Source organism: Streptomyces sp. C, from assembly GCF_000158895.1.
Lineage (GTDB): Bacteria > Actinomycetota > Actinomycetes > Streptomycetales > Streptomycetaceae > Streptomyces > Streptomyces racemochromogenes.
Map to the genome: position 1 here is coordinate 579,856 of NZ_GG657751.1, position 45,531 is coordinate 625,386.

46 protein-coding genes and 1 pseudogene are annotated in these 45,531 nt (G+C 69.6%); 31 read left to right on the forward strand and 16 right to left on the reverse strand.

Going from position 1 to position 45,531, the window contains the following annotated elements; translation table 11 throughout:
• From SSNG_RS42760 to SSNG_RS35995, 5 genes are all read left to right on the forward strand, one after another.
• The coding region (locus SSNG_RS42760) for a hypothetical protein (RefSeq protein WP_042804693.1) at positions 1–206 on the forward strand (206 nt) is incomplete at its 5' end.
• Positions 203–991, forward strand: coding sequence for a class I SAM-dependent methyltransferase (locus SSNG_RS35980; protein ID WP_007268912.1), 789 nt, complete (start codon positions 203–205; stop codon positions 989–991). The genes SSNG_RS42760 and SSNG_RS35980, both read left to right, overlap by 4 nt.
• Positions 988–1,776, forward strand: a complete 789-nt coding sequence (locus SSNG_RS35985; protein WP_007268913.1) for a creatininase family protein — start codon at positions 988–990, stop codon at positions 1,774–1,776. Before SSNG_RS35980 ends, SSNG_RS35985 begins: the two co-directional genes overlap by 4 nt.
• Complete coding sequence (locus SSNG_RS35990) at positions 1,767–2,507, forward strand: phytanoyl-CoA dioxygenase family protein (protein ID WP_007268914.1); 741 nt, start codon at positions 1,767–1,769, stop codon at positions 2,505–2,507. Before SSNG_RS35985 ends, SSNG_RS35990 begins: the two co-directional genes overlap by 10 nt.
• 17 nt (positions 2,508–2,524) lie before the next feature.
• Positions 2,525–3,172 carry a Sua5/YciO/YrdC/YwlC family protein gene (locus SSNG_RS35995; protein WP_007268915.1) on the forward strand — a complete coding sequence of 216 codons (648 nt, stop codon included), beginning with the start codon at positions 2,525–2,527 and terminating at the stop codon, positions 3,170–3,172.
• 45 nt (positions 3,173–3,217) lie between these two features.
• Here the strand turns inward: SSNG_RS35995 and SSNG_RS36000 are convergent, their stop codons facing one another.
• Together SSNG_RS36000 and SSNG_RS36005 are read right to left on the reverse strand one after the other, a co-directional pair.
• A complete protein-coding gene (locus SSNG_RS36000) occupies positions 3,218–4,213 on the reverse strand; it encodes an aminoglycoside phosphotransferase family protein (RefSeq protein ID WP_042804694.1) in 996 nt (331 codons plus the stop codon).
• 83 nt (positions 4,214–4,296) lie between these two features.
• Positions 4,297–4,647: a hypothetical protein gene (locus SSNG_RS36005; protein ID WP_007268917.1), complete on the reverse strand. Its 351-nt coding sequence runs from the start codon at positions 4,645–4,647 to the stop codon at positions 4,297–4,299.
• A gap of 403 nt (positions 4,648–5,050) precedes the next feature.
• Here SSNG_RS36005 and SSNG_RS45100 point away from each other — a divergent pair, with 403 nt between their 5' ends.
• From SSNG_RS45100 to istB, 10 genes are all read left to right on the forward strand, one after another.
• Entirely contained in the window at positions 5,051–5,179 is a 129-nt protein-coding gene (locus tag SSNG_RS45100; RefSeq protein WP_277752182.1) for a hypothetical protein, read from the forward strand.
• A 74-nt stretch (positions 5,180–5,253) separates the two neighbouring features.
• Positions 5,254–6,855, forward strand: a complete 1,602-nt coding sequence (locus SSNG_RS36010) for an ISL3 family transposase (protein WP_042804695.1) — start codon at positions 5,254–5,256, stop codon at positions 6,853–6,855.
• 56 nt (positions 6,856–6,911) lie between these two features.
• Positions 6,912–7,343, forward strand: a complete 432-nt coding sequence (locus tag SSNG_RS36015; RefSeq protein WP_042804696.1) for a DUF4259 domain-containing protein — start codon at positions 6,912–6,914, stop codon at positions 7,341–7,343.
• Positions 7,344–7,447: 104 nt separating this feature from the next.
• The gene (gene istA, locus SSNG_RS36020; RefSeq protein WP_007268920.1) at positions 7,448–8,209 is read left to right on the forward strand and encodes an IS21 family transposase; all 762 of its coding nucleotides are present in this window, start codon (positions 7,448–7,450) and stop codon (positions 8,207–8,209) included.
• A gap of 117 nt (positions 8,210–8,326) precedes the next feature.
• Positions 8,327–9,397, forward strand: a complete 1,071-nt coding sequence (locus tag SSNG_RS36025; protein WP_007268921.1) for a tyrosine-type recombinase/integrase — start codon at positions 8,327–8,329, stop codon at positions 9,395–9,397.
• Positions 9,397–9,717, forward strand: a complete 321-nt coding sequence (locus SSNG_RS36030) for a helix-turn-helix transcriptional regulator (RefSeq protein WP_007268922.1) — start codon at positions 9,397–9,399, stop codon at positions 9,715–9,717. The genes SSNG_RS36025 and SSNG_RS36030 overlap by 1 nt, the downstream gene beginning before the upstream one ends.
• A 629-nt stretch (positions 9,718–10,346) precedes the next feature.
• Positions 10,347–11,258: a hypothetical protein gene (locus SSNG_RS42765; RefSeq protein ID WP_007268923.1), complete on the forward strand. Its 912-nt coding sequence runs from the start codon at positions 10,347–10,349 to the stop codon at positions 11,256–11,258.
• A gap of 143 nt (positions 11,259–11,401) precedes the next feature.
• Positions 11,402–12,133, forward strand: coding sequence for a S1 RNA-binding domain-containing protein (locus SSNG_RS36040; protein ID WP_007268924.1), 732 nt, complete (start codon positions 11,402–11,404; stop codon positions 12,131–12,133).
• 3 nt (positions 12,134–12,136) lie between these two features.
• The gene (locus SSNG_RS36045; protein WP_241695333.1) at positions 12,137–13,189 is read left to right on the forward strand and encodes a hypothetical protein; all 1,053 of its coding nucleotides are present in this window, start codon (positions 12,137–12,139) and stop codon (positions 13,187–13,189) included.
• Entirely contained in the window at positions 13,186–13,980 is a 795-nt protein-coding gene (gene istB, locus SSNG_RS36050) for an IS21-like element helper ATPase IstB (RefSeq protein WP_007268926.1), read from the forward strand. The genes SSNG_RS36045 and istB overlap by 4 nt, the downstream gene beginning before the upstream one ends.
• 63 nt (positions 13,981–14,043) lie before the next feature.
• Here the strand turns inward: istB and SSNG_RS36055 are convergent, their stop codons facing one another.
• Together SSNG_RS36055 and SSNG_RS36060 are read right to left on the reverse strand one after the other, a co-directional pair.
• On the reverse strand, positions 14,044–14,583 hold the full coding sequence (locus SSNG_RS36055) for a 2'-5' RNA ligase family protein (RefSeq protein WP_007268927.1): 540 nt from the start codon (positions 14,581–14,583) through the stop codon (positions 14,044–14,046).
• A gap of 57 nt (positions 14,584–14,640) precedes the next feature.
• Positions 14,641–15,054 (reverse strand): hypothetical protein, encoded by a 414-nt coding sequence (locus SSNG_RS36060; protein WP_042804698.1) that lies wholly within the window; start codon positions 15,052–15,054, stop codon positions 14,641–14,643.
• Positions 15,055–15,629: 575 nt separating this feature from the next.
• Here SSNG_RS36060 and SSNG_RS36065 point away from each other — a divergent pair.
• The 3 genes from SSNG_RS36065 to SSNG_RS36075 all read left to right on the forward strand — a co-directional run bounded on the left by SSNG_RS36065 (position 15,630) and on the right by SSNG_RS36075 (position 17,744).
• Complete coding sequence (locus tag SSNG_RS36065; protein WP_241695334.1) at positions 15,630–16,655, forward strand: ATP-dependent DNA ligase; 1,026 nt, start codon at positions 15,630–15,632, stop codon at positions 16,653–16,655.
• Between the two features lie 458 nt (positions 16,656–17,113).
• A complete protein-coding gene (locus SSNG_RS36070) occupies positions 17,114–17,311 on the forward strand; it encodes a hypothetical protein (RefSeq protein ID WP_129593432.1) in 198 nt (65 codons plus the stop codon).
• 211 nt (positions 17,312–17,522) lie between these two features.
• Positions 17,523–17,744, forward strand: a complete 222-nt coding sequence (locus SSNG_RS36075; RefSeq protein ID WP_007268931.1) for a hypothetical protein — start codon at positions 17,523–17,525, stop codon at positions 17,742–17,744.
• Positions 17,745–18,004: 260 nt separating this feature from the next.
• Here the strand turns inward: SSNG_RS36075 and SSNG_RS36080 are convergent, their stop codons facing one another.
• From SSNG_RS36080 to SSNG_RS36095, 3 genes are all read right to left on the reverse strand, one after another.
• Positions 18,005–18,316 (reverse strand): hypothetical protein, encoded by a 312-nt coding sequence (locus SSNG_RS36080; RefSeq protein ID WP_007268932.1) that lies wholly within the window; start codon positions 18,314–18,316, stop codon positions 18,005–18,007.
• 1,428 nt (positions 18,317–19,744) lie between these two features.
• Positions 19,745–20,620, reverse strand: a complete 876-nt coding sequence (locus tag SSNG_RS36090) for a helix-turn-helix transcriptional regulator (RefSeq protein WP_007268935.1) — start codon at positions 20,618–20,620, stop codon at positions 19,745–19,747.
• A gap of 407 nt (positions 20,621–21,027) precedes the next feature.
• Positions 21,028–21,423 carry an ATP-binding protein gene (locus tag SSNG_RS36095; RefSeq protein ID WP_042804701.1) on the reverse strand — a complete coding sequence of 132 codons (396 nt, stop codon included), beginning with the start codon at positions 21,421–21,423 and terminating at the stop codon, positions 21,028–21,030.
• A gap of 341 nt (positions 21,424–21,764) precedes the next feature.
• Between SSNG_RS36095 and SSNG_RS36100 the strand changes: the two genes are divergently transcribed.
• The 8 genes and pseudogenes from SSNG_RS36100 (at position 21,765) to SSNG_RS36130 (ending at position 27,013) form a co-directional block, all read left to right on the forward strand.
• Positions 21,765–22,499: an HNH endonuclease family protein gene (locus SSNG_RS36100; RefSeq protein ID WP_347232520.1), complete on the forward strand. Its 735-nt coding sequence runs from the start codon at positions 21,765–21,767 to the stop codon at positions 22,497–22,499.
• Positions 22,496–22,747 (forward strand): annotated as a pseudogene (locus SSNG_RS44565) (hypothetical protein). The gene SSNG_RS36100 and the pseudogene SSNG_RS44565 overlap by 4 nt, the downstream one beginning before the upstream one ends.
• A gap of 704 nt (positions 22,748–23,451) precedes the next feature.
• The gene (locus SSNG_RS43150; RefSeq protein ID WP_050780069.1) at positions 23,452–23,667 is read left to right on the forward strand and encodes a hypothetical protein; all 216 of its coding nucleotides are present in this window, start codon (positions 23,452–23,454) and stop codon (positions 23,665–23,667) included.
• 30 nt (positions 23,668–23,697) lie between these two features.
• Positions 23,698–24,534, forward strand: coding sequence for a ThiF family adenylyltransferase (locus tag SSNG_RS36110; protein WP_206731431.1), 837 nt, complete (start codon positions 23,698–23,700; stop codon positions 24,532–24,534).
• Positions 24,531–25,145, forward strand: a complete 615-nt coding sequence (locus tag SSNG_RS36115) for a GNAT family protein (RefSeq protein WP_007268940.1) — start codon at positions 24,531–24,533, stop codon at positions 25,143–25,145. The genes SSNG_RS36110 and SSNG_RS36115 overlap by 4 nt, the downstream gene beginning before the upstream one ends.
• Positions 25,146–25,234: 89 nt before the next feature.
• The gene (locus SSNG_RS36120; RefSeq protein WP_042804702.1) at positions 25,235–25,486 is read left to right on the forward strand and encodes a hypothetical protein; all 252 of its coding nucleotides are present in this window, start codon (positions 25,235–25,237) and stop codon (positions 25,484–25,486) included.
• A gap of 288 nt (positions 25,487–25,774) precedes the next feature.
• On the forward strand, positions 25,775–26,104 hold the full coding sequence (locus tag SSNG_RS36125) for a hypothetical protein (protein WP_007268942.1): 330 nt from the start codon (positions 25,775–25,777) through the stop codon (positions 26,102–26,104).
• Positions 26,105–26,542: 438 nt separating this feature from the next.
• Complete coding sequence (locus tag SSNG_RS36130) at positions 26,543–27,013, forward strand: hypothetical protein (RefSeq protein WP_007268943.1); 471 nt, start codon at positions 26,543–26,545, stop codon at positions 27,011–27,013.
• Between the two features lie 172 nt (positions 27,014–27,185).
• Here the strand turns inward: SSNG_RS36130 and SSNG_RS36135 are convergent, their stop codons facing one another.
• Positions 27,186–27,548, reverse strand: coding sequence for a hypothetical protein (locus SSNG_RS36135; RefSeq protein ID WP_042804704.1), 363 nt, complete (start codon positions 27,546–27,548; stop codon positions 27,186–27,188).
• Positions 27,549–27,954: 406 nt separating this feature from the next.
• On the opposite strand from SSNG_RS36135, the gene SSNG_RS36140 reads away from it, so the two are divergent.
• Positions 27,955–28,308 (forward strand): hypothetical protein, encoded by a 354-nt coding sequence (locus tag SSNG_RS36140; RefSeq protein ID WP_042804705.1) that lies wholly within the window; start codon positions 27,955–27,957, stop codon positions 28,306–28,308.
• 465 nt (positions 28,309–28,773) lie between these two features.
• Here SSNG_RS36140 and SSNG_RS36145 read toward each other — a convergent pair whose 3' ends face one another.
• Positions 28,774–29,484, reverse strand: coding sequence for a hypothetical protein (locus SSNG_RS36145; RefSeq protein ID WP_007268947.1), 711 nt, complete (start codon positions 29,482–29,484; stop codon positions 28,774–28,776).
• Between the two features lie 401 nt (positions 29,485–29,885).
• Here SSNG_RS36145 and SSNG_RS36150 point away from each other — a divergent pair, with 401 nt between their 5' ends.
• Positions 29,886–30,734, forward strand: coding sequence for a hypothetical protein (locus tag SSNG_RS36150; protein ID WP_007268948.1), 849 nt, complete (start codon positions 29,886–29,888; stop codon positions 30,732–30,734).
• 61 nt (positions 30,735–30,795) lie between these two features.
• On the opposite strand, the gene SSNG_RS36155 is transcribed toward SSNG_RS36150, so the two are convergent.
• From SSNG_RS36155 to SSNG_RS36170, 4 genes are all read right to left on the reverse strand, one after another.
• Complete coding sequence (locus SSNG_RS36155; RefSeq protein ID WP_007268949.1) at positions 30,796–31,218, reverse strand: hypothetical protein; 423 nt, start codon at positions 31,216–31,218, stop codon at positions 30,796–30,798.
• Positions 31,219–31,515: 297 nt separating this feature from the next.
• Entirely contained in the window at positions 31,516–32,787 is a 1,272-nt protein-coding gene (locus tag SSNG_RS36160; protein ID WP_042804706.1) for a hypothetical protein, read from the reverse strand.
• A gap of 374 nt (positions 32,788–33,161) precedes the next feature.
• The gene (locus SSNG_RS36165) at positions 33,162–35,828 is read right to left on the reverse strand and encodes a DEAD/DEAH box helicase (RefSeq protein ID WP_007268951.1); all 2,667 of its coding nucleotides are present in this window, start codon (positions 35,826–35,828) and stop codon (positions 33,162–33,164) included.
• Positions 35,825–36,661 carry a hypothetical protein gene (locus SSNG_RS36170; protein WP_042804707.1) on the reverse strand — a complete coding sequence of 279 codons (837 nt, stop codon included), beginning with the start codon at positions 36,659–36,661 and terminating at the stop codon, positions 35,825–35,827. The genes SSNG_RS36165 and SSNG_RS36170 overlap by 4 nt, the downstream gene beginning before the upstream one ends.
• Before the next feature lie 153 nt (positions 36,662–36,814).
• Between SSNG_RS36170 and SSNG_RS36175 the strand changes: the two genes are divergently transcribed.
• Positions 36,815–37,291, forward strand: a complete 477-nt coding sequence (locus SSNG_RS36175; protein ID WP_042804708.1) for a hypothetical protein — start codon at positions 36,815–36,817, stop codon at positions 37,289–37,291.
• Between the two features lie 225 nt (positions 37,292–37,516).
• On the opposite strand, the gene SSNG_RS36180 is transcribed toward SSNG_RS36175, so the two are convergent.
• Entirely contained in the window at positions 37,517–38,572 is a 1,056-nt protein-coding gene (locus SSNG_RS36180; protein ID WP_007268954.1) for a terpene synthase family protein, read from the reverse strand.
• 225 nt (positions 38,573–38,797) lie between these two features.
• Entirely contained in the window at positions 38,798–39,859 is a 1,062-nt protein-coding gene (locus SSNG_RS36185) for a polyprenyl synthetase family protein (RefSeq protein WP_128637646.1), read from the reverse strand.
• Positions 39,860–40,493: 634 nt separating this feature from the next.
• Here SSNG_RS36185 and SSNG_RS36190 point away from each other — a divergent pair.
• Positions 40,494–41,861: a cytochrome P450 gene (locus SSNG_RS36190; protein ID WP_007268956.1), complete on the forward strand. Its 1,368-nt coding sequence runs from the start codon at positions 40,494–40,496 to the stop codon at positions 41,859–41,861.
• Between the two features lie 246 nt (positions 41,862–42,107).
• Entirely contained in the window at positions 42,108–42,524 is a 417-nt protein-coding gene (locus tag SSNG_RS36195; protein WP_007268957.1) for a hypothetical protein, read from the forward strand.
• 610 nt (positions 42,525–43,134) lie between these two features.
• Here the strand turns inward: SSNG_RS36195 and SSNG_RS36200 are convergent.
• Positions 43,135–45,168 carry a hypothetical protein gene (locus SSNG_RS36200; protein WP_129593433.1) on the reverse strand — a complete coding sequence of 678 codons (2,034 nt, stop codon included), beginning with the start codon at positions 45,166–45,168 and terminating at the stop codon, positions 43,135–43,137.
• Positions 45,169–45,531 lie beyond the last annotated feature (363 nt).

Below are 45,531 nucleotides of genomic sequence, written 5' to 3' on the forward strand. Positions count from 1 at the left end.
GCATGGTTCACATCGGCGACGACTGGACCTGTGACGTCCTGGGCGCCCTCGACGCCGGCGCGGTCCCGGTGTGGATCTCCAAAGACCGGCCCATTCCCGACACACCGCCCACCTTCGGGCGGCAGCATGTCCACGTGGCCGCCACCCTCGCCGACGCGGCCGCCCTCATCCGCACCCTCAACTTCCGCGAAGGGACCACGTCATGAGCCTGTTCACCGGCACCTCCAGCTACTACCGCCAGTACCGCCCCGGCATCCCCGACGGCCTCGCAAGCCGCCTCGCCGCGTACGCGCCCGACCGCCGGCCGCGCCGACTGCTGGACGTCGGCACCGGCACCGGCCTGGTCGCCGAAGCCCTCATGCCGTACTTCACCGACATCATCGCCTGCGACAACGACCCCGGCATGATCGCCACCGCCGAGGAAGCGCTCCGCCCCGAGGTCCCCGCAGGCACCACCCTGTCGCTGGTCACCTCCACCGCCGAGGACTTCCGCCCGCCCGTCGGATGGAAGGCCGACCTGGTCACCATCTGCCGCGCCTTCCACTGGCTCGACCAGGCCGGCGTCCTCGCGCTGCTGGACTCCCAGGTCGCCGAGGGCGGCGCGGTGGCCGTGTTCGCCGACCGCAGCTTCTGGGCCGCCGAGAGCGACTGGAAGGCCGCCGTCAAGCAGGTCATCAAGGACTTCCTCGGCGAGGAACGCCGCGCGGGCGGCGGCACCTTCCAGCACCACAACCGCCCCTACAGCGAAATCATGGAGGAGTCCCCGTTCAACCAGGTCGAGGAGTTCACCGTCCCGGTCACCCGGACCTGGAACACCGCCGGCATCCTCGGCTACCTGTACTCCACCAGCTTCGCCGCCCCCGCCCTCTTCGGGGACAGGCTGGAAGAGTTCGAGGCCGCCGTGCAGAAGACGCTGCGCGGCTTCTCCGAGGACGACACCTTCCACGAGAGCAACGAGTTCCTCGTCCGCGTCGGACGGCGCAGCGCATGACCGGCCCCGGCGGCGGTCACCGCCAGCTCGACCGGCAGACCGCCGCCGCCCTGACCGCCCGTGTGCAGGCCAGCTCGGTGCTGTGCCTGCCCGTGGGCTCCACCGAACAGCACGGCCCCCACTTACCGCTGGCCACCGACACCCTCATCGCGGACGAGTTCACCCGGCAGCTGGTCGCCGAGCACGGCGAGGCCTTCGACCTGTGGCAGCTCCCGGCCGTTCCGTACGGGATAGCCCCCGAGCACGCCTGGGCTCCCGGCACCCTGTCGCTGACCATCACCGAGTTCACCAACCTCCTGCACACCCTCACCGCCCAGTACGTACGCGCCACCAAGGCCCACCACCTGGTCCTGGTCAATGGACACGGCGGCAACCGCGGCGTCCTCACGGCCCTCGTCTACGAACTCGGCCACGCCCACCACATCAGCGTGTGCGTCCTGCATCCCCTGGCCCTGGCCAACCTCCCCGCAGGCGACCGGCCCGAGATCCACGCCGGCCTCCACGAGACCGCCCTCATGCTCCACCTCGCACCCGACACGGTCCTCCTCGACCAACTCGCCGACCACCCCCCGCAGGACGCCGACGAGATCCGCCGACAGGTCACCGACCGGGGCGTGACCTGGCCCTGGACCTCCGGGGACCCGGCCATCGCCGCCGCCGGGGTCATCGGCAACGACCCGCGCACCGCCACCCCCGCCCTCGGCGCCCGCCTCCTGGACGAGGCCGTGGCCGCCGCTGCACCCGCTCTGGAAGCCCTCACCGGAAGGAAGAGCCGATGCTCGTGACCAACGACGAGCGCGCCCGGTTCCGGCGCGACGGCATGTTCGTCCGCCCCGGCCTGGCCACCGACACCCACACCGGCCCAGCCCGCGACCTCATCACCACCTGGTACGACAACGACTACGACCCCGACCGGCTGACCGACTACACCCAGCGCACCTTCGCCCCCGAACACGGCCAGCACCCGGCCCTCCTCGACCTCTACACCGCCACCGGCGCCGCCGACATCGCCCGCGCCCTCCTGACCGACCCGGCCCCGGTCACCACCACCCAGGTCCAGATCCGCATCCCCGCCCACCAGCCGGCCGCCCACCAGCCGGAGAAGACGATGCACGTGGACGGCGTCGGCTGCCCCCACCTCGACCCCGCCGAACTGCGCACCTTCTCCCTCCTGGTCGGCGTCGTCCTCTCCCCGATCACCCGCCCCGACGCCGGCGCCCTCCACTACGTCCCCGGCGGGCACCTCACGATGTCCCGCTGGTTCGCCACCGAATGGGCCCGCGGCATCACCGACCAAGTCCCCCCGCACATCGACACCACCGACGGCGAACCGCTCCTCGCCGACATCGGCGACGTCCTCTTCATGCACCACCTGGTCCCGCACGCCGTCGGCACCAACCACACCACCACACCCCGGCTCATGGCCTACTTCCGCGTCTCCCACACCCAGCACGCCACCCGGCGCCTCGACGCACTGCGCGACCCCTGGCTCGACTACCCAGCCCTGAACCCCTGACCAGGAAGGACACCACCGTGCAGACCATCCCGACCACCGACGTCGCCACCGCAGCAGCCGCCATCGAAGCCGGACGCCTCGTCGTCGTCCCCACCGCCCGCTGGTACATGATCTGCGCCGACGCCGCCAACCCCGACGCCTACAAAGCCATACTCGAAGGCAAGCAGCGCCCCAAGAACAAGCCCCTCGCCCTCGTCATCCCCGACCAGAACCGGGCCCGCGACCTGCTGCACTTCACCCCGGACGCCGAGCGCCTGGCCGCCGCGTTCTGGCCCGGCGACCTCGCCCTGTTCCTTCCGTGGCGCGAGCCGGCCGACGCCGCCCGCTACACCGTCGTCGGCTCACCCGCCCTGACCACCCACGCCCCCGGCCCCCTGGGCGACCTCGCCCGAGCGGTCCCAGGACTGCTCGCAGCCACTACTGTCAACGTCTCCGGCGACGCCGGCCCCGACGACCGCGGCCCCGCCATCACCCTCGCCGAGGTCGAAGAGTTCCTCACCGAAGCCGGCCTCGACGCGCTCGTCATGGACGGCGGCGTCTGCCCGGCCGCCAACCACCTCACCATCGTCGACTGCGCCGGCGACCAGACCCACCTCGTCCGCGCCGGCCTGGTCCACCCGCGGGCCGTCGCCTCCGCCCTCGGCCGCACCCTGCCCACCACCTGACCCGATCCGCCGGCAGGGCGTCTCCCCCGCCAGGGGAGGCGCCCTTCACCTTCCGCGGGCGAGCGCTGACAACTCTGCCGCCACCGCCGGATAGGAATCCCGTACACCGGCCTGGTTGCCGAGCCGGTGCCGCTCCAGGCGCAGCGCGCCGAGGTGCCGGACCTCGTACACGTGCCGGCGCCACCGAACCCCTGCTGTGGCTGCGGGCGCCGGGTAGGCCTCGAAGAAGGACAGCCGCTCGTCCTGCTTGGCCCGGGCCATCCGCGTCGGCCAGTCCGCCTCCGGGTCGCCCCACCACGTGCGGTCCATGTCCAGGACACCGCAGATCGTCGGCACCGAGGCCCCTTCCGCAAGCATGGTGTTCACCGTCCACAGGTCCCCGGTCAGCAGCCGCGGCACCGACACCTCGTCCAGGACGTGCGCACGGGCCTGCGCGGCGTCGGCGGCCTGGCGCAGGTCGGCCGCGTCCAGGCCGCAGCTCTCGACGTCCTCGGCGATCAGGTTGAGGGACGCGGCGACGGCCTCGCTCCACCGCCGGTGGCCGGGGCCGCCCATCGGGCCGAACCAGGACCCGGCAACAGCGTGCACGGCCGCCGTGATCTCCCCCATCCGTCGGAAGAACGCCGTGTGGGTCTCCTTCGAGTACGAGCCGAGCAGCTCCGGCGCAGGGGTGCCGGGCAGGAAGGACTGGATCATCCAGTCCCGCCCGATGACAGCCTGGGTGAAGTCGGCCGCCAAGACGTGCGGCATCAGGTCGGCGATCGGCGCGAGCCACGGCACCGACGCGTACTCCGCGCGCATCAGCTCCCGCTCGGAGCGGAACTGGCGGGCCGGTTCGGGCGCCACCCGCAGGATCACCGGCTCCGCGCGGTCGGCCAGGTCGAGGCGGTAGGTGGTGTTGTACACGCCGCCGCCCAGTTCTGTCGCGGAGCGGACCATGGTGTCGGTCCCGAAGGCGCGCCGTGCGACGGCCTGGATTTGTTGCTCGGTCAGGGCCTGCTGAAATGCGGTGGCGGGCCGCTCGATCGCGTGGAGCTCCATGGGGACTTCCTTCCGGGTGGTGAAGACTTCAGGGAACCGGGCCACAGCCTGCTGTTCAGGGCGCCCACCTGGGGGCCGACCCGTCACAAGGCGCTGCGGTTCGGGTACACCGATACGCGCTCTGCCGCGTAGGTGCCGTCCGGCAGCACCGCGTCGGTCAGTTCGAACTGCTCTCGCTTCCCCGTGGGGCCGCTCCAGGTGATCCGGATGCCGGCGGGGCGGCTGCTGGGCCAGTGGACCGGCTGGCCGTCGGCGGCCCGGGCCCCGAGCAGCGTGTAGGTGCGGACCTGCCGCACGGTTGCGGTGGCCGGGGTCGCTCCGGGGGCGACCGGGGTCCGGCGCCGGCGGAGCCACCCCCAGACTGCGGCCCCCGCCAGCAGCGTGAGGCCGCCCAGGGTCTCCGCGGTCCAGCCGGTGAGCACGTCGGTAAGCATGGCGGTGTCCTTCTCTCTGTGATGACGGGTGCAGCACGAACAGGCCGCGCCGCAGACGTCGCGTCCTGGGCGGCACAGTGCGGGAACGGGGTGTTAGCCCCGCAACCCCCGGCGGCCGAGGCCCTCGTTGAGCCTCCCGCCGGCAGGCGCGAGGCCGGTACCCCCTGAGTCGCGGCAACCCGATGAAACCGATGAAAGATCAACTGCGGAGGGTGGGGCGGTGACCTGCTGCACGCCATTTGAGCGGGAGGACCGCCCGGTGACCTGGCGGAGGTAGGGGGGCTCTAAACGACGGGTGCCGATACGTCATGGCGTTGGCATCCGACTGCCGTTCCATGGGAAGTCACCAGATGAGGTGACAGCCCGGTCAGGGCCGCGGGTGGCGCCGGTACCTTCCCAGTGCATGGCCACTGACACCCCGAGCGCGGCGGATCAGCTGCTGCTCGACCACGCACACCGGCATGGTGGCTTTATTCACGGGTTGTGGTTCTGGCTCAGCTTCCGTGCAGCAGCAACTCTGAGTGACGACTGAGCGTCGACGGGCAGTGCTCGAAGTCGCCCGAAAATGAGCCGTGGTCAGGGCAGTCGGGCTCACAGTACGGGGCCGTGGAAGAGGTTGTGCTCCGACTGAAGGAGCTGTTGTTCCCGTCGATCGCGAACGTCGCGGTGCTGTCGGTGGACGTGAACATCGCGATAGTGCGCGTTGACGCGAAGTGCACCACGACCGGCGCCGCCTGCCCGGAATGCGGGGCCTGGTCGACCCACGTTCACAGTTCCTACCTGCGGTTTCCCGCCGACGTGCCCAGCGCCGGGCGAAGGGTCGTGCTGCAGCTTCGCGTCCGGCGGTTCCGGTGCCGGACGACCATGTGTCGGCGCCGGACCTTCGTGGAGCAGATATCCGGCCTGACCCGCAGGCACGGTCAGCGCACGGAACGACTGCGCTCGACCCTCGCGGCACTCGGTCTCGCCCTGGCCGGCCGGGCCGGCGCCCGGCTGGCCGACGTCCTCGGCGTGTCCGTGAGCCGGAGCACGGTCTTGCGCCTGGTCAACGCGCTGCCCGAGCCGGAAGTACCGGCGCCGCGGGTGGTCGGCGTCGATGAGTACGCCACCCGCAAGGGCCGCCACTACGGCACCGTCCTCGTGGACGTCGAAACCCGCCGTCCAATCGATCTTCTCCCAGACCGGGAGGCATCCAGTCTGGCGGCGTGGCTCGCCCAGCGGCCAGGCGTCGAGGTGGTCTGCCGTGACCGGGCACCGTTTTTCGCCGAGGGCGCCGCCGCCGGAGCGCCGCAGGCGGTCCAGGTCGCGGACAGGTGGCACCTATGGCACAACCTGAGCGAAGCCGCCGAGCGGAGTGTTGCCCAGCATCGCCGCTGCCTGCACGTTCTGACACCCGCGTCACCTGAGCCCCAGCCTGTGACAGGCCCGGCCGCGGGCCAGACCGGGTCGCCATGGCCACGCGGACACCGGTTCGCCGACCGGACCCGGTCCCGGCACGCAGCCGTGCACACCCTGCTGAAGGCTGGGCACAGCCAACGCTCGATCCAGCGACAACTCGGGATGACCTGGCGGACCGTCAAACAGTTCGCCGACGTCGCGAAGCCGGAGGACCTCTTCACCGGCCAATGGCAGAACCGGCCCTCCGTTCTCGACGACTACAAGCCCTACCTGGACGACCGCTGGAACGAGGGCTGCACCAACGCCTGGAAACTCTGGGAGGAGATCCTGCCTCTCGGCTACAAAGGCAGCTACCAGCGCGTCCGCGCCTACCTGCACGACAAACGCACCTCACCACGGCCGGTGACCGCACGGCCGCCCTCGCCCCGAAGGGTCGCCGGATGGATCCTTCGCCGCCCGGCCACCCTCACCGAGTCCGAGCAGATCCAACTCAAGTCCGTCCGGACACACTGCCCCGAACTCGACGCTCTGACCTGCCACGTCCGGTCTTTCGCGACCATGCTCACAGAGCGCCAAGGCGAACGACTTCCGGACTGGCTCGACGCCGTCCGGCAGGACGACCTCCCCAGCCTCCACACCCTCGCCGCCGGCATCGACCGAGACCGCGATGCCGTCATCGCCGGCCTCACCCTGCCCTGGAACTCCGGAGTCGTCGAAGGCCACGTCAACCGGATCAAGATGCTCAAGCGCCAGATGTTCGGCCGCGCAGGCTTCAACCTTCTTCGCAAACGGGTCCTGCTCGCCCCGTAATCGTGTTGTCAGTGCCTGATGCGAGGATCCGGGCGACCATACGCAAGGAGATCAGCATGGGCACCTGGGATACCGGCCCCTTCGACAACGACACAGCCGCAGACTTCGCCAACGCACTCGACGAAGCCGAGCCCGAGGCACGAGAAGCCCTGATCCGAGGCGTCCTCGTCCGAACGATCGACGCAACCGGCTATCTCACGGAAGCGGAAGAGGCGGTGGCCGCCGCCGCCTTGATCGCGGCGCAATGCCCGGAAGGCGACCCCGTCGACACGCCCTACGGCCCGGAAACACCCATGCCCCTGTTCCCCTCCGACCTGCGCGCACTCGCCGACGAAGCCCTCGCCCGCATCGTCGGCGACGAGGATGGGCTGGCCTCAAACTGGGTCAACCCGGAGGACTGGAAGCAGTGGCGAGCCATACTCACGCGCCTTCGCGCAGTACTTGCCCCGCCACCCCCTTCCATCGCTCTCTTCGACGTTCAGCCGTAACGGAGCGTCACTCAGCACGGAAGTTGAACCAGAACCCGAGTTTTGAAGTCACCAGGGTGCTTGCCAGGGCAGCATCGGGATGCTCCTGGTGAAAGGGCCTGGTCATGCCGCAGATGTCGAAGGTCGAGCTGTACGCGGCGATCCGGCGCGACCACCGCGGCGGCATGAAGATCCGGGAGATTGAGCGCAAGTACAACGTGTCGTGGCGGACGGTCCGCAAGGCCGTCGACTCGGTCTGGCCGGAGCCCAGGAAGCAGTTGCCGCCGCGACCGACGGCCCTGGATCCGTACAAGCCGGTGATCGACGGGATGCTCCAGGCGGATCTGGACGCGCCGCGCAAGCAGCGGCACACGATCACACGGATCTTCCACCGCCTGGTCGAGGAACACGCGGCAGACGTCTCCTACCAGATGGTCCGGCGCTACGTCTCCGACCGGAAACCGCAGATCCTCGTCGAGTCGGGGAAGGCCCCGGTCGAAGCGTTCGTGCCGCAGACCCACCAGCCCGGCATGGAGGCCGAGGTCGACTTCGGCGACGTGACCATCCGGCTCGCCGGCGAGCTTGTGACCTGCTATTTGTTCTCCTTCCGCCTGTCCTACTCGGGCAAGGCCGTCCACCGCGTCTTCGCGTCCTGCGGCCAGGAAGCCTTCTTCGAAGGGCACGTTCACGCCCTGCGGACGCTGGGCGGGGTCCCGCGGAGCAAGGTCCGTTACGACAACCTGAAGGCCGCCGTCGCACGGGTGCTGGGGCTGAGCCGGGCCAGAGTGGAGGCCGACCGGTGGATCGCCTTCAGGTCGCACTTTGTCCATGTTCCCGTGGGTTCCCGCAGCCGTCCGGCTGTGTCGGCGACCTCGATGGCTGCTTGATCTGGGGTTTCCGGTTGGCTCGACTCGATCGGGTGATTGCTGCTCGTTTCTCAGAATTCCTGAAGCTTCCTCAGCTGTCATAGCGGAGTCGTCGAAAAGCTGAAGGAGAGGAACGGGATGGCACTGGCCGTCGTGCGCGATCTGCGGCCGGAGCTCCGGCTGGAGACTTCCGAGGAGGTAGCGGCCTTCGAGCAGGATCTGCTGGCTGAGTTCGTCCTCGCCCGGGCCTCTGCCGGAGTCCTCGACGAAACCATCCGCGGTGACGTCGGACCCGTCCTTGGCCTGCGGGAATGGTTCGGCCGGCCCCTGTGGGAGATGGAGGCCCAGGACCTCGACCGGTATTTCGGGCGGCACCGTCGCGACTCAGCCTCAGGCACCAAGGTCCGCCAGGCCGCGGCCTTCGCCGTATTCTTCGAGTTCCTCGAACTACGGCACAAGGCCGGCATCCACGCGGCCACCGGCTTCGTCGTCGAGTCCCCGCTGGATGAGATGAACCGGCCTCGGGGTGGCGCCTCCGCGAGGCTGCGGATCCCGCCGCCGGAGGCGGAGGTCACCACGCTCTTCAGCGGCTGGCGATGTGACATGGAAGAGGCACGCAAGTATGCTCCGGCCGCCCGGAACTACACCGCCTCGCGGCTGGCCAGCCTCATCGGCCCGCGGATTTCGGAACTGTGCCTGCTGCGGATCGGCGACGTTCGCTGGGACTTGGGGCGGTTCGGCAAGGTCCTCCTCAAGGGCAAGGGCAGCCAGGGCCGCGGCAAGAAGGAACGGCTCGTGCCGCTCATCAACGGCGCCCGTGACCTGCTCGAATGGTGGGTCACCGGGCCGCGCTGGGAGTTCGACGACAAGGTCAACGACCCTCGCGCCCCGCTGTTTCCCTCGGAACGCAGGTACGGCGACGGCTCCAGCAGGGCAGTGACCGACGACGCTCTGCGGACCGGGCTCGCCGAGGCGGTCGTCCGGCATCTGCCGCACCAGGCCGGCCAGCTCACACCGCATGTGCTGCGGCACTTCGCCGCTTCCGACCTCTACCGCAACGGCATGGACGTCGTTGCCATCCAAGAGATCCTCGGACACGAATGGCTCAACACGACCATGATCTACGTACACGTCGAGAAGTCCCACGTCGAAGATGCCTGGATCCGAGCAGGCCAACGGGCTACGACCCGATTCGGAGGGACACGCTGATGAAGTGGAACCTGCGGATGGTCGCCGCACAGCGCGACATCTGGAAGGCATCCGAGCTCCAACGGATGCTCGCGAACGCCGGATTGGTGATCTCCGCTGGCAAGATGTCCCACCTGTGGTCCGGAAGGCCGCTGACCGTCCGCCTGGCCGACCTCGACATCATCTGCGAGGTGCTGGACTGCACGACCGCCGACCTCCTCGTCCCGGAGAAGGCCATCGTCCGGCAGGAGACCATGACACTGGAGGCGGAGAAGCAGGTCGTCGGCGGCAGCCCGATCACCCACCGGCGCCGGCCGGGTCGCTCGGGGCCGCCACTATGAGCACGCCCGTCCGGCGATCACGACCCTGGGCCACCCGCAGCTGCAGGGACTGCTTCGGATGGGGCTGGATCGACCGCCCACGCTGCAAAGCATGCTGGGGCTTCACATCGAAAGCCACCAGCCGCCACTGCGACGTCTGCACACGCGAGGTCGCTGCGATCGACGGGATCTGCCGCCTCTGCCGCCGCCAGGCCAGTCTGATCGCAGGCCCGGACAACAAGACCCGCGTCGACCTGACGGTAGCCGCCCGCACGGGACACCAGCTCTTTATCATCGGCACCCTGCGACCGCGCGGTGGCCCCCGGCCTCAGCCTGTTCCGGCGGCACCGTGGTCACCACGGCCGCACCGCCTCCCGCCACGTTGGACGGAGCTGTTGCTGTTCGAGATGCCGCGCGAGCTTCGCGGAGTCAGCAGCAAGGCCCCATCGCTCGACTCTGAACTGTTCGCGTCCTTGAGTGCCCGGGCCGCCCGGATCGCGGAACTGCGTGGCTGGCCGCCTCGCACTCTCGGCTCAGTGCGACGCGGCATCCGGATTCTCTGTGCGGTTCACCGGCCAGGGGAACGGATCCGGGCCTCAACCATCAGCCAGCTCACCCATACGGCAGTGCCGGCCAATCACGTCCTGTAGGTGTTCGAGGAGCTCGATGTCTTCCTCGACGACCGGCCCGACGCGCTGGACGCCTGGTGCGACGAGCACCTGTCCTTCCTTGCCTCGGATGTCCGCGCTGAGCTGGACGTCTGGATCGCCATCCTGCGGCACGGGACCACGCGTCGCAGGCCACGTGCCCGAGCAACGGTCATCACGAATCTGAGGAGCATCCTGCCGTTCCTGACCGAGTACGCCGGTAAGTACACAACCCTGCGGCAGGTCACACGGGACGACATCATCTCCTGGCTGGTCGACCGGCCTCATCGTGCCTACGACGCCAGCGCCTTACGGTCGCTTTTCGGCACCCTCAAGGCTGAGCGACTGGTCTTCGCCAACCCGATGCGGGGCGTCAAGGGCGGCAAGCTGGCGATCAAGATCCCCGCGTCCCTGACTGCGGACGAGGTGGAATCCGTGGCTCGCGCTGCATCGCAGGATCCGGCCCTTCGCGTGGTCGTGGCCTTGTCCGGCGTCCATGCGCTGCCCGCCCGCCAGATCCGCGCGATGCTGCTGGAGCAGGTGGACCTACCCGGACGCCGGCTCGATCCCGGGTGCCTGAACCGTCCGCTGGACGACTACACCGCCGAGGCGATCGGCGAATATCTCGCCTATCGCCAACGTCGCTGGCCGAATAGCACCAATCCGCACCTGCTGGTCAGCCGGAACACAGCCACGACGACAACGGCAGTGGGCACGTTCTGGATGGACAGGCTGGTCAAGGACCTACCCGTGGGCGTCGACCGATTACGGCAGGACCGCATCCTGGAGGAGGCTCTTGCCAGTGGAGCGGATCCACTCCACCTCGCGCACGTGTTCTCGCTCGGTGCCAAGACTAGCCTCCGCTACACGACCGCCGCCTCCGTCTCGTCCGCCGAGCACGAATCCCTGCCATGACCTGACGGGCGGTTTCCCGTGAGAGGCTGGGCGGCATGGGCGGGGCGTCGGACGATGATTTTTCCCGGAAGTTTCTGGCTGCGATCCAGGTCGGTGATGTCTGCAGCGGGATCGTGGCAGCGGTAACTCGACGAGGTGTGTCGGTGACCCTGGAAGGTTTCGCCGCACGTCCGCTGGGGTTCGTGGGGTCGCTGGATCTGTCCTGGGTCCGGTTCTCGGCAGCGGCGGCGGAGGTCGGCGACCGGATCACCGCCGAGGTGACTGCCATCGACCTGGAGCAAGGTCGAGCGTGGATGTCCATGGCCGCCACGGAGAACCCCGAGCTCTGGGCATTCCTGAAAACCCTCCGTGCCGGAGAAATACTGTCGGGCCAGATCGGGTCGATTGAACGGTTCGGAGTGTTCGTGGCGCTGGACGATGGCCCGGACCATCCGGTCTTCCCCGGCGTCGGGTTCATCACGGTCCCCGAGCTGTCCTGGCGACACTTCGAGACAGCTTCGGACGTTGTTCAGGTGGGCCAGCGCGTGAGGTGCGAGTTCCTCCAGTTCGACACAACGAACGGAGAGGCCAGGCTGTCCCTGCGAGCGACGCAGCCCGACCCGTTCAAGACCTTCGCCGAGACCACCACGGTGGGGCAGGCTCTGCAGGGACGAGTTACCAAGCTGGTCCCGTTCGGAGTGTTTGTGCAGGTCACCAACGACATTGAGGGACTGGTCCATCTGCAAGAGCTCACCTGGACGCCTGTCGAGGCTCCAGAGGCGGTCGTTCAAATCGGCGACGAGATCACGGTCGTCGTCACAGAGATCGACCGAGAGCGACGCAGACTGTCCCTCTCCCGACGGCAGGCTTCTACGGCTCTCGACTGGCCTCTCTAGGTCTTGTCGCAACCTGCAAGCTCTGAACCATCGTCTTCGTTCCGGCAAACTGATCTCCTGACACCGTGGGTTCGTCGCGACCACCCTTCAGAATTCGCGAACCCACGGAAGATCGGGATCGAGAGCTTCTACTGCCGGCCCGGCATCGAGGGCGCCCACGAGAAGGGCGGAGTGGAGGGCCAGATCGGCTACTTCCGCCGCAACCACTTCACCCCGGTGCCCGAGGTCGACTCGCTGGCCGAGCTGAACGAGCTGGTCGATCAGTGGGACCTGCACGACGGACGGCGCCGAATCGGTTCGCGGCCGCGGACCATCGACGAGTACTTCCAGGTCGAGCGGCCGCTGCTGATGCCGCTGCCGGAAGAGTCCTTCGAGACGGGCCGTCTCTTCACTCCGAGGGTCGACCGCTACAGCCAGATCGCGGTCCGCACCAACCGCTACTCGGTACCTGTCCGGCTGATCGGCAAGCGCGTCCGGGTTGTGCTGCACGCTTCCCACCTGGTGGTTTATGACCGGAACGTGGAAGTGGCCCGGCACGAGCGTCTGATCGCGAAGGGCGGCTGCCGCCTGGATCTGGACCACTACCTCGAAGCCTTGATCCGCAAGCCGGGTGCCTTCCCCGGCGCCACCGCGCTCGAACAGGCCCGCTCCGCAGGCAAGTTCACCCCGGTCCATGACGCCTGGTGGGCAGCGGCGGTCAGGGCCCACGGAGACACCGCCGGCACCAGGGCCCTGATCGAGGTGCTGCTGCTGGCCCGCCACGTCTCGCACGAGCACCTCGTCGCCGGCCTTGCGATGGCTCTGCGGGCCGGGGCCCTGACCGCGGACGCGGTCGCGCTCGAGGCCCGCAAAGTCGCCCGGGCCGAGGACGAGCCGACCGGGACCGCTGCACGGGCCGGCGCCGCAGGTGAGGCGACCGTGACGTTTCTGCACGAGTGGCGGCTCGCGCATCTTCCCCCGGACACCAGGCCTCTGCCCTCGGTGACCCACTACGACCAACTGCTCCGACGCCGTCGCGCCAGCGGCGGTGAACACCGCGAGGGAGAAGCACAGTGACCCTGCCCCGCCAGCGAGGATTGACCGAGCAGGCCGCCACCACGGCCATCGACACCGCCTGCCGCCTGCTGCGGCTTCCCTCGATCAGAAACGAGTTCTCCGACATCGCCGACCGGGCTCTGAAGGACCAGATGACCTACCGCGGCTTCCTCGCCGAGCTCCTGATGGCAGAGTGCGACGACCGATCCCGACGCCGTTCTGAGCGCCGGATCAAGGCAGCCGGCTTCCCCCGGGACAAGTCCCTGCGGACCTTCGACTTCGACGCAAACCCGAACATCGACGCCGCCACCATCCACACGCTCGCCAGCTGCGAATGGATCAAGAAGAGTCAGCCGCTCTGCCTGATCGGCGACTCCGGGACGGGCAAGTCTCACATGCTGATCGCCCTGGGAACCGAGGCGGCCATGGCGGGCTACCGGGTCAAGTACGTGCTGGCCACGAAGCTGGTCAACGAGCTCGTCGAAGCCGCCGACGAGAAGCAGCTCTCCAAGACGATCGCCCGCTACGGCCGCGTCGACCTCCTTTGCATCGACGAACTCGGCTACATGGAACTCGACCGCCGCGGCGCCGAACTCCTCTTCCAGGTCCTGACCGAACGCGAGGAAAAGAACAGCGTCGCCATCGCCTCCAACGAGTCGTTCGGCGGCTGGACCAAGACGTTCACCGACCCCCGTCTCTGCGCGGCCATCGTCGACCGTCTCACCTTCAACGGCACCATCATCGAGACCGGCACCGACTCCTACCGCCTCGCCAGCACCCGAGCACGCGCTGAGCACGCTGCAGCCAGCTGACCGAAGCCCCCTGCTGGGCCGCTGCTCCAAGGGGCAGCGGACCAGCCAAGCCTCTGACCTGCTTCATTCTCCGAGTGCGAACGACGCCCTCTCTTGCCACTTCACCCCGTCGTGCACCATGAGTTCAACCGACGCGACGTGAGACGTGAACGGGAGCCTGCCGGCGAGGTCGGCCTCGATCTCCTCCAGGACGGCGTCTTCCTGACCCTGAGCGATGGTCAGGTGCGGCACGATCTCGGCAAACCGGCCGCCATACGGCGGAGCCTCAGGCCAACGATCAGCGATCGCCTCCGTGAGCTGCCGCAACTGCGTGTCAGGCTCGGGGACGAGATACAGCACTTCCGGGAGCCGTCCACATCTCTCGAACCGCAGGTCAAAGGCCTGGTGGCTGCCCAGCACGTCCGCGAGAGCGGAGTGGACGAGCGCATCTATTCGGCTCTCATCGAGGAACGGGAAGAGCACGGTGACGTGGGCTGGAACCCCGGCCTGGGCTGAGGGGTCGAGCCGTTCACGCCACCCGCGGACGGATGGCTCCGCCTCCGGGATCCGGACGATGAGCCCCGTCTGGCCCGCCTGAAACGTACTGGTGCTGTCATCTGCCATGACACCGCATGGTGTCACCTCTGTCGCAGACAGCACGGCTCCTTTTCCGCCGAACGATCACGACCGATCTCCGAAGCCGGTCGACGAGCGGGACGACCAAGGTGCTGCCGCTATTTCCCGTGAACATCCAGAGTGCCGATGATCACTGAACGCCGCCGGAACCCACGAACAAACGCTGTCGGTTGATGTGAACGAAGCCATGCGCCAGTGGGCAACGAGGCGGTTCAGGTCGAGCGGCTCCAGGGAGCTCTTCAACTCCCACGGCAGTGCCTCGCGCAGCTTCGCCAGAGTGTTCACGACGGCCCGGTACTTGTCGGGGTAGTGCTTCGTCTGGTGGGCGACCAGCTCCTCCATGACCATCCACGGCACGGCCACCTTGTGATGGCCGGACTGCCGCAACTTGCGGATGATGTCGGCCCGAAGACCGGACGGCGGGAGAAGGTTCACCGCATTCGTATCAAAGATGATCAACCGTGCCTCCGTAGCATTCACCGGGCATCATCTCGTGCGGCTCCGCACCAGTCGTAGGCCGTACCTCGATCCGGAGGGGTTGCACCGGAAGGGGGCTGGAGAGGTGTCTGCACGGGTGCACTAGGCGGGGGACCGCAGGTGTGACCGTAGGTGGGACCCCCCGAATCTGGTGATCTTGCATTCGTACAGGTCAGATGCCGTGGGCAAGCCCCCTTCGGAAAACGACACCTCTTTGTCCGCGATAGCCGGAGGAAGAGGTCTGTCTCGTGTCCGGGGGCCAGCGCCGCCGCAGGGGTACATGTACCGGTATGGCTCGGATCCGGTGGCCCCTCGTCGTGGAACGGGCAGGGGAGATCGTGGACGGGTACGCGCCGCTCAAGGTCACGCTGCGCCATGATGTACCGGCTTGCGGCCGAGGGCGTTCTGCCGCAATTCCGTCCTTGTGCCGCACACCGGCCTGCGTCCCGCCTACTCCGCCGGCCCCTCGTATGGACGACCCTCCCGGGCGCGTACCGTGCCGGTCCCGGCTGTGGCGGCGGACCCTGGAAGCAGGGCATGACGAAGGAGGCCCTGGGGTGACGCTGTACCCGCCGGTGGCGCCGATGCTGGCGCAGGCCGCAGAGGAGATCCCGCCCGTACGCCCACATGCTCCGGTCGCGTACGAGCAGAAGTTCGACGGCCACCGCGCGCTGTTGTTCACCCCCGCCGAGGCGGGAGGCCGGGTCCAGTTGCAGACCCGCCGCGGATCGCTGATCCAGGACCGGTTCCCGGATCTGGTCGCGGCCGCCGAGCAGCTCCCCGGCGGCCTGGTCCTCGATGGCGAGCTGCTGGTGTGGGATGCCGAGGCCGGGCGACTGTCATTCGAGGGGTTGCAGCGGCGGGCCGCCGCCCGCGCCCGCACCGCGCCCGCTCTCGCGGCGCGCCTGCCCACCTTCTTCGTGGCCTTCGACGTTCTCCAGGTGGACGGCGCCACCGAGCTGCTGACCCTGCCCTATAGGGAGCGCAGGCGCCGGCTGGAGGTCCTGTTCGCGGCCCGTGGGCTGACCGCGCCGTGGACGCTGTGTCCGATGACCACCGACGTCGCCGAGGCCCGGGAGTGGCTGGAGTCGTGGACGGAGGTGCCTGGTCTCGAAGGGGTTGTGGTCAAGGGCATGTCCCAGCCCTACCGGCCCTCGGTCCGCGGCTGGACGAAGGTACGCCGCCGCGACACCACCGAAGGGATCGTCGGCGCCGTCACCGGCACCCTGGCCCGCCCGCAGCTGCTCGTCCTCGGCCGCCGCGACGAGGCGGGCCGCCTGCACGCGATCGGCCGCACCGTCCCCCTGGCTCCGGAGGTCTCCCGGTCGGTCGGTGAGCACCTGGCTCCGGCCGGGGAAAGGCATCCGTGGACGGGGGTGCGGTTCGCCTCGGCGTGGGGGACCCGTGACGTCCTGGACGTCACCCTCGTCCGCCCGCACCTCGTGGCGGAGGTCAGCGCCGATACCTCGATCGACAGGGGCGGCGTCTTCCGCCACCCGATGCGATTCCAGCGGCTGCGCCTGGACGTGAGTGCTGAGGACGTGGCTGGGTTCGGGGAGGGGCGCACTGCGGCTGCCGGGTGAAGCCGGCCCCTGCCATTTCGCTCTCCTGGGTCCTGGACCTAACCTCAGCCCCTGCCCGGGCGTTGTTCTGCGGCACGGCCGGGGCGGCCTGTCGTTGGGCACGGGTGACCGATCCGATCTTCCCCACCGGCAACGTCAGGCCCCTGTGGCCGATGGCCGCCGCGCCCGCTTGCCATCTGTGCCCGGCCGACGGCCGGGCCCCCGCCGATCCAGCTTTCACTGTCACCTTCCGTCCCGCTTCGGGGCCGTCCCGCCGAGTGGGTCTGTGTGCGTACTGCCAGGTCGGCAGGCCCGGCCGAGAACGGGACGAGCTCGGTCCTGCGGATGTTGCCTGGAGAGCGCTCGAACGCGACGCGACGCGTCTGCTCACCGCGCATGAACAAGGGCACTGGACCCCGTCGGACGGTGAGGCGGAGTTCGCCGCAGGTCTCGCGCGGATGCCGTGGACGGAGGAGTCGATGCGCACGGCTGTCCGCGAGGCCAGCAACATCGTCTACGCCGGCCGCCTGCTCCGGGCCCTGGACAACAACGCGATCGTCGTCCTGCGCCACGTTCCCCCCGACGACCGTGCGCTGCACTCGCTGCGCCGCCTGGTCGATGTCCTGGCCACCGAGTGGGAGAGGCCCCCGGGAGGACATTCGCCGGACGCCGCGTGACCCCTCCATGCCGCTCCTCGGCGGATCGGGTGCCGCACGTCCCTGCGGCCCCGCTCCACACAGCCCGGCCCCGGTGTCCTCGGCCCCCCGGTGGGGTCGTCGGCAAACGAGTGCACCGCGGGCGGCCGGCGCGGCTGCGTCCGTGCGATGGGGAAGCGATGGACGGTGATGCCGGGATCGGCCCGGCACGCCGTGAGAGAGGAAACGGACGATGGAGCAGTCCGAGCTGGAGAGCAAGGTGCACGCGCTGGAGACGTCTTTGGCCGTCCAGGAGGCGACCATGGCCGGCGCGCAGGCCACGCAGGCGGCGACGCAGGCGGGGATGACCTCGACGTTCGGTGCCACGCAGGCGGGCACGTGGTCGGTGATGGCCGTCGGCAGTGTCGCGCTGGTGGTGGGGATCTTCCTCGGCCTGGCCATCGCCAAGGATTGACGGCCCCTCCCGCCCTACCGGGAGCCGCCGTCTGGTTCTGCGCCGCCCTCTGCCCGGCCTCACGGCCGGTAGGGGGCGGTCCGCTGTGGAGTGGCCGGGCTCGGGCAGCCGGCCCCGGTGTTCACCTCACCCGATGAACGTTCCCCCGGGCGAGCGGGTGAAGACCGCAGTGGGCTTGGTATCACCCGTTTGCGGATCCGCCGCCTGCACGAGGAACCCCGGCCCGCTGGTAGGCGAGCCCGACGTCCTTCGGCCGCGGGTCAGGAGTGGTTGTCGTAGTGGTCACGGCTTCCCGACTTGGCCAGCCCTCGGCTGATCATGTACCCGAAGGTGAGGATCACGATGTACAGCCAGGCCCTGTCGGCGCGGAAGTAGTCGAGGTGGCCCTCTTCGGTGCCTACCAGCATGGAGGCGATCAGGACCGCGATCACGCAGGCGATGTAGACGAAGAACTCCGTCGTCTTCAAGGCCGACTTCGTCTCGGTCGACAGGCGGCGTGTCCCGTGTCCGGAAACCTCGGCACTGGAGGTCCGGCGACCTTGGGGGGTGCCGCCCGGGTTCGCGTTGGTCATGGCAGGTGTCCAATCCTTGCGCGGAGCACGTGGTGCGCTCTACGGGTCGGGATCGCGTCAAGATCGACGCCGTCCCACCCGGCGACTACCCGGAAACGGGCGAGTAAACGTCACGTAAAGGATAAATCGATCCGGTAGGCCTCCGAACCCGGCTTGCCTGGTCCCCCCACCTTGAAGTTCACAAGCCGACGACACGCTGCGACCTGCGGGCGATGGGGGATCAATGGTGCCCAGCATCCTCGGGGCGGCTACGGCAACGGCCCACCGAGCCTGGTGTGGGGGAGCGCGACGCCGTGTGTGGTTGTCCATCAGGCCGTATGGCTTGTCCCATGCCTCGGTTGCTTGGTCTGAGCTGGTCACGGCCGCGTAGATGAGTCTGTGTCTAGGCTCGATGGCTTGATCCAGCCGGATGGGGGTAGGCGGGATCTGTGTCCTGTGCGTCGTCTGACCTGCTGTCCCGAGTTCGGCATGCCTTGGTCCAGGTGGGGTTCCAAGTGGTTGGCGAGGCCGGAGAAGACAGTGGGCCTGGGCTTGTGGTGACGGCGGTGCCGGCCGGGGTGCTGGTGAGGTGGGCGGCCTCCGATGGGTTCGCCTCACTAGCGAAGGGCCAGCCCAGCGCCTCGGGCGGTTTGCAGGTGATCGTGCATGCTGCGGTTTCGGGGCTGTTGGTCCAGCTGGGATACAGCGTCAAGGAATCCGCGGACGGCGGTCAACTGCTAGTTCTGGCGGATGAGTAGGGCAGTCCCCGTGACTATGTCTGACCCGCGGTGCCGCCCATCGTTTGACCACGGGGTGGGTCAGCTGCGGTACGGGCGCCGTGCCGCTGATGAGGATCTGTGAACTTGGCTGTGGCCCACATTTCGTGACGGTCACGGTTGGCTTTGTCCGCGCCTCGGACCGGGCGCGGACGGTCCTGAGCCCCCACACATCAGCAGCGACTGGCCCAGCAGTTCGAGCCGGCCAGAGGTCTTCGAAAAGCAAGTAGGTGGCCAGCGCCCGCAGCCGGGGATCGTGCGGCAGGTCGGACGCGGTTCAGCCCCCGTACTGCGCCCGCCGCGAGGCCTTTCACCCCTCGCACAAGATGGCTCGCCCCGACCCCGTTATGGCACGTGTGAGCGAGACCCTTCACGCAGGAGTCGGTCTTCGAGGGAGCCCATGTGGCGACCTGCGCCAGACACGCGGGCGTGAGCCGTCCGGTGAGCCCTCCGGATCGGCCGGCCTTGGGTGGGCCCCGGCCAGTCCGGCGGGCATCGATCCTTCGTTGAGGCGGTCGAGCAGGTCGTGCAGGCGGTCGGTGACGGTAGCGCCGCCCGCATCCGAGCCCTGCTGGCCGATCTGGCTGCCGTCGCGGGACACCCCGACCCTGCTGTACCTGCGAGAGGCGAGAGCGGCTGGACTCGCTGCCGTGACCTGGGGCCGGTCGGGTGCTCACGGCCGGCCGGGCAGCGATGCGGCCGACAGCTCCAGCGCGGCCCTGGCAATGAAGCGACGGGCGTGCTCCGGGTTGAGGGCTTGGGCTTGGAGGTGGTCGTACAGGGTGCTGTAGTGCTGAACGTCGGATCGCTTCTCCAGGTAGAGGTCGCTGGTGAACCGTTCCAGATACACCGTCCCCGTGGCGGCGTCGGGGAAGTCGAGGATGGAGAACTGTCCCGAGAGGCCCGGGTGGGCTCCCGTACTGTGCGGGAGCACCTGCACGGTGATGTGCGGCTGGGTGCCGAGGTGGTTGAGGTACTCGAGCTGTTCGCGCATGACCTTGGGGCTGCCGACCACGCGGCGCAGTGCGGATTCGTCCAGCACGACCCATAAGCGGAAAGGGCGGGCCGGGTGGTGGGCCCGGGACTGGCGGCGCAGCCGGACATCGTGACGCACGGCGATCTGTTCGGGGGTGGCCAGAGGGATCGTTTCCTCGATGACGGCCCGGGCGTAGGCCGGTGTCTGCAGCAGGCCCGGGATCACCAGGGGCTCGTAGGAGCGGATCGAGGAGGCTTCCGTCTCCAGGCCGATGTAGACGGCGTACGGGACCTCTCCACAGGCCACCCACCAGCCCTGCCGGTCCGCTTCCCTGGCCATCTGCATCAACGACTCGACGACCCGCGGGTCGTCGACCTGGTAGAGGGCGCACAGGTCCCGCACATCGCGAGGCTTGATGGCGCGGCGGCCGTTCTCCATATGGCTGATCTTGGGCTGGGAGATCAACAGATGCTCGGCCACCTGCGTACTGGTCAGACCGCTGGCTAGACGGAGCCGGCGCAGCTCCGTGCCCAGCCGCCGTCGTCTGACGGTGGGGTTTCCGTGCACCGCCACGGCGGTCTACCTCCGGCTCGGGACTGGTCTGTCAGCCGCGCGGGAATGCCACGGCCGGGCGGACGTATTCGCCGCGCAGTGACGATCAAGGGGCCTGCTGGCGAGTGTCATCGCGCGCGAACGCAGCTGCGTGCACAGCTTGGGCAGGAGTCACCCGGATGCCATGCCCTTCAACCTATCTGCCGGAAAAGCCGGATTACCCGAGAATCTCAGCGTCAAGGGCTGCACCAGGGCCCTCAGACGCGACTCCTGCCGTCCGAGGTCAATACCGCCGGTGACGGCTGCAAGATGTCCTAAGGCCGAGTAGGGGCGCGTGATTCGTACGGGGATCCGTGACGTCCTGGACGCGGTCCAGGTCCGGCCGGAGCTGGCTTGGGAGGCTTCCGAACCGTCGGCGGCGGTTCGCGCTACCAGGGGACGCGGGTGCGGACGGTTTTGCCGCCGCCAGGTGTCGGCTCGATGTGTACGTTGGTGGCGAGCTGGTTGATCAGGATCCATCCCCATCCGCCGGTGCCGTCAGTGTGGGGCGGGCGCGGCTGAGGGCGGTCTGGGCTGGTATCGGCGACGGCGATGGCGATGTCCTCGCCGTCCAGTGCGAGGTGGAGGGTGCAGGGTCCATTCGTATGCCGGATCGCGTTGGCGACGAGCTCGCCGACGACCAGGAGCACGATATCGGCGCTTCCCTGGTGGCGGGGAGGCCGGGCACGCGCGGCGTCGGTGAGGAAGCCGCGGGTCGCTTCACGCGCCGAGGCGGCGGCTCCATCGACGGCCGGCAGCCCCTGATCAAGCACGGGCGTCTGCATGGCACCTCCTTCCCTCGCCCCGCGCCTGCCCACCCTGATGGCCCGGATGCGGGCGAACCGGCATCAGGGCCCCCGCACCGCACACCGGCCCGACCGGTCAGCAGGCCGTGCCCCGGACAACGAGGCTGACCGCCCGCGGCGGCCGCGACTTGCTATGGCCGGGTCTCCGGACAGGTGCTTGGAGCGCTCGTCTTGTCCCGGGCCGGGGCATTGACCACGTTGCTAAACCGGCGGCGGTTTTAGGGGAAGATCGTTTCGCCGGTGAATTGAGCCACCCACCCGGGTGAGTTGGCGGCCCGCGCCATGTCCAGACACTGGCTTGGCGCGCTACACCCACCCATGTGATCAAGAATCTGATGCTGCGTGGCATGCCCGCGCTCGCTCTCGCCGCCTTGCCCCTGCTCACCGCCGCTCCCACATCCCACGCCGACCACCGCCCGGCCGCCGCGCCTGCCTCGACCCCGGCGGCAGCGGGTGCTTCCGGTGCGTTGGGGGTGCGGGCGCCCTTGCCGTTGTTCGAGGCCATCGACCGGATCACGGTCGCCGAGGAGCAGCGTGAGGGTTACACGCGGAGTCTGTACAAGCACTGGAACCGCGGCCTCGACGCCACCGACGGATGCGACACCCGCCGAGAGGTGATCCTCTCCGAAGCCCTGGAGGCCCCACAGGTGACAGCCGGCTGCAAGATGTCAGGCGGCCTGTGGCTGAGCCCTTACGACGACGTCACGATGACCGACGCAGCAGGCATCGACGTTGATCATTTCGTCCCACTAGCTGAAGTTCACGACTCGGGCGGCTACGGGTGGGACGCGGCCCGTCGTGAGGCGTACGCGAACGACCAGGCCTCCCCGGACACGCTGATCGCGGTGACGGCGAAGTCGAACCGCTCCAAGGCGGACAAGGACCCGGCGCAATGGCTCCCGCCGGCCGCCGGCTACCACTGCCAGTACGCCGCGACATGGGTGGGAACCAAGCTGCGCTGGGACCTGGCCGCGGACGAGGCCGAGCGGCAGGCGCTGCTGGGTCTGGCGGAGGACTGCCCCGACACCACCGTCGTCTATGAGCCCGCCCCCTGACCGGCCCTACCCCTGAGGGATCTCCGACGGTGTGGGTGGAGGCGGAGTCCGCGGACCTGGTTCTGCAGGGCGAAGAGGCCGACGAGTTACTTGCCGCCCTGGTCGACCAAACGGAGTGAGTAGCCGGCCACAAGGCGGGGATCCCCGCGCACGAGCGGGTGATCCGCATCCCGGCCCGGATGGTGCCGATCCTGAGGGCATGCGATGCCGCTGAACGCGCAGCAGCTGTACGGCCCCACGTTCACTGAGCTCCTGGCCGCCACCGAGCGCACGGCCGTGCATCCGGAGATGCGCGACAGCTTGCGCCCGCTTCCTCGCCCAGCAGACCGAGGACCAAGAGCACGACGGCAGCCAGGCCCTGTCCGCCCCGCCGCACACCCCCGCGAGACCGCCACGGTGAGGTTTTAATGAGCAGCAGACACCTGGTCCTGCACGACTTGTCCGGGTTCCTCGAAGGTGAACTTCCCCCTCGACCGAGGCACCCAAGAACGCCTGGCCAAGGCAGTCCTCGGCTGGACCGGCGGGACCCGGCTGCGGCCGACGGAGCCGCCTCGGCTGACTCCCCCAGGGCTGTCAGCAGCCGGCCCGCGACTGTGCGGCGGGTGGGCTAAGACTGCAGGTGCCGCTGGCCCGGTCGCGGCACACCATAGGCTTCGCGCCACCGAAGCCCCGGTTGGCACCTGACCGGCCCTGCCCCGGGCCTGCCGCCGGCGGGCAGCTGCCTGAGCCGCTCCTGGCGGAACTGTTCCGGCGCCTCTGCCGGCCCTGTACTTCGAGGGGGGCGCATTCAGCTAGAAGATCAAGTCGAGTGCGCCCCCGCCGGGTGATCCCGCGGGTTGAGTGATCTTGGATTGTCAGCGTCATCGTCGTGTCTCAGTCGCTTCCTTCCGGCCCGGAGCCGGTCCCCTTCGTCCTTCCTTCGCCCCGCCAGGCCAGTGAATCGTTTCGTCCGGTGTTGCTGGACCCGTCGCAGCCTCCCGGCGCCCAGGCCCTGTCCGTGCTGCGTGGCTCGCCCCTGGTGCGCGAGGTCCACGACCGCATCGAGGACCAGGTCGCCGAACTCGTGCGATGCCAGGCGCCCGGTGAGTCCTTCGGCCCGCAGGCTCTTGACCGGGCGGTCGCGCAGGTCGTGTCGGGCCGGCCCGACAGGTACGGCAGGTGGGCCTGATATCCGTGGTCGGGGCGCCTGGTCCATGTGTTGCCCGAGGCCGAGTTCCGCCTGGTCCGCACCGACCGCAACCGCGACAAGATCACCCGCGGGCAGCAGCAGGGCCTGTTGCGGCGCCGAATCGGCGTCATCGGCCTGTCGGTGGGCAGCAGCGCCGCACTGACCTGCGCCATGGAAGGCGTCGGCGGCGCCTTCCGGCTGGCCGACTTCGACCGGCTCGGCCTGTCGAACCTCAACCGGCTGCGCGCCGGCGTCCATGAACTCGGTCTGGAGAAGAGCGTGCTGTGCGCCCGGCGCATGTATGAGCTCGACCCCTACCTGGACATCGAGGTCCACCGGGACGGGGTGAACGAGGACAACGTCGAGGACTTCTTCGGCGACCAGGACCACGGCCTGGACCTGCTCGTCGAGGAATGCGACACACCCTGGGTCAAGGTCGCCGCCCGCGAGCACGCGCGCCACCGGCGGGTCCCGGTCCTGATGGACACCAACGACCGGGGCGTCCTCGACATCGAGCGTTTCGACCTCGAAGGGGACCGCCCGCTCTTCCACGGCCGCATCGGGGACACGACCGCCGCCGACGTGGCGGGCCTGGACCGGGAGGAAGCCATCCGCTTCCTGCTCAGAATCGTCGACGAGCAGCGGCTGAGCCCCGCCATGAGCGACGCCCTCACCCGTGTCGGCCGCACCCTGGCCAGCTGGCCCCAGTTGGCCAGCGGCGTCATGCTCGGCGCGGCCCTCGTCACAGACACTGCCCGCCGCATCCTGCTCGGCGAACCCCTGCCCTCGGGCCGCCACTGGGTCGACCTCGATGCCCTCATCCCCGCCACGGCTGCCGCGCCGGTACCGAGCGGAGCCGCCTTGTGAACCGCATCCCCGAACTGCGCGGCGAGCACCTGCGGCTGCGGGAACTGCACGCGGGCGACCACGACGCCTTCGCGAAAATCCTCACCCACCGCGTCCTCACCCGCTACCTGGGCATCGACCGCATGGACACCGCCCAAGCCCACGACACCTTCGCCCAATACCTCGCCCAGCCCCACACCCACCCGCGCCGCAAATACACCCTCGCCGTCTGCGCCCCCGACGACGACACCCTCGTCGGCACCATGGGACTGCTCGTCGAGGACTACGGCAGCAACGCCATGCTCACCAGCCTCGTCCTGCTGCCCGGCGCCCCTGTACGCGGCCACGGCCACGAAGCGGGCCGCCTGCTGATGGCCTACGGCTTCGGACACCTGGGCCTGCACCGCATCTGGGCCGGCCACCGCACCGACCACCACCGCATGGCCCAGGTGATGCACGCCGCCGGCCTGCGCCGCGAGGCCACCCTTCGCCAGCTGTTCCGCACCCAGGGCTGCTGGCACGATGTCACCACCTACGCCGCTGTCGCCCCCGAGTGGAAACGCCAAGCCACCGACACCGAACTCGCCATCCTCGACAGCCCGCTCCGGCTCCTCGAGCGGGCCTCTCGGTGACGGCCTACCACGCCGGAGCCGAGCTTCGCCAAGCTCGCCGCACGCTGGGCCGGCACCAGCCGGGCCGTACCCGGCCGGGCGGATCAGGAGTGGACGATCCCCGCCCGCCGCTACCCCTGGCCGGGGCGCTGACCGCGCGGTGCGGGCACCGCCCCCACCGCCACCCGCACCGCACCCCCAAGGTCGGGTCCGTCTTCACACCCCCCGCCACGCCCCGTAACCGCACCGCACTGCGCCTCTCCCTGCACAGTGACCTGACCGACCAGGACGTCGAACGCATCATCCACGCCGCCGAAGCCGTCCGCCCTTTCTGCCTAACACCCCGCACGCCCACCACCTGACCCTGGGAGCTGGACGTCATGTTCATGACCTTCCATTCGGGACGTCGCTGCGTTGGGGCGGGGCGCAAATTGCCTACATATGCGCGCGCAGCGGTAGTGGGGCGGCCAGATGCTGTCGGGCGCCGATCGAGAAGGGGGTTGGCTGCCAGGTGAGCCTGCTCACGGATGATTTCGGCCTGGTGGCGGGATGTTGTTCTATCGCTGTGTGTAGTTGATCGGGTTCTCTTTGATGTGTGGGGTATGGCCGCAGAGCCGGGCCCCGACCGGACACGTTCAAGGGATGTTCTTGTGACAAGCACCGAAATGAACTCAGGCATCGTCGCCGAGGAGGCACAGCAGATTCCGGCGTTGGTACCGGTGGATGTGACGCCTGCCGCTGTCGAGGCCCGTGACAAGTTGCTGGCCGCTATCGGGGCCGAGGCGGAGCTCGTCGCCGAGAAGTCTGCCGGCCAGGCGTCGGCCGCGCTGGCGGAACTTGCCCGGGCCTACGCCTTGATGACGGGGGGTGGCACGGTGGCGGGTGGGTTCGCGCCGGTGTCCAGCCGCGGCGTTTATGCCCATGGTTTCGACCGGCCCTCGCCGATTCAGCCGACGGCCGTCGTTCCCGTCGTCGAGTGATGACGCGTCGCTCTCGGTTGGGATGACGGAGTGCCGTGGTTCGCTGCGCCTGCCGCCCGCAGCGGGCGGTCAGCACAAGTTGGTCCCGGTGGTGCCCTCCGCGAAGGCGTGACGACGGGGCGCGGGCGGATGTGGCGGGGCCGGCTGGGGTGGATTGCGCCGGCCGGGCCCCTCTGTGCGTGGACCCCCTGGTCGTCCTGCCACCGCCCGCACACCGGGCTGGGGTTGCCCGGCGTGCCGTCGGTGCCGGGGGGGCGCCAACCCGGTCAGGCCGCGATGACGGGGAAGAGGGTATCGGCGCCGGTCATTTCAGCGGGCACAGGACTTGGGGCTGCGGGCGACGCAGGCTGATGTACCGACAGTGGTCGGTCGCGGTCTGGCGGGCGATGATGAGGGCGTGCAGCCCGGCGGAGTCACAGAAGGAGACCGGTCAGGTCGATGACGATCTCGTCCGGCCCGCCGGGCTGGGTGATCGCCGCGTGCTGGGCGTCGCGCAGCATCGGGGAGGCCGATGTCCATCTCACCGCCGACGTGCACGACCAGGCGCCGCCCGTCACCGTCCACCCAGACGTCCGGCTCGCTCCCTTCCCGATCTTCCATGCCCCCATGATCGCGCAGGCGGAGACCCCAATCGCCAGCCGGTGTGACGCTACGCCCATCTCAAAGGCCGATCTCATGGCGGATATCCGACCACAGCCGATCCGGAATCGCTCGGAGCTGGCCGCGCTTGGCGACCTCGTGGTGACCGCGCCCGTGCACGCCCCCGCTGCGGTTCGGGAGCGGATCGCGGCGGCGGCGGACACCCTCGAGCAAGCCGGCCGCGCGCGCCGGCGAACGCTCGTTGGAAGGCCGGGCGCGAGCTGGATGGCGGGCGTCGGCCTTAGCGTTCAGGATGCCATCACCGCGTGACTCCTCCTGGCGACGGAATCCGCCGGGCCCCCGCTGCCGTGGTGCTGTCCACTGCCGAGAGTGCCTGTCCTCTGGCACTGGATCTGGACCGTCTGTCACCGAAGCTGGACTGATCGACGGTGCCCCGGCCCGGCCCCTGGAGCGGGGCGGTCCGGGGCACCGGTGGGGCGGATCAGGTCCCGAGGTATTCCAGGAGCCAGCTGATCGGTACGTCGTCCGCCGAGTCTGCGGGTCCCATCTTCATGCGGCCGATGAGGATCTTCTGGGTTCCGGCGGGGAGCTTCTCTCCGAGGCGGTTGCCGTTGTCGGGGACGTTGCGGGGTGACACGCCGCCCCAGCTTCCGTTGGTGTAGATGCTCACGCCGAGTTTGGTGTCCGCCCAGGCGCAGCCGAAGCTGAGCCAGGTGTCGCCCCAGGGGCCGGCGTTGGGCGGGGGCACGGTCAGGATGATCGTGTGCTTGTAGTGAATGAGCGCGCCGGTCTCGGTGAACGCGAAACCGTGCGGGATCTGGTCGAGCTGGAAGCTGTTGGACACCAGTACTCCTTGCTCAGCAGGGGAGTGACACATCACACGGTATGAACAGGCAAGCCCGCTTTGTCACGTGCCAGGGTCAAACCCCCGGTTTGAGCGGACCTGAAGCACACCGGACGGCTTCCCTGCGTCGGTGGGCCTCCTCCTGCCTACTGTTCCCGCTGCGATATCCCCAGGCCCGGGCGGGGGGCCGACACGCCACCGCCAGCCGTCCGCGGCCCGCCGGCGTCAGCGGCACCCGCCGTCGTATTTTCCGGGGCCGGGGCCGGGGTCGGGGATCCGCTTCGAGTGATAGATCAGAAGCGCGCCGCGCCCTCTCGGCCATCGGGCCGGAAGTGTCGTTGTTGGAACATGTCTGACCTGGGACGCTTCGCTTCGGTCGGCAGGGAGCCGACCGGTGAGGAGAGGCATGTCTGAGATCACGCCCGAGGCCAAGGGGCCGGCTCCGGTAAGGCTGGAGGCGACGGCAGGCGAGGCCGTGCTGGTTCCCGCGTCGCAGGTACGGCCCGAGGACATCGGGACCCTGGCGATCGAGTACCGCGATGGGGTGCCCGTGATCGTCGTCAGCGGCGGGAAGTTCATCCCGGCGGGGATCTCCGTGGTGAACCAGGAGGGAGTCGCCGTCGCGCGTGTCACCGCCGCGCCCATCGACTCGGTGCTGGACGGCGGCGAGGACCTCCTCGCGGGCGGGAGCCTGGTCCTTGGCTATCAGGGGTGGCTCGCCGGAGCCCAGTTGGCCTATGACACCACCGAGCCAAAGTAACGGGACACTTCTCGCCGGCGCTCGCCGCTAGCCTGAAGGATCATTCCCGATCCGCCAGCAGGCGCGATGGTTCAATGATCATCGCGCCCGTGGAGGCAGCCGCCGGTTGCCACCGCGCGCGGGAGCTGCGGGCGTCAAGTCCGCGCGCCCTACGAGCGACTCGGCTACCCCTACGCCGGGCCGTACCGCAACGAGCCTGGCGGGCCCGTGCACGACCTTCTCGTGCTTCATCCGCCGATCCCTCCACCTCGACAGCAAGCTGGGCGAGAAGACCATCGACGCGCTCCTCGACATGGCCCTGCCGCCGTCCGCGAAACCCTCCGAGAGCTAGCCAGGAGAGACACCGGCCAGCTGCGCCCACCCTGGTGCAGCGTATGGTCCCGATGCTGAATCTGGCGTCCGGGCAAGCCTGTGTGCCTGGGCAAGCCACCTGTGAGGGCGGCTTGCCCAGGGCCGGCGGCCCGGCTACGCCATCGCGGCGGCCACGGTCTCCAGGACGACGAGCTGCTCCGGGTCGATGGGGACGCCGTCGGCCTGGCGCAGCGAGCGGAGCGTGGTGCCGTCGGCGCAGAGCCTGCACAACCCGGCCAGAGGGAACGGGGTGGCGCTGATGAGGGTGTGCGAGGAGGAGCTGTCGTAGACGGGCCGGTAGCAGCCGGGGCACGGCAGGCAGTCATCGACTGCGTCCCCGGCCGGGGCGTCCGGGCCGAGCAGCGGCACGATCCGCAGGAGGTTCTCCCCGGCCTCGGCCCACTGCGCCATCGGACGCTCTGCGGACCGCTCGAAGACGACGTCGTCGCCGTCTGGGCCTTCGCTGGTGCGGACCCAGGCCAGCGTGCCGACGCCTTGCTCGGGGTGGTTCGGGAGGAACGCCAGGACGGTCTTGGCGCCGGGCTCCTCGCTCACGCTGTAGACGTGCCCGCGCCCGGCCTTCAAGGCCGTGCCCATCTCGGTCAGGCCCTGGCCCTCGTCGTCGTTGCGCAGGCGCAGCTGCCACGACGCCGGGGCCCCGTCGATCTCGGCGGGGGAGGAGGTGATCAGGATGCCGTTGCCGGACCGGCGGACGTCCAGGTGCACCATCCCCAGGACGGAGTGGAACGCGGTGCCGAACCACTCCGTCGGCCGCCCGCCCTCACTACGCGGCGCGCGCGGCTTGTGCAGCTTGTGTCGTCCCATGCCCTGCCTCGCAAACGTGATCCGTGCACGGGCCGGATCGGTCCGCTGAACCCACAACCGCTGCCCGGCGGCCCAGGCACGCCACAGGCCCGGCCTCCACCCGTTCAGCGCACCTGGGCAAGCCTCCCCGGCCGGGAGGGCCGCCGGACTCATCCCGAGCTGCAGGAGGGGTGCACCGGAAGGGGGCTGGAGAGGTGTCTGCACGGGTGCACTAGGCGGGGGACCGCAGGTGTGACCGTAGGTGGGACCCCCCGAATCCGGTGATCTTCCATTCGCGCAGGTCAGAGCCCGTGGGCAAGCCCCCTTCGGAAAACGACACCTCTTACCTCGCGATAGCCGAGGGGAGAGGTCTATCCGTATCCCGGGGGCCGGCGGCCGCGCGCAGGGGTACATGTACCGGTATGGCGCGTGAACGGATCCGGTGGCCCCTCGTCGTGGAACGGGCGCGGCAGATTGTCGACGGGTACGCGCCGCTCAAGGTCACGTTGCGACAGGTGATGTACCGGCTCGCGGCCGAGGGCGTGCTGCCGCACACTCCGCCGATGTACCGTCGGCTGTCCGCGCAGCTAGCCCAGGCCCGCAGGGAGGGCCGCTTCCCCGACCTGATTGACACCGTCCGCGAAGTCCACGTCCCGCCGGCCTGGCCCGACGCGGACGCCTTCGTGCGGGAGATGCCCGCCTGGTTCCGGCTGGACCGCACGGCGGGCCAGGAGCACGCCCTGTACGTCGCGGCGGAGAAGGACACCCTCCGGCAGCAGTTGACCGGCTGGCTCGAGTTCGCGGGCATCCCCGTGCTCGTGGTCCGCGGCTTCAGCTCCCAGTCCTACGCTGACGTCGTCCGCGACCGCGTCGCCCACGAGCAACGCGGAGCCTGTCTACTCGTGGTCGGTGATTTCGACTGCTCCGGCGAGGACATCGAGCGGGACTGGGTGGAGCGCACGGGCTGCTGGAGCTCGGTGACCCGGGTGCTCCTCACCTACCAGCAGATGCGCGCCTACGGCCTCCCGGCGACCGAGGGCAAGCGCGGCGACCCGAGGTGGCCGGCCTTCGCCCGCCGCTACGGCTTCGACATCGAGCACCCGGTCCAGTGGGAAGTGGAGGCGCTGGAGCCGGACGAACTCCAGCGCCTGGTCCTCGCCGCCGTCGACCCGTACATCGACCGCGACGTCCTCGCCCAGCAGATCACCCGCGAGGAACAGCAGCGCCGCGCCCTGGAGGACTTCGCCGGGCGGTGGGGAGAGGCAGGGTGAGGAGCGGCCGGTAGGTGGTGTGGCCGGCGGCTCGGGCGAAGTGCGGTCCTGGCCTGGCGGGTCAGTGGCTCCTGATGGTGCCGCGTACCAGGGCGTAGGGGACCACGCAGAAGGCGCCGAGGTTGGTGGCGACGATCAGGGTGAGGAACAGCCAGTAGGCGAAGCCGTGGCCGTTGGAGGAGGCGAGGAGCCACCCGTACGTGAGGGCGGTGAGGATGCCGGTGAGGGCGAGTCCGGCCACCCAGCCCGTCTTGCTCAGCCCGAAGCCGAGGCCGATGTAGGCCCAGAACAGGGCGGGGCCGGCGACGGCCGCGATGGCCAGGAACACCGGGAAGTCGATGTCCCGGCCGCTCATGTAGTCCGTGAGCTCAGGCACCGAGATGAAGGCCAATAAGCCCATGTAGGCGACACCGAGTACGACGGCGACGATCGTGATCACGCGGGCGGCACGGGTGGCGGGAGGGGTGTTCGCGGCGTCGGTCATGAGGCGGTGGACTCCTTCTCCTACGACGGACAGGGCAGTCGGCCCCGCTCCGGTATAGCCGACTCAGACCACTGGGGCTGTGTGGTTGCCGGCAAGGCACCCCCGACCACGAAGAACCCGCCACCCGAAGCGGTGAAGCGGCCACATCACCGTCGGCACCGTCGGCCAGCCGCGCGGACTGGCGGGGATCAGCGAACGCTGTAGCCGAGGGCCGTCGAACAGACGACGCGCTCACCGAATGCCGAGGCCGAAGAGCCGGAGGCTGCTTGTGGTCCGGTGTTCTTGCGGTGGGCCGGGTCAGATTCCGAGCATATTGCCGATCGGTCCGAAGAGGCCGGTCAGGGCGGCTTCGGACACGTCGGTGCCGGGCCTGGGCGTGGGGGTCCACTTCACGATGGACCAGGTCTGGCCCTTGCCGCCCTTGGGCCTCCCGACCAGGTATCCGTCGGCGTCGGTCCAGTAGGTCTGCTCGGAGGGCACGGTCTTGCTGTCGGCGCCGTAGATGTAGGTTCCGTCGTAGGTCCATCCGTAGGTGGCCCCGGTGTAACGGATGGCTCCGCACCCGTGTACGCGGGTGGTGGAGTCGGCGGCGATGACCGGCGGCACGATGCCTTCCTTGGCGGCCGCTTCCAGGTAGGTGTCCAGGGCGGCGGCGATGCGCTGGTCCTCGTCGGTCTCGTAATGGGGGCTGGTGAAGCGGATGGCGCCCCCGGTGACCTTGCGGTAGGCGCACTGGGAGTGCCACGCGTGGAGGTTGTTATGGGGGGTGGCGGCCTGGGCTGCGGCGCGGCGCTCCAGGATTTCGGGCAGCAGGTTACTGGCGCGCACACGCACCTGATGGGCGCGCGGATCGCGCTCCAGGCGCTCGACCACTTCCATCATCTGCTTGTCGATCCCCTTCCGCAGCGCCTCCTGCTTCGCCGGGGAGTAGGTCCTCATCATCCTCTGCTGCTCGTAGTCGGACATCTGGCTGAGCTCCTTCATCTCCGCCAGGGTGAGGCCGGTTTCCTCCGCGATTCCCAGCCGGTAGGCGCGCAGGACGGTGAGGTCCGTGGCGCTGGGAGGATTGTCTTCGGCGGCCCATGCCTCCAGTTCGGCTTCCGCGCCGGCGCGGCCCTTTTCCCGCGCCTGGATCCACGGCTGACTGTCCCGTTCGGCGCGCCTGCGCTCCTGGATGGTCGGCCACTCGGCGGGGATGAGCGGGGCGAGGCGGTCGCGCAGGTCCGCGGGCATGTCGTCGAGCCGGTTGGTGAAGGCCCGGTTGGTGTCGAAGAGGTCGTCCATCTCGCGCTCGGTGCTGGCGTGCAGCCACACACAGTGGTCGCCGATGTTCTGATACTCGCCGACGGCGTGGCTGACGATCTGCTCGGAGCCGTTGTGCCACCACACAGTGGCGGGGCTGTTGTCGGCTTCGCCCAGCTCCAGGGTGGGCTTTCCAGTGACGTACTGGAGGTACTTGGTGCCCTCCTTGTGGTCGCTGACGTCGCTGGTGCGGCCCAGGCGCACACGTACGGCCCGGCCAGTCTCGTTGTTGACGATGGTGAAGTTGCCCTCGGGAATCGTAGACATGGCGCCAGTATCATGCTCCATCGTGCTCGGTTGATCACGCACCGTACATTTCGCGCCATGTACGTGAACCCTGCCTCTGACTGCTACCGGGCCTAGTCGCGCCGATATGGAGTGCGTGTGCGAGGCCCGGCCCGGTGTTCTCGGGCCGCCCCAAGCGAGCAGGAAGGAACGGTCGGTGATGGCTGGTCAGTGATCCTCAGTCGGCCCTGGCCCTCAGGGGGCGCCGACCGGGGGAGCGGGTCCTGGTGGGTTCCCCGGGCGCCGTGACGGAGTCCTCGGCGGCGAGGCGGGCTTGGCGGGAGGTCGTGGCTGTGCGGGGGAGGCCCCGGGCGTGACGCCTGGGGCCTCGGATGCCGGTCCGGCTCAGGGAGCGGTCACGCCCACTCCACGCCCAGTCCCCGCAGCGCGTCCAGCTGCTCCTGGGTGAGCTTGTTGCGTCGGGTTTTGGTGTTGGAGATCCATACGCCGAGCTTCACGGTCACCGGCTCAGCTTCGCCGTCGACCGTGATTTCCTCTCCGTGGGCTCGGGGGACCGGCCGGTGGGCGCCTTCCCGTTCCACCCACTGTGTGAGGGCTGCCAGGCCCCGCTGGAATGCCTGCTGCGCCTTGGTCGGCCCCTTCGTCCCGCGGCTGTCCGCGGGGGCGGGGGCGGGGGAGGGCGCCTTGTCGGGTTCCATGCCCAGCGTGGTCAGCCGTTCCTGCTGCTCGGGCAGCAGCCGCGCCCAGTTGGCCGGCTGCTTTTGCTGCTGGAGCCACCGGCCGACGTCGTCGCCGTCGAAGACGACGCCCGGCGCGATGTGGGGCAGGGCGCCGTCGGCGTCGACCAGGTCCGCCAGGACGCGGTAGTGGCGCTGCCAGTCCAGCGGCCACGGGCAGTCCCAGTCCTCGTCGATCGCGGTCAGCTGCGCCGCGCGCTCCGCCGCCCGGTCCGGGTCCTTGCCCAGGCCGTTCTTCGCGCCTTTGCGGCGGAGGTTGGCCATGTACTGGCCGATGGGCACCATCTCGTCGTCCTCGCCCCACATGGCGTCCTGCCTGGGCGCGAGGTGCCCGGTGGCCCGGCGGTAGGAGCGCAGGGCGGCGAGCTTGGCCTCCCACGCTTCCTCGCCCGGCTCCCAGACCATCCCGGCTTCCGGCGCGTCCAGGAGGACCTTGCGCCGGTCCTCGAGCTCCCCGGCGCGCAGGGCCTTGCGCTGCTGGTGCACCCAGCGTCCGAGCGGGAAGTCCTTGGTGACTCCGACCTCGACCTCTACGTCGTAGGGCACGGCGTGGACGCCGGTGATCTCGTTCTCCTTCCGCCACCGGATGAGGGCCTGGTAGCCCTCCAGCCACACCAGGGATTCGGGCCGGTAGACGCGGGTGCGCAGGAACGCGGCGATGGTGGCGGCGTCGCGCGGGCTGGAGAAGTGGAGCAGCGCCGACTCGGCCGCTGCGTCGGCGCCGTCCTCCTGGTCCTCGCCCTCCCCGCCGGTGCCGACGATCTGCCCGTCCTCGTCGCGCCGGACGTGCAGCTTGCGCTTGCCGCTGGTGAGGGCGCGGGAGGCGAGCTGCTCGACCAGACGGTCGTCATGAGATCGCAGGCCCTGGAGGACCGCTACAAGAGGGCGGAAGCTCGCGCTGGCCACCATGTCCGTCGGGTCCTCGTTCGGCTCCAGGAACACCGGCACGATGATCCGCGCGATCTTCGTGGAGCCGTCGCGGTTGAGCCGGAGCGCGCGGCCGATGTTCTGGACGATCTCGACCTGGGAGCCGCGGGTGTCCGCGAAGCAGATCGCCTCCACTCCCCGCTCGCCGGTGATGTCGACGCCCTCGCCGAGCACCCGCACGGACGCGAGGAACGCCCGGTGCACGCGCCGGTTGTCGGCGTCGATCCCGTTGGCGAACTGTCGCAGGACCTCGCGCCGCTCGGTGACGAGGTGGTCCCCGCACAGCCACGCCGACCACACCCGGTCCGGCGGCACGTGGCGCCCGGCCTCCAGCTCGTAGAACTCGGCGTCGATCGAGGACTTCGGCAGCTTCTCCGCGGCCGCCAGATCGGCGTCGGAGGCGTCGGTGTCGTACAGCTCCGCCGCCGTCTCGGGCAGTTTCTCTGCGAACGCGGCCGCCTCCTCCACCTTCTGGTGGAACGTCATGACCGTACGCAGGTTGTACGCGGCGGCGTGCTCCAGGAGCGCGGTCTGCAGCAGCGCTAGGCGCCGGCCCCGCTGCGCCTCCTCGGACTCTCCGAGGACGGGGGAGGGGTCGCGGATCTCGAGGACGTCGATCTCGAACCCGGCGAGGATCCCCCGCTCGATTGCCTCCGAGAGGCCCAGCTCGGCGAGCCAGGCGCCGTAGGTGCCGTCCGGGTCGTCGGCCATGCTCGCGAGCTCGGCCTCCTGGCCGCCGGTGCCCTTCTGCGGCCGGGTGGCGGCCAGGATGCGTGGGGTGGCGGTGAGGTAGAGCCGGAAGTCGGCCGGGATGCGGGTGTTGTCGTGGATCGCGGCCCACGGGCGTCCGAGGTCGCCGGCGGTTCCGTGGGCCTCGTCGACGATGGCGAGGTCGAAGCCCGCCATCTGCTGTCCGTAGAGCCGTTCTCCGCCCGTCAGGGCGGCCTCCAAGGGGCCGCGGACTTTCCGCTGTCCCTCGGGTGCGTCGAGGTCCTCGCGGTCCACAAGGGAGGCGTACGTGGCGAACACGACGACCGGCCCCGCCCCGGCCCACAGGGCGAGCTGGATCGGGTTCGTGGTGGTGCGCACCCCCAGCTCGTTTAGCACCGGGTCGTTCTCCAGCGAGCACACCGCGATCATCGGCGCCTTGTGTCCCACCAGCCGCCACGCCTGGGCGGTCTGCGCGAGCAGGTCCAAGGTGGGCACGGTGACCAGGATCCGCCCGCCGGGGAAGCACTCCAGCGCGCCCGCAGCGGCGGTGATCGTCTTGCCGGACCCGGTTGCGGACACGATCGTGCCCCGGGTGCCTTGCGGGGGCACCGGCGACCGGGAGGGAAACCCCACCCACTTCCGAATTGCCGACTTTTGGTCGACCTGGTGCTCGCGGAGCTGGATCACCTTCGGGTCTCCTTGCTGCTCAGCGCCGTGGGTGTGGCGCTGTCGGCGGCTTTGCGGCGGCGTCGGTGTTCGCGTTGGGCTTGGGCGCGGGCGCATTCGCGGGTGCAGTACTTGATGCCGCTGGTGCGGTTCTGCCCGTACTCGGCGCGGCCGCGCTGGCGGACGAAGGAGCCGCGGCAGGTCTCGTTCGCGCATTCGCGGACGGTGGCTTCCTCGGCCAGGTGGTTGTACAGCTGCAGGAAGGCGACGGACAGGATCGAGGGTCTGCGGTCGCTGAGGCTGCCGAGTCCGACGCTGAACGGCTTCAGTGCCCCGTGCAGTGCCTGCCGCAGCTGGGCCAGCCTTAGGGACAGCATGCTGGTGCGCAGGTCGTCGAGGGTGCGGGGGTAGCCGTCGTCCCGATGCCCGTTCTCGGCTCGGATCTGCGCCAGGTGGTCTTCGGAGACCTCGGTCTCGACGAGCTCGTCGAGGCCGCCCTCGCGGTGCAGCGCCAGCCATGTCGCGACGGCTGTCTGGGCCTCGCTGATGTGGACGCGCACCAGCTCGCCGTGCAGGGACCACGGCCCGAAGCGGGGGTGCTCGCGTTCTTCGAGTTCCCGAAGCCGCTCGTGCTCCTCGTAGTCCCAGCCGCCCGTGTCGATGTCGCCGCCGAGCCGGCCGTAGGCGGCCATCCAGCCGGCCACGGTGACCAGGTCGCCGGGATCCACGGCCATCAGCTCGCGCAGGTAGAAGTCCTCGGGCAGCGCCGCCGTCGCGCCCTCGCCGGGCCGGGGGCCTCCGATGTCCCAGACGATCCATTCCCCATCGGCGCGCGCTCCGGGCACTGGGGTCATCTGTGGTGCCGGGACCGGAGTACCCGGCCACGGGGTGGGACGAAACCGTGGGTCAACGTATGCCGCCATGCAGGGCATCATAGCCCCGAAGGGGAATACGAAAACCCGGAACCTCGTACCACTCATGCGGAATTGGCTGAATGGGGAGACGAAGTGACGCAGTGGCAGGAACGCAAGACGGTCGGAGACGCCCACGAACACAACGTCGCCACCGCACTCCGGCAGCACGGCTGGACCGTCCACCCCTGCGGCCAGGGAACCTACCCACCCGCCATCCAGGACGCCCTGCGCTGCACCCGATCCGCACTGCGCCAGTTCCCCGACCTCATCGCCTCCCGGAACGGCGAACTGGTGACCATCGACGCCAAGGACCGGATGCCCAGCACCCACACCGGCCGCTACGCGATCAGTACCGCCACGCTCAACGCCGGCCTGCTCTTCACCGCGGCCCACGCGCCCACCCCGCTGTACTACGTGTTCGGCGACATGAAGGTCCTCACCCCCTCAGAGATCCACCACTACACCGCCCACGCCCGCCCCCACCCAAGTGGCGCCTGGGTCCTGGTCTCCACACGCCAAGCCCACGCCTTCCACACGGTCTTCGGCAGCCCGGCCGCGCTGGCCGCTTGATTTCCCGTGCAGCCGCACGGCATGGAGCTGTTGAACCGGTTCCCACCGCGCGCGCCCCTCTTAACCCGTGACCGGGATGTGCGCCCGCCGATGCAAGGGTCAAAGAGAGGTCGCGCGGGCCGCCGAGCCGGCTGCCCGGTCTGCCTCGGCAACGGTGTCGGCGGGGTGGCGGACGCGGGCGCGGAGGCCGGCCGGTGGTGGGTGCGAGGCGGGTGGGGGTGGCGGTCATGGTGTGAGGTGGTTCCACCACCAGGCGAAGGTGGGGACGGGTACTGGGGAGGGGTCGGGGTCGCTGGGCTTGTCCGTGCGGGGGAAGTCGGCTGCGGGGGAGTTCGGGGTGAGGTAGCGGGCGTGGGTGGCGCCCATGTCGAGGTTGCCGGTGATCAGGAGATCGATGGCGTGCAGGTAGCCGAGCAGGCCCTCGTTGGCGTTTTGGCGTAGTTGTGCGGACAGTTTCAGGTAGCAGGCCATGATGCGGTCGCGCAGTGCCACGGCTTCGGTGACGGCTTCCTCGAAGGTGTGGTGCGGGTTGTGCTGGAGGATCACGTCGAAGATGTCCAGGGTTGCCTCGTCACCGTGGTCTTCCTTGGCGCGGGAGTAGCGGTCGTTGTCGAGCGCGGCGGCGGCCATGGCCGCTTCCCGCGCCGCCACCAGGGTGGGGTCGGCCATCTGGTGTTCAGGGAGTTCCAGGCCGGCGCACATCAGGGCCATGTCGATGGCGTTCGGGGAGCCTGTGGCCAGCACGCGTACGGCGAGGTATTCGTTGACGCTCACGGGCTCGCCGCGTTCGCGCATGGAGAGCTCCCACACGACCCCGGTCATCCACAGCCGGAAGCTGGCGGTGAAGCGTGCCATCTGTACGGGCGTCGCCCAGCTGCGCAGGTCCTTGGACACGTCGGCGATCGCGGCGGCCAGCGGCATGTCGCCGAGCAGGTGGGCGTGGGGGGCTTCCATGATGCGTGCGAGCGCCAGGAGCACGGGGGCCGTCTGGGAGGCTGAGCCCAGCCGTCCGGAGTCGATCATGTCGTCGAGCTGGAACGACCAGGCGCTGTACTTGCTCATGCTCAGCAGGCGCTCTGGCGGGGCCTCGGGGAAGAAGAGCACGGAGATTCCGGCGCCGATGGCCGCGTGCAGTGTGGTCTCTTCCGGACTCCGGCCCGGGCTCAGCCTGCCCAGCCACTTCGCGCAGGCGTGCATGAGGTCCTCGCTCGGCGGATACGGCGCGGCCGGCAGCGGGCAGAAGATCGGCGGTGTTTGCGGGGAGAACGCGTTCGTGGACATCGTCTACCTCTTTGCAGCGGATGTGAACGACTGGGCTGTGGCGCCTCGTCGGGCGGGGGAACGGCTGGGCACCGGGGTGCCAGGGCAGCCCACAGGGTTGCGGTGGGTCACCCTGTCCGGGTGCATCGGTCGGCTTGTTCCAGTTGAGGCTTCACGGGTCCGGGTCCGGGTCCGGGTCCGGGTCACGCGGCCGCGGAGCCGGAACCCGTGGACAGGGCCGGCTTTTCACGCGGACCGCGTGACCGGAGAGCCGGCGGGTGCTGCCAGGGCCAGCAGTGCGTCACGGTGCTCACCGGGCGGGATCCCGCCCAGGGCGTGGCGGGCCTGCTCGGCGTGGTCGTCGGCGCGCTGCTCGGCGGCCTGGAGGGCTCCGGTGGCGCGCAGTACTCCAGCCAGCCGCCGGAACGCTTCCCAGGGGTCGCCTCCCGGTGTCATGCAGTTCCGTAGGACTGCCCGCTGGGCGGGGGTGGCGCCTTGGTGGGCGAGCAGGACGGGCAGGGTGGGGCGCCGGTTGCGCAGGTCGCTGTCGGCGGGCTTCCCCGCTCTGGCCCCGTCGCCGAGGTAGGGAAGGAGGTCGTCGCGTATCTGGAACGCGCACCCGAGGTGGTCTCCGAAAGCACCGAGTGCCGCTATCTGGTGCTCGGTGCCTCCGCCGAGGACGGCTCCCACCGTGCAGGCCGCGTCGAACAGTGCGGCCGTCTTGGCCCGGGCCATCTCCAGGTAGACGTCCGGTGGTGCTTCCAGATCGCCGGCGAGGGTGAGTTCGAGGGCGGCACCGCGGCAGATCTGCTGACCGGCCTTCGCCTGGGTCTCCATCGCTGCGACGATCCGCTGGTGGGGGATACCGTGGGCGGCGCATTCGGCCAGGGTTGTGAACCAGGTGAAGAACAGGGCGTTCCCGGCGACGATGGCCATCTGCGGGCCGAACTCGGTGTGCACAGCGGGCCGGCCGCGGCGCAGGGCGTCCTGGTCGATGATGTCGTCGTGGAGCAGGCTCCCGGTGTGCGCGGCCTCAAAGCCCACGGCGGCCGGCAGCACCGCCCTAAGGCTTCCGCCCACGGCCAGCGCGGAGAGCGCCAGCAGGCGGGGCCGCAGCAGCTTCCCCGTCGGCAGCAGCGCGTACCGGTGCACCGCGTCCAGTCCGCCCGCGTGCTCAGGCCAGCGGCGGGTGAACTCCTTCGCCAGCACCTCTGCCAGGAAGTCGCTGCCACCGCTCGCAGGCGGTGAGGGGACCAGCGGGGGTTCAGCGGCCTGTCGGCTGGCTAACGGCCCGGGTATGACAGACATGCACAAGACCTCCGAAACTCACATGCGGCGAAGTGGCGACGATGATCGAAAGCGGCGGCCGGTGAGGTGCCACGGCCGGCGCGGCTCATGACAGCACGCCGCAGAGCCCCCCGGCGCAGTGCCCACGATCAGCGCGTGGGTGCACACCACCGCCGTACAGGGCATGATCGCGATCCCAAACCGCACGTCCGGGTGGTTAGATCCGACCCCGACCACTCCTGTTGCCCGCGTCATGTCCATGCCTCGGCCCTGACACCTGGGTCGCAAAGCCGGCTTTGCGGATTCCGGAGCGCAGCCCCCTCGCGCCGATTGAGACCCGGGGTACGGAGGGGTGCGGCACGGGCGGCAGTGTCGGCCGGCGGTCTGCGCCGTAGCCGCGCGGTACGACAACCGCACCTTCCGTCCAGGCGCGCTGTTCGGACGCTGACAGCTGTGCGCCGCCTCCGACGTCTCGAACCGCACGTTGGGGTGATTGGGCCCAGGACTTGCTGCGGTTGTCCGAGGCTGTCCCGGTGAGGGCGGAGGGAGAGCGTTTGGCGGTAGGCATGGTGGCACAAGAACTCCCAGAGGCCCGGGCCGGCACGGGCCGGTCCTGGGGGAGGGTCCGAACCGAATCGAGCGGAGGCGTGGGGCGATGGGAGAGAGCTCACCGTTCACGGCGGCCATCGCGCCGGGCGGACTGCCGGTGCTGGGTCACGCGCTGCAGCTGCAGCGGCGGCCGCTGGAGTTTTTAGCGTCACTGCCGGCGCATGGTGATGTGGTGACGCTGCGGTTCGGCCCGGTGCCCGTGTACTTGGTGTGCCATCCGGAGCTGGCCAGGCGGGTCCTGCAAGACGGGCGGACCTTCGACAAGGGCGGGTTGGTATTCGACAAGGCCAAGGTGTTCCTCGGCAACGGCCTGGCCACGTGCCCCCGGGCGGATCACCGCCGCCAGCGCCGCCTGGTGCAGCCCGCATTCCACCCCGACCGCATCACCGCCTACACCGAGGTCGTCCTCAGGGAGACCACGCGGATGATGGAGGGCTGGCAGCCGGGCCAAGCCGTCGAAATCCGGGCGCAGATGCACCGGCTGTCGGCCCAGATCACCGCCCGCACACTCCTCTCCACCGACTTCGGCGGCGCGGACGCCAATGAACTCGCCTCATGCATGGCCATCGTCTCGAAGGGCCTGTACCGGCAGATGCTGATGCCGGTTGCGGCCCTGCAGAGGCTCCCGACCCCCGCCAACCGGCGCTTTCATCAGGCGCTGGCCCGCCTCCGTGCCCTCATCAGCAGGGTTGTCGCCGACTACCGCCGCCACCCGGGAGACCGCGGCGATCTCCTGTCGGCACTGCTCGCGGCCCGGGACGAGGACAGCGGCGCCACGCTGGACGACCAGGAGATCCACGACCAGGTGCTCACGCTGATGGGAGCCGGCAGCGAGACCAGTGGCAACGCGCTGGCGTGGACCTTCCACTACCTGGGCACCCACCCCGACGTCGAGACACGGCTGCACGCAGAACTTGATGCCGTGCTGGCAGGCCGGGCTCCCCACATCGGTGACCTACCCCAACTGGACGTGGTCCGGCGGGCATTCACCGAGACTCTGCGGCTACGGCCGCCGGGCTGGCTCGCCACCCGCATCACCACCACGGCGACGGAACTCGCCGGTCGCCCCATCCCGGCCGGCGCGAACGTAGCCGTCAGCCACTACGCCCTGCACCATGACCGAAGGTGGTTCCCCCACCCGGAGCACTTCGACCCGGACCGCTGGCTGCCCGAGCGGGCCCACCGAGTGCCGCGCGGAGCGATGATCCCTTTCGGCGCCGGAAGCCGTAAGTGCATCGGAGACACCCTGGCCCTCACCTCGGCAGCCCTGGTCATGGCTGCCATCGCCAACCGCTGGCGCCTGGGACACCAACCAGGCCCCACACTCCGAGCCGTACCAAGGATGACGCTGGGCCTCAGCCCCCTCCACATGCTGCTCACACCCCGCCCGGGCTCGCCCTCAGCCTCCGACTGAACGGCCCTGGCCCCGCGATCCTGCCCTACGGGCAGGCGCTGCGCGCCCGGACCCGCCCCTGCGGGGCGAAGGAACACAACCAGTGGTCGGCTGGCGCACACGGCCCAGCGCCCTCCATCGGTCCGTCCTTTTCACGCCACCATGTCGCTTACCGGCCGTTCCGCCGAGAGTCACCCTCTGGTGACGCTGCGTCCTGCGAGGCTCTGACCTGGTCGGCATGGTGCCGGACCAGCAAAGGGGACAGACGTGCTTGAGAAGGCATCGCGCAAGAACGCCGAAGCGACCATTACTCCGGCCACCGATCTTTCGGACGGCGGCGCCAGTCCTGCGGAGGAGTCAACCGACTTGGGCGCGATCCCGGCACAGATCCAGGTGCAGGAGCCTCCCACCGTCGCCATTGCTCGCGAACGGCTGGTCGAGGCCATCGGCCGGGAAGCCGCGTTCCTCGCCGACCAGCGAGCCGGACAGGCATCTGAAGGTCTCGAAACTCTCGCCCGTGCTTTTGCGCTGGCGACTGGCCGGCCTGCATCCGTGGCAACGGACGCCTTGGTGACGGCGGCCGGCACCGTGGCGGAGCCGGTGTCCAGCCGCGGCGTCTTTGCCCATGGTTTCGACCGGCCCTCGCCGATTCAGCCGACGGCCGTCGCTCCCGTCGTCGAGTGATGAAGCGTCGCTCCCGATCGGGATGACGGAGTGTGCCGTGATCCGCTGTGCCTGCCGTCTACGGCGGGCGATCAGCACAAGTCACCTGGCCGCGGTCGGTGCCATGCACGAAGGCATGCCGACGGGGCGCGGGCGGATGTGGCGGGGCCCGGCCGGGGTGGCTTGCGCCGGCCGGGCCCGCTCTGCGTGGACCTCTGGTCGCCCTGCCACCACCCGCACCGGGCTGGTCCGCGGCATGCGGGCGGTGCGGGGCACAACGGGGCACCAGCCATCTGTGGGGCGGGGCCGGTCGGCTTCGACCTGGTCACTTCTCTGAACCAGGGATCGGGCCGCGTCAAGGGCCCACTCGGCCCTATCGGGCGTCGTCGAGATGCGGAGGACCAGTCCCGACAAACCGGTGGCCTCCTTGATCGACGAGTTCTTCGCTCGATGGGAGCCCGTGTCGGAGACCGCCCGGGCCCGCTGGTACGAAAGCCGCCGGCTCGACCCCGATCGCTGCGCCGGCTCAAGCCCGGGGCGCGTCCGTCGAGGACGCGCCCCGGGCGGCAGGGGGCCGGGCCGCGGCCGGGGGGTGACTGGTCGCTCCGCCGGGGGGCGGTGGCGAGTGGGGCTATTGGCGGTACATCACGTGGATCTTGTTGTGGTGGACGGTCGCGGTGGGGGCGTCCATGGGTTTGGCGGCTCCGTTGCTGACCTTGTGCAGGCCGCTCCAGGTGCCGGTGTAGGTGCCTGCGTACAGGTCGCCGTCGAGGCCGCGGACGAAGATCCACATGGTGTCGCCGTGGGTGGCCAGGGCTGGGGAATGGTTGGACTTCCAGGGATCGCGGGTGCCCCGGCCGGTCCATTCAGCGCCTCCCCCCGAGGTGCTGGTGTGCAGGCTGTTGTCCCTGCCGGTGACGATCCTCCACAGTTGGCCGCCCTGGGGTGCGAGGGCGGCGCCCTTGTCCACCGCCCAGTCCAGGTTGTCGCCGTACCAGGTGCTCCAGCTGGTGCCGTTGTGGGTGTGGAGGTAGAGGTCGTGGCCGAGGCCGACGGTGACCATCCATACCCTGTTCGAGTAGGTGGCCAGGGCCGGGCTGTAACGCACCCCGGCGGGGTCGATCCTGTGCACGGCGCTCCAGGCGCTTCCGTTGTAGGTCCGCCAGTACAGTCCGCTGTCCTGGCCGGTGACGGCGTAGAACAGTTTGCCGTGGCCCGCAGTCAGTGCGGGGGTGTAGAGGCTGGTGTCGCCGCCGATTCGCTCGGGTTTGCTCCACACCGGGCTGCCGCCGCCGACGCCCGCGGGGCTCTCCAGGCGACTCCACATGACCGCCTTGTCGGCGGGGCGCACGAACACCGCGTGCAGCACGCCGTTGTAGGAGGCCAGGGCGGGGGGCGTCATGGACTCGAAGTCCAGGGCGATCGGCGCGCCCCAGGTGCTGCCGGTCCGTACCGCGTAGCGCAGGGTGCCGACGGGGAAGGGCACCGGGTCGCCGGCGTATTTCACCCTCAGCTCGTGGTGGCCGTCTCCGTTGAAGTGCCAGTTGGCTTTGCCGTAGTGGGCGATGACGGCCAGGTCCTGCTGGTCCAGCCCGATGGCGCGCTGGCAGGAGAGGTCGTCGTAGTTGCGGAACGCCTCGATGATGAAGAGGAACATCTTGCTGATTTCGAAGGCCATCCCGGCCCACAGGGGGACGAAGCCGATGAAGTTGTCGATCAGCATGAACCGGTCGATGGCGGCGGCCGCGTCGTTGAGGGCCTTGACCAGCGCGTTCCACCACTCGTCGCTGCTCTGGTCGGCTTCCCAGCACTGGATCTGTAGCCCCAGGTAACCGCTGGACTGTCCCTCGAAGAGGAGTTTGTTGGTGGAGGAGAAGGAGCGGGTCTGGTCTGCCTTGACGGCTCCGAACTCCTCGGAGATGAACGTGCCGCTTGCGGAGCCGCTGGCGGCCGCGGCGGTCCAGTAGATCTCGTCCCGGCTCCAGCCGGCGTCGCCCACGGCCCGGCGCACGTAGAAGTTCTCCAGCTCCAGCTTCAGCCGGAACGACGGCGCCGCGAGGCCGCCGCCCTGCTCCGCGTCCGTCCCGGCCGCCTCCTCCTGCGTCTGCCGGTCGCCGTCTTCCGCGGTGCCGACGGCGGCCCGGGACGCGGAGGGGCGGGCGAACGCGGTGACCGCGAAACCGGTCTGCCGCATCGCTTCGACGAAGGCCGGGTCCTCCTCGCCCCCGGCAGCGGCCACCTGCGGATCCACGATCTGCACGTTCGGAGCGGCCAGAGCCTCAGCGACGACGTTGTTCAGGTCCTGTTTCAGGTTCGCCATGGTGTAGCCCTGGGCCACCGGCCGGCTCGTGATCGTCTGCGGCACCACCGGCAGCCGCCCGCCCTGCCCGGTGACCGCCTCCCGGTACACCCTGCCCCACTGCCGCGCCTCCGCATCAGGGACCACGGTCCCCAATGCGCCCAGCAGCAGCCGCTCCAGGTCGGTGGGTGTATGCCCCTGCCGCAGCCGGTCCGCACCGTGCAGCATCGCACCCAGCAGTACGTTGCCGTACTCGCTGCCCTGCCCCAGCGCGCGACCCACGCGGTCCTTCGAACGCGCCCCCGACAACAGCCCCCGCAACCGCTCCAGCCGCTCCGGCTCGGTCGACTTCACCCGGTCAGACATTGAACAACCCCCTGCGCGCTGGCCACTCCGCGGCCGTCCTGCCGCGGACAGCCAGACGCTAAGCCCACCCAAGTCGGCCGATGGTAGGAAAACGCCCATCCAGCCATAAAGAGGACTGGAAACGCGCTCTTGTCCTGGACCCCCGCATCCGTGATGAGCGTCGGTGTGGCCCTTCGCGGCAGGTTTCCTGATGATCACTCGTGGACAGGCCGGCTGTCAGTTCCGAATGCGCAGAGAAGGGGAATCTTCGTGTCTGGAACCACAGACGGCCGTGATGAGAAGCGCAGGCCGAGGAGGCGGACGCTGGGGCGGCCAAGAGCCGTGGGGAGGACCGTCGGGGTGGGGCGGGCGGCGGTGGTCAAC

Excerpts from the sequence above, each read along its gene's own strand:
- SSNG_RS36170 (WP_042804707.1), bottom strand. The coding sequence starts at position 36,661 with ATGACCCCAGTGCCCGGAGCGCGCGCCGATGGGGAATGGATCGTCTGG.
- SSNG_RS36130 (WP_007268943.1), top strand. The coding sequence starts at position 26,543 with ATGACGATCTCGTCCGGCCCGCCGGGCTGGGTGATCGCCGCGTGCTGG.
- SSNG_RS36155 (WP_007268949.1), bottom strand. The coding sequence starts at position 31,218 with ATGACCGACGCCGCGAACACCCCTCCCGCCACCCGTGCCGCCCGCGTG.
- SSNG_RS36145 (WP_007268947.1), bottom strand. The coding sequence starts at position 29,484 with ATGGGACGACACAAGCTGCACAAGCCGCGCGCGCCGCGTAGTGAGGGC.
- SSNG_RS36200 (WP_129593433.1), bottom strand. The coding sequence starts at position 45,168 with ATGTCTGACCGGGTGAAGTCGACCGAGCCGGAGCGGCTGGAGCGGTTG.
- SSNG_RS36185 (WP_128637646.1), bottom strand. The coding sequence starts at position 39,859 with ATGTCTGTCATACCCGGGCCGTTAGCCAGCCGACAGGCCGCTGAACCC.
- SSNG_RS36180 (WP_007268954.1), bottom strand. The coding sequence starts at position 38,572 with ATGTCCACGAACGCGTTCTCCCCGCAAACACCGCCGATCTTCTGCCCG.
- SSNG_RS36075 (WP_007268931.1), top strand. The coding sequence starts at position 17,523 with ATGGAGCAGTCCGAGCTGGAGAGCAAGGTGCACGCGCTGGAGACGTCT.
- SSNG_RS36190 (WP_007268956.1), top strand. The coding sequence starts at position 40,494 with ATGGGAGAGAGCTCACCGTTCACGGCGGCCATCGCGCCGGGCGGACTG.
- SSNG_RS36030 (WP_007268922.1), top strand. The coding sequence starts at position 9,397 with ATGAAGTGGAACCTGCGGATGGTCGCCGCACAGCGCGACATCTGGAAG.
- SSNG_RS36000 (WP_042804694.1), bottom strand. The coding sequence starts at position 4,213 with ATGGAGCTCCACGCGATCGAGCGGCCCGCCACCGCATTTCAGCAGGCC.
- istA (WP_007268920.1), top strand. The coding sequence starts at position 7,448 with ATGCCGCAGATGTCGAAGGTCGAGCTGTACGCGGCGATCCGGCGCGAC.
- SSNG_RS36070 (WP_129593432.1), top strand. The coding sequence starts at position 17,114 with ATGCGCACGGCTGTCCGCGAGGCCAGCAACATCGTCTACGCCGGCCGC.
- SSNG_RS36095 (WP_042804701.1), bottom strand. The coding sequence starts at position 21,423 with ATGCAGACGCCCGTGCTTGATCAGGGGCTGCCGGCCGTCGATGGAGCC.
- SSNG_RS36055 (WP_007268927.1), bottom strand. The coding sequence starts at position 14,583 with ATGGCAGATGACAGCACCAGTACGTTTCAGGCGGGCCAGACGGGGCTC.
- SSNG_RS36160 (WP_042804706.1), bottom strand. The coding sequence starts at position 32,787 with ATGTCTACGATTCCCGAGGGCAACTTCACCATCGTCAACAACGAGACT.
- SSNG_RS45100 (WP_277752182.1), top strand. The coding sequence starts at position 5,051 with ATGGCCACTGACACCCCGAGCGCGGCGGATCAGCTGCTGCTCGACCAC.
- SSNG_RS36005 (WP_007268917.1), bottom strand. The coding sequence starts at position 4,647 with ATGCTTACCGACGTGCTCACCGGCTGGACCGCGGAGACCCTGGGCGGC.
- SSNG_RS36080 (WP_007268932.1), bottom strand. The coding sequence starts at position 18,316 with ATGACCAACGCGAACCCGGGCGGCACCCCCCAAGGTCGCCGGACCTCC.
- SSNG_RS36015 (WP_042804696.1), top strand. The coding sequence starts at position 6,912 with ATGGGCACCTGGGATACCGGCCCCTTCGACAACGACACAGCCGCAGAC.
- SSNG_RS36140 (WP_042804705.1), top strand. The coding sequence starts at position 27,955 with ATGTCTGAGATCACGCCCGAGGCCAAGGGGCCGGCTCCGGTAAGGCTG.
- SSNG_RS36025 (WP_007268921.1), top strand. The coding sequence starts at position 8,327 with ATGGCACTGGCCGTCGTGCGCGATCTGCGGCCGGAGCTCCGGCTGGAG.
- SSNG_RS35980 (WP_007268912.1), top strand. The coding sequence starts at position 203 with ATGAGCCTGTTCACCGGCACCTCCAGCTACTACCGCCAGTACCGCCCC.
- SSNG_RS35985 (WP_007268913.1), top strand. The coding sequence starts at position 988 with ATGACCGGCCCCGGCGGCGGTCACCGCCAGCTCGACCGGCAGACCGCC.
- SSNG_RS35990 (WP_007268914.1), top strand. The coding sequence starts at position 1,767 with ATGCTCGTGACCAACGACGAGCGCGCCCGGTTCCGGCGCGACGGCATG.
- SSNG_RS36150 (WP_007268948.1), top strand. The coding sequence starts at position 29,886 with ATGGCGCGTGAACGGATCCGGTGGCCCCTCGTCGTGGAACGGGCGCGG.